At 74.8% G+C, this 55993-nt stretch carries 46 protein-coding genes and 7 pseudogenes (1 of these 53 only partly in view); 25 read left to right on the plus strand and 28 right to left on the minus strand.

Going from position 1 to position 55993, the window contains the following annotated elements:
- Window positions 1-8: 8 nt before the first annotated feature.
- From ACF9IK_RS01075 to ACF9IK_RS01095, 5 genes and pseudogenes are all read right to left on the minus strand, one after another.
- Complete coding sequence (locus ACF9IK_RS01075) at window positions 9-689, minus strand: lysophospholipid acyltransferase family protein (RefSeq protein ID WP_395292347.1); 681 nt, start codon at window positions 687-689, stop codon at window positions 9-11.
- A 128-nt stretch (window positions 690-817) separates the two neighbouring features.
- On the minus strand, window positions 818-1024 hold the full coding sequence (locus ACF9IK_RS01080) for a hypothetical protein (RefSeq protein WP_395292348.1): 207 nt from the start codon (window positions 1022-1024) through the stop codon (window positions 818-820).
- Between the two features lie 71 nt (window positions 1025-1095).
- A pseudogene (locus ACF9IK_RS01085) lies at window positions 1096-1812 on the minus strand (RNA-guided endonuclease TnpB family protein); the annotation flags it as partial.
- A gap of 208 nt (window positions 1813-2020) precedes the next feature.
- On the minus strand, window positions 2021-3121 hold the full coding sequence (locus ACF9IK_RS01090) for an alanine racemase (protein ID WP_395292349.1): 1101 nt from the start codon (window positions 3119-3121) through the stop codon (window positions 2021-2023).
- A 268-nt stretch (window positions 3122-3389) separates the two neighbouring features.
- On the minus strand, window positions 3390-4259 hold the full coding sequence (locus tag ACF9IK_RS01095) for a helix-turn-helix domain-containing protein (RefSeq protein WP_395292350.1): 870 nt from the start codon (window positions 4257-4259) through the stop codon (window positions 3390-3392).
- Window positions 4260-4417: 158 nt separating this feature from the next.
- Here ACF9IK_RS01095 and ACF9IK_RS01100 point away from each other — a divergent pair, with 158 nt between their 5' ends.
- Window positions 4418-5140: an SDR family oxidoreductase gene (locus tag ACF9IK_RS01100; RefSeq protein WP_395292351.1), complete on the plus strand. Its 723-nt coding sequence runs from the start codon at window positions 4418-4420 to the stop codon at window positions 5138-5140.
- A 17-nt stretch (window positions 5141-5157) separates the two neighbouring features.
- On the opposite strand, the gene ACF9IK_RS01105 is transcribed toward ACF9IK_RS01100, so the two are convergent.
- Complete coding sequence (locus tag ACF9IK_RS01105) at window positions 5158-5802, minus strand: GAP family protein (RefSeq protein ID WP_395292352.1); 645 nt, start codon at window positions 5800-5802, stop codon at window positions 5158-5160.
- 318 nt (window positions 5803-6120) lie between these two features.
- Between ACF9IK_RS01105 and ACF9IK_RS01110 the strand changes: the two are divergent.
- Window positions 6121-6420 (plus strand): annotated as a pseudogene (locus ACF9IK_RS01110) (FAD-dependent oxidoreductase); the annotation flags it as partial.
- 115 nt (window positions 6421-6535) lie between these two features.
- Here the strand turns inward: ACF9IK_RS01110 and tnpA are convergent.
- Complete coding sequence (tnpA, locus tag ACF9IK_RS01115) at window positions 6536-6952, minus strand: IS200/IS605 family transposase (RefSeq protein WP_395292353.1); 417 nt, start codon at window positions 6950-6952, stop codon at window positions 6536-6538.
- Window positions 6953-6977: 25 nt separating this feature from the next.
- Between tnpA and ACF9IK_RS01120 the strand changes: the two genes are divergently transcribed.
- From ACF9IK_RS01120 to ACF9IK_RS01135, 4 genes and pseudogenes are all read left to right on the plus strand, one after another.
- Entirely contained in the window at window positions 6978-8192 is a 1215-nt protein-coding gene (locus ACF9IK_RS01120; protein WP_395298428.1) for an RNA-guided endonuclease InsQ/TnpB family protein, read from the plus strand.
- Between the two features lie 4 nt (window positions 8193-8196).
- Window positions 8197-9123, plus strand: a pseudogene (locus ACF9IK_RS01125) (NAD(P)/FAD-dependent oxidoreductase); the annotation flags it as partial.
- 10 nt (window positions 9124-9133) lie between these two features.
- On the plus strand, window positions 9134-10087 hold the full coding sequence (locus tag ACF9IK_RS01130) for a sigma-70 family RNA polymerase sigma factor (protein WP_395292354.1): 954 nt from the start codon (window positions 9134-9136) through the stop codon (window positions 10085-10087).
- Window positions 10088-10869: 782 nt separating this feature from the next.
- On the plus strand, window positions 10870-11523 hold the full coding sequence (locus tag ACF9IK_RS01135; RefSeq protein WP_395292355.1) for a GPP34 family phosphoprotein: 654 nt from the start codon (window positions 10870-10872) through the stop codon (window positions 11521-11523).
- A 417-nt stretch (window positions 11524-11940) separates the two neighbouring features.
- Here ACF9IK_RS01135 and ACF9IK_RS01140 read toward each other — a convergent pair whose 3' ends face one another.
- Complete coding sequence (locus ACF9IK_RS01140; RefSeq protein WP_395292356.1) at window positions 11941-12195, minus strand: LapA family protein; 255 nt, start codon at window positions 12193-12195, stop codon at window positions 11941-11943.
- 193 nt (window positions 12196-12388) lie between these two features.
- On the opposite strand from ACF9IK_RS01140, the gene ACF9IK_RS01145 reads away from it, so the two are divergent.
- From ACF9IK_RS01145 to ACF9IK_RS01160, 4 genes are all read left to right on the plus strand, one after another.
- Window positions 12389-12892: a metallophosphoesterase family protein gene (locus tag ACF9IK_RS01145; protein WP_395292357.1), complete on the plus strand. Its 504-nt coding sequence runs from the start codon at window positions 12389-12391 to the stop codon at window positions 12890-12892.
- 170 nt (window positions 12893-13062) lie between these two features.
- Complete coding sequence (locus ACF9IK_RS01150; RefSeq protein ID WP_395292358.1) at window positions 13063-13713, plus strand: hypothetical protein; 651 nt, start codon at window positions 13063-13065, stop codon at window positions 13711-13713.
- A 192-nt stretch (window positions 13714-13905) separates the two neighbouring features.
- On the plus strand, window positions 13906-14769 hold the full coding sequence (locus tag ACF9IK_RS01155) for a hypothetical protein (RefSeq protein WP_395292359.1): 864 nt from the start codon (window positions 13906-13908) through the stop codon (window positions 14767-14769).
- A 121-nt stretch (window positions 14770-14890) separates the two neighbouring features.
- Window positions 14891-18916: a hypothetical protein gene (locus ACF9IK_RS01160; RefSeq protein ID WP_395292360.1), complete on the plus strand. Its 4026-nt coding sequence runs from the start codon at window positions 14891-14893 to the stop codon at window positions 18914-18916.
- Window positions 18917-19102: 186 nt separating this feature from the next.
- Here the strand turns inward: ACF9IK_RS01160 and ACF9IK_RS01165 are convergent.
- The 7 genes and pseudogenes from ACF9IK_RS01165 to ACF9IK_RS01195 all read right to left on the minus strand — a co-directional run.
- A pseudogene (locus tag ACF9IK_RS01165) lies at window positions 19103-19255 on the minus strand (nucleotidyl transferase AbiEii/AbiGii toxin family protein); the annotation flags it as partial.
- Window positions 19252-19518, minus strand: coding sequence for a transcriptional regulator (locus tag ACF9IK_RS01170; protein WP_395292361.1), 267 nt, complete (start codon window positions 19516-19518; stop codon window positions 19252-19254). The gene ACF9IK_RS01170 and the pseudogene ACF9IK_RS01165, both read right to left, overlap by 4 nt.
- 220 nt (window positions 19519-19738) lie before the next feature.
- The gene (locus tag ACF9IK_RS01175) at window positions 19739-20842 is read right to left on the minus strand and encodes an NADH:flavin oxidoreductase/NADH oxidase (RefSeq protein ID WP_395292362.1); all 1104 of its coding nucleotides are present in this window, start codon (window positions 20840-20842) and stop codon (window positions 19739-19741) included.
- A gap of 166 nt (window positions 20843-21008) precedes the next feature.
- Window positions 21009-21947: a hypothetical protein gene (locus ACF9IK_RS01180; protein WP_395292363.1), complete on the minus strand. Its 939-nt coding sequence runs from the start codon at window positions 21945-21947 to the stop codon at window positions 21009-21011.
- Between the two features lie 388 nt (window positions 21948-22335).
- On the minus strand, window positions 22336-22791 hold the full coding sequence (locus ACF9IK_RS01185; RefSeq protein ID WP_395292364.1) for an SRPBCC family protein: 456 nt from the start codon (window positions 22789-22791) through the stop codon (window positions 22336-22338).
- A gap of 244 nt (window positions 22792-23035) precedes the next feature.
- A complete protein-coding gene (locus ACF9IK_RS01190; protein ID WP_395292365.1) occupies window positions 23036-25864 on the minus strand; it encodes a hypothetical protein in 2829 nt (942 codons plus the stop codon).
- A 243-nt stretch (window positions 25865-26107) separates the two neighbouring features.
- The gene (locus tag ACF9IK_RS01195) at window positions 26108-27031 is read right to left on the minus strand and encodes an NADP-dependent oxidoreductase (protein WP_395292366.1); all 924 of its coding nucleotides are present in this window, start codon (window positions 27029-27031) and stop codon (window positions 26108-26110) included.
- A gap of 195 nt (window positions 27032-27226) precedes the next feature.
- Here ACF9IK_RS01195 and ACF9IK_RS01200 point away from each other — a divergent pair, with 195 nt between their 5' ends.
- From ACF9IK_RS01200 to ACF9IK_RS01230, 7 genes are all read left to right on the plus strand, one after another.
- Window positions 27227-28264 (plus strand): GlxA family transcriptional regulator, encoded by a 1038-nt coding sequence (locus ACF9IK_RS01200; protein ID WP_395298431.1) that lies wholly within the window; start codon window positions 27227-27229, stop codon window positions 28262-28264.
- Window positions 28265-28678: 414 nt separating this feature from the next.
- Complete coding sequence (locus ACF9IK_RS01205) at window positions 28679-29257, plus strand: hypothetical protein (RefSeq protein ID WP_395292367.1); 579 nt, start codon at window positions 28679-28681, stop codon at window positions 29255-29257.
- A gap of 83 nt (window positions 29258-29340) precedes the next feature.
- Window positions 29341-29994, plus strand: a complete 654-nt coding sequence (locus ACF9IK_RS01210; RefSeq protein ID WP_395292368.1) for a hypothetical protein — start codon at window positions 29341-29343, stop codon at window positions 29992-29994.
- A gap of 77 nt (window positions 29995-30071) precedes the next feature.
- On the plus strand, window positions 30072-32192 hold the full coding sequence (locus ACF9IK_RS01215) for a hypothetical protein (RefSeq protein WP_395292369.1): 2121 nt from the start codon (window positions 30072-30074) through the stop codon (window positions 32190-32192).
- A 280-nt stretch (window positions 32193-32472) separates the two neighbouring features.
- Window positions 32473-32736 carry a ferredoxin gene (locus tag ACF9IK_RS01220; protein ID WP_395292370.1) on the plus strand — a complete coding sequence of 88 codons (264 nt, stop codon included), beginning with the start codon at window positions 32473-32475 and terminating at the stop codon, window positions 32734-32736.
- Window positions 32733-34127, plus strand: a complete 1395-nt coding sequence (locus tag ACF9IK_RS01225) for an NAD(P)/FAD-dependent oxidoreductase (RefSeq protein ID WP_395298432.1) — start codon at window positions 32733-32735, stop codon at window positions 34125-34127. Before ACF9IK_RS01220 ends, ACF9IK_RS01225 begins: the two co-directional genes overlap by 4 nt.
- An 83-nt stretch (window positions 34128-34210) precedes the next feature.
- Window positions 34211-35446 carry a cytochrome P450 gene (locus ACF9IK_RS01230; protein WP_395292371.1) on the plus strand — a complete coding sequence of 412 codons (1236 nt, stop codon included), beginning with the start codon at window positions 34211-34213 and terminating at the stop codon, window positions 35444-35446.
- A gap of 221 nt (window positions 35447-35667) precedes the next feature.
- Here the strand turns inward: ACF9IK_RS01230 and ACF9IK_RS01235 are convergent, their stop codons facing one another.
- Window positions 35668-36141, minus strand: a complete 474-nt coding sequence (locus tag ACF9IK_RS01235) for a MarR family winged helix-turn-helix transcriptional regulator (protein ID WP_395292372.1) — start codon at window positions 36139-36141, stop codon at window positions 35668-35670.
- Between the two features lie 152 nt (window positions 36142-36293).
- Between ACF9IK_RS01235 and ACF9IK_RS01240 the strand changes: the two genes are divergently transcribed.
- Together ACF9IK_RS01240 and ACF9IK_RS01245 are read left to right on the plus strand one after the other, a co-directional pair.
- Window positions 36294-37499: an MFS transporter gene (locus ACF9IK_RS01240; RefSeq protein ID WP_395292373.1), complete on the plus strand. Its 1206-nt coding sequence runs from the start codon at window positions 36294-36296 to the stop codon at window positions 37497-37499.
- Between the two features lie 270 nt (window positions 37500-37769).
- The gene (locus ACF9IK_RS01245) at window positions 37770-38738 is read left to right on the plus strand and encodes an aldo/keto reductase (RefSeq protein WP_395292374.1); all 969 of its coding nucleotides are present in this window, start codon (window positions 37770-37772) and stop codon (window positions 38736-38738) included.
- 605 nt (window positions 38739-39343) lie between these two features.
- Here the strand turns inward: ACF9IK_RS01245 and ACF9IK_RS01250 are convergent.
- A complete protein-coding gene (locus tag ACF9IK_RS01250; RefSeq protein ID WP_395292375.1) occupies window positions 39344-40387 on the minus strand; it encodes an AI-2E family transporter in 1044 nt (347 codons plus the stop codon).
- Window positions 40388-40931: 544 nt separating this feature from the next.
- Complete coding sequence (locus ACF9IK_RS01255; RefSeq protein WP_395292376.1) at window positions 40932-41279, minus strand: DoxX family protein; 348 nt, start codon at window positions 41277-41279, stop codon at window positions 40932-40934.
- A 495-nt stretch (window positions 41280-41774) separates the two neighbouring features.
- On the opposite strand from ACF9IK_RS01255, the gene ACF9IK_RS01260 reads away from it, so the two are divergent.
- Window positions 41775-42308, plus strand: a complete 534-nt coding sequence (locus ACF9IK_RS01260) for an NUDIX hydrolase (RefSeq protein WP_395292377.1) — start codon at window positions 41775-41777, stop codon at window positions 42306-42308.
- A gap of 174 nt (window positions 42309-42482) precedes the next feature.
- On the opposite strand, the gene ACF9IK_RS01265 is transcribed toward ACF9IK_RS01260, so the two are convergent.
- The 3 genes from ACF9IK_RS01265 to ACF9IK_RS01275 form a co-directional block, all read right to left on the minus strand.
- Window positions 42483-43952, minus strand: a complete 1470-nt coding sequence (locus tag ACF9IK_RS01265) for a serine/threonine protein kinase (protein WP_395292378.1) — start codon at window positions 43950-43952, stop codon at window positions 42483-42485.
- Between the two features lie 104 nt (window positions 43953-44056).
- The gene (locus ACF9IK_RS01270; protein WP_395292379.1) at window positions 44057-46036 is read right to left on the minus strand and encodes a caspase, EACC1-associated type; all 1980 of its coding nucleotides are present in this window, start codon (window positions 46034-46036) and stop codon (window positions 44057-44059) included.
- A gap of 6 nt (window positions 46037-46042) precedes the next feature.
- Entirely contained in the window at window positions 46043-46429 is a 387-nt protein-coding gene (locus ACF9IK_RS01275; RefSeq protein WP_395292380.1) for an effector-associated constant component EACC1, read from the minus strand.
- Between the two features lie 418 nt (window positions 46430-46847).
- Here ACF9IK_RS01275 and ACF9IK_RS01280 point away from each other — a divergent pair, with 418 nt between their 5' ends.
- Window positions 46848-46985, plus strand: coding sequence for a hypothetical protein (locus ACF9IK_RS01280; RefSeq protein WP_395292381.1), 138 nt, complete (start codon window positions 46848-46850; stop codon window positions 46983-46985).
- 27 nt (window positions 46986-47012) lie between these two features.
- Here the strand turns inward: ACF9IK_RS01280 and ACF9IK_RS01285 are convergent, their stop codons facing one another.
- The 3 genes from ACF9IK_RS01285 to ACF9IK_RS01295 all read right to left on the minus strand — a co-directional run bounded on the left by ACF9IK_RS01285 (window position 47013) and on the right by ACF9IK_RS01295 (window position 49786).
- Window positions 47013-47912 carry an oxygenase MpaB family protein gene (locus ACF9IK_RS01285; protein WP_395292382.1) on the minus strand — a complete coding sequence of 300 codons (900 nt, stop codon included), beginning with the start codon at window positions 47910-47912 and terminating at the stop codon, window positions 47013-47015.
- 127 nt (window positions 47913-48039) lie between these two features.
- The gene (locus tag ACF9IK_RS01290) at window positions 48040-48756 is read right to left on the minus strand and encodes a hypothetical protein (RefSeq protein WP_395292383.1); all 717 of its coding nucleotides are present in this window, start codon (window positions 48754-48756) and stop codon (window positions 48040-48042) included.
- A 169-nt stretch (window positions 48757-48925) separates the two neighbouring features.
- Window positions 48926-49786, minus strand: a complete 861-nt coding sequence (locus ACF9IK_RS01295) for a hypothetical protein (protein WP_395292384.1) — start codon at window positions 49784-49786, stop codon at window positions 48926-48928.
- A gap of 393 nt (window positions 49787-50179) precedes the next feature.
- Between ACF9IK_RS01295 and ACF9IK_RS37015 the strand changes: the two are divergent.
- A pseudogene (locus ACF9IK_RS37015) lies at window positions 50180-50352 on the plus strand (DUF6624 domain-containing protein); the annotation flags it as partial.
- A 90-nt stretch (window positions 50353-50442) separates the two neighbouring features.
- Here ACF9IK_RS37015 and ACF9IK_RS01300 read toward each other — a convergent pair.
- Window positions 50443-50901 carry a carboxymuconolactone decarboxylase family protein gene (locus ACF9IK_RS01300; protein WP_395298433.1) on the minus strand — a complete coding sequence of 153 codons (459 nt, stop codon included), beginning with the start codon at window positions 50899-50901 and terminating at the stop codon, window positions 50443-50445.
- Between the two features lie 432 nt (window positions 50902-51333).
- Between ACF9IK_RS01300 and ACF9IK_RS01305 the strand changes: the two are divergent.
- Window positions 51334-53185 (plus strand): annotated as a pseudogene (locus tag ACF9IK_RS01305) (alkyl/aryl-sulfatase); the annotation flags it as partial.
- 108 nt (window positions 53186-53293) lie between these two features.
- Here the strand turns inward: ACF9IK_RS01305 and ACF9IK_RS01310 are convergent.
- Complete coding sequence (locus tag ACF9IK_RS01310) at window positions 53294-53791, minus strand: MarR family winged helix-turn-helix transcriptional regulator (RefSeq protein WP_395292385.1); 498 nt, start codon at window positions 53789-53791, stop codon at window positions 53294-53296.
- 210 nt (window positions 53792-54001) lie between these two features.
- On the opposite strand from ACF9IK_RS01310, the gene ACF9IK_RS01315 reads away from it, so the two are divergent.
- Both ACF9IK_RS01315 and ACF9IK_RS01320 read left to right on the plus strand, forming a co-directional pair.
- Window positions 54002-54850: an NAD(P)H-binding protein gene (locus ACF9IK_RS01315; protein ID WP_395292386.1), complete on the plus strand. Its 849-nt coding sequence runs from the start codon at window positions 54002-54004 to the stop codon at window positions 54848-54850.
- 161 nt (window positions 54851-55011) lie between these two features.
- Window positions 55012-55425 (plus strand): MarR family winged helix-turn-helix transcriptional regulator, encoded by a 414-nt coding sequence (locus tag ACF9IK_RS01320; RefSeq protein ID WP_395292387.1) that lies wholly within the window; start codon window positions 55012-55014, stop codon window positions 55423-55425.
- A 153-nt stretch (window positions 55426-55578) separates the two neighbouring features.
- On the opposite strand, the pseudogene ACF9IK_RS01325 reads toward ACF9IK_RS01320, so the two are convergent.
- Both ACF9IK_RS01325 and ACF9IK_RS01330 read right to left on the minus strand, forming a co-directional pair.
- Window positions 55579-55908 (minus strand): annotated as a pseudogene (locus tag ACF9IK_RS01325) (hypothetical protein); the annotation flags it as partial.
- A gap of 32 nt (window positions 55909-55940) precedes the next feature.
- Window positions 55941-55993, minus strand: partial view of a hypothetical protein gene (locus tag ACF9IK_RS01330; protein ID WP_395292388.1) — the 3' end only. 148 nt of this gene lie beyond the right edge of the window; the window shows 53 of its 201 coding nt (coding positions 149-201); the start codon falls outside the window, past its right edge; the stop codon is at window positions 55941-55943.

Genomic DNA, 55993 nt, shown 5'->3' on the forward strand with positions numbered 1-55993 from the left:
CCCCTCCGTCAGGCCGGATGCGCGACACCGGCGGAGCGGGTGCCGTCCCCGTGCAGGCGCTGCTCCGCGGTACGCCAGGCTGCGGTGACGGCGCGGTGGGCGGTGGCCGTGGCCTCGGTGACGTCGCCCTCCAGGTGGAGCGGGGTGCCGAGGTGGACGTGCAGGGCGGGGCGGCGCAGCGGGGCGGTGGCGAGTCCGGCCAGCTGCTTGGCGGCGTTGCCCGAGGTCAGGCGGCGGGCGCCGCACTGGCCGAGCGGCACCACGGGGGCGCCGCTCGCTGCCGCGAGGCGGGCCAGGCCGGTGCGGAAGGCGGCCGGTTGTGTGTCACGGGAGTCGCGGCGCTTGGGCAGGCCGCCCTCGCCGTAGATGAGGACGACGCGGCCGGCCGCGAGTGCCGTCGCGGCCGCGTCGAGGGCGGTGGCGGCCCGGGCCGTGCCGCGGTGGACGGGTATGTGGCCGCCGGCCCGCAGCACGTTGCCGAGGACGGGTGCCCGCCAGAGTCCGGCGGTCGCCATCACCACCGGTTCGGTGCCCAGGCGGTGGAGCGCGGCCAGGACGACGGCCGGGTCGGCGAGCGAGCTGTGGTTGGCCGCGACGATGCTGCCCGGGGCGATCGGGCCCGCGGTCTCGGAGGTGACGCAGAGGCGGGCCAGGGCGGGCACCAGTGCGCTGGCGATCCGGCTGAGCATGGGTGTTCGTTCCTTCGTGGGCCTTCGGCGAGGTGGTGGTGCCATCCTCGCGCAGTGCCGGTGCCGGGCGCCTGAGTCGTGGTACTCATTCCGGGCTGGGTACGGGCCAACCGGCCCGTACCGGGTGTTCAGGGGGCGGTGAACAGGCCGGGGAAGGTGGGGGCCAGCCACGGCCGACGGCCCCAGGCGAGGACCTTGCCGCGGGTGAGGGCGTCGACGGCGGTGTAGTGGCCCAGGGCGATGAGCAGGAACGCCACCGGTTCGGTGAGGATCGTGCAGTCCGGGCGCCGCGGCGGTTCGGGGCTCACCACGGCGGTGCCGTCCGTGAAGGTCACCGCGAATCCGCCCAGGCCGCGTATCCGCAACCGTTGACATCCTCGCTGCCCTGAAGGACGGCGGTTCCCGCCTACCGCGCCGTTGAGGGCTGCGGTGTCGGGTGGGTTCCTGCTTCGCTGCGCGGTGCCGGGAGGAGTCCCGGTCCTACCTGCGCTTCACAGGCTGTCACGGCCAGTCCGGCCGCCTTGGCGGCGTTGACCGCCGCGTTGATGTCCCGGTCGAGGGCCGCCCCGCACGCCCCACACGTCCACACACGAACGTGCAGCGGCTTCGGGCCGTCCTTCACGCCGCACTGCGAGCACACCTGACTGGTGGGCTCGAACCGGCCGATCTTCACGACGGTGCGCCCGTACCGTGCGGCCTTGTACTCCAGCATGTTCACGAACGCCGACCATCCGGCGTCGTGGACGGACTTGGCCAGGCGCGTGCGGGCGAGTCCCTTCACCGCCAGGTCCTCCACGGCGACCGCTTGGTTCTCGCGGATCAGCTTGGTGGAGAGCTGGTGGTGGAACTCGCGGCGTGCGTCGGCCACCTTCGCGTGCGCGCGGGCGACCTTGATCCGGGCCCTGTTCCGGTTGCCGGAGCCCTTCTGTTTGCGGGAGAGGGCACGCTGTGCCTTCTTCAGGCGCTTCTCGGCGCGGCGCAGGAAGCGCGGGCTGTCGACCTTCGTCCCGTCGGAGAGGACCGCGAAGTGCCCGAGCCCGAGATCGATGCCCAGCTCGGGCGTGACCTCGGGAAGGACTTCCTCCGGGCCGGTCTCCACGACGAAGCTCGCGAAGTACCTGCCCGGCCGACTCCCGCGGCGCTGTCCAGGACCTCGGGAGGCGGCGGGTGCCGGGGACGGCCTCGCCGGGGCCGGGCCCGGCTCGCCGCCCTGGAGCTCGCCCTGCTTCCGAGGGCGGGCTCCGGGAGCGCGGCGCGGACGGGGAGGCCCGACCGGCGCCGCCACGGGGTGCCGGCCGGGTCGGGTCGGGTGGGGCTGGGGTTGCCCGGGGTCAGGAGTTCCTGCCGCGGGCGGCCACCTGCCAGCGGGTCACCAGCGTGCCGCCGTTCACCACGGCGACGTCGTCGACGAGGTTGACCGCGACGCAGACGTGGTTGGGGATGACGCGCAGCCGCTCGCCGAGGGCGGGCAGGCCGCTGTCGTCGGGCCAGGCCACGGTGGCGTGGTGTTCGGACAGGGCCGTGATGCGGGCCTCGGGGTGGTCCATGAGCCGGCCGAAGCCGGTCGCCCAGGCGGCCCGGTCGCCGCCGAGGATCTTGCTGCCCGCGTCCAGGACGACCCGGCGGGGTGTGGTGTCGTCCCCCTCGTGCCGGCTGACGACGGTCGCCGCGACCGTCAGCGCGATGTCCGCCGTGGTGCAGCGTCCGAGTTCGAGCTGTTGGGCGTCGCCGAACACGTAGACGCCCGGCCGCACTTCGGTGGCCGCCGAGGTGCCGGTCAGTTCCGCGGTGGGGGTGGATCCGCCGCTCACCCGGGTGACCTCGAAGCCTGCGGCGGCGAGCAGTTCGGCCGCCCGCGCGAGGGCCTGCTGCTCCTGCTCGGCCGCCGTGGCGGGCATGCCCGGTGCGTAGCCGTGGCCGGGGAAGGTGAACACTCCCGCGACGCGGAGGCCGGCCCGGGTCGCCGCTCGGGCCACCGCCACGGCCTGCTCCGGGCGGACGCCGCTGCGGTGGTGGCCGCTGTCGATCTCCACCATGACCTCGATGTCGCCGGCCGCGGCCCCGAGGTGGCGGCCGGCCGTCTCGGCGGCTTCGGCGGAGTCCGTTCCGATGGCGACCCTCGCCCGGGTGGCGAGCTTCTGCAGTCGCTGCGCCTGCCGGGGCCCGATCCACAGCGGGTAGGCGATGAAGAGATCGGTGGCGCCGTGGTCGGCGAAGACCTCGGCCTCCCCGATGGTCGCGACCGTCAGCCCGACGGCCCCCGCAGCGAGCTGGCGGGCGGCGATCTCCGGCATCTTGTGGGTCTTGGCGTGGGGGCGCAGCCGCAGGCCCTTGGTCTGGAGTGCTGCGGCCATGCGCTCGATGTTCCGTTCGAGCACGTCCAGTTCGACCATGATGTCCGGGGTGTCGATCTCCACGGGGATTGCGCTCATCTGTTTCCTCTTCGGCTCGCGTCGCACCGGACGTGTTCTCGTTCCACGAGGATAGGTTCGGGCACCTCGTGCGGGTCGACCACGTCGGCTGTGGGGCCGGCCGGTGCTTCCGCGGGGGTGGCGGGGCAGCGGCCGGCCGGGGAGGGACAGCGGGCCGGCGCCGGGGCCCGGAATGCCGAGGCCAGGCAAGTGACATGACACTGGCTCCGTGCGTGGCCGTGGTATTCGAAGGAGTCCGTCCCGCGGCGGGCGGCGACAGCGGTGGCCGTCACCGGCGCGCCGCCGGGGCGGACCAGCTCGCGAGCAGGCGCAGGGCGTGTTCGGAGGGGCTGTCGGACTCCGCGGTGTAGAGGTAGAGGGCCTGGTCGGGGTCGTCCGGAAGGGCGAGCGACTCGTAGGCCAGGGTGAGCTCGCCGGCGATGGGGTGGCGGTAGAGCTTGATGCCGTGGGTGTACTGCAGGACGTCGTGGTCGGCCCACCACTGGCGGAAGTCCTCGTCGCGCACGGACAGTTCACCGACGAGTTCGTTCAGGCGCGGATCGTGCGGGTGGCGGCCGGCGTACAGGCGCAGCGCCGCCACCGCGCCGCGGGCGGCGGTCTCCCAGTCGGCGAGCAGGTCGCGGGCGGCGGGGTCGAGGAAGATGAACCGGGCGAGGTTGCGGTCGCGGTGCGGCAGGGCGTCGAAGTCGACGTACAGGGCCTTGGCGAGCGGGTTGGCGGCCAGCACGTCCAACCGGTGTCCGAGGATCATCGCCGGAGTTCCGGTCAGGGTGTCCAGGACGCGCAGCAGCCCGGGCCGTACCCGCTGGGGCGGTTGGGGGCGTCGGCGGGTGGTGCCCGGTCGGGGTTTGGCCAGGTCGAACAGGTGGGCGCGCTCGGCCGGGTCGAGGTGCAGTGCGCGGGCCACGGCGTCCAGCACGGCGGCCGAGGCGTTCGGGGTGCGACCCCGTTCGAGCCGTACGTAGTAGTCGACGCTGACCCCGGCGAGCTGCGCGACCTCCTCGCGGCGCAGGCCGGGCACCCGGCGGCGGCCGGCGTGCGGGCCCAGGCCCGCGGCGGCGGGGCTGGTCCTGGCCCGGCGGGAGCGCAGGAAGTCCCGCAGCTCCAGGTTGGGTCCGCGCTCCGGGGGCGTGTTCACTCCTCCAGGTTAGGACGGTGCGCGGGGCGGCCGGCCACGCGAGAGGGGGTCTGCCGGACCCCCGGTGGACCCGGACCCGTCTGCCGGCACGGGCGGGGCCCCGCCCGGTGGTCTCCTGGACGGTGACTCGACACACCACTGCGGGAGGCATCCCCACCATGACCAAGCCCTTGATCGTCATCACCGGCGCAAGTTCCGGCATCGGCGCCGCGACCGCACGCCTGCTGTCCGCCCAGGGGCACCCGCTGCTGCTGCTCGCCCGGCGGCTGGAGCGGCTGGAGGAGCTCGCCCTGCCGCACACGCTGTGCCGCCGGGTGGACGTCACCGACCGCGGCGCCGTCGAGGAGGCCGTGGGCGAGGCGGAGGAGCGGTTCGGACCCGCCGACGCGATCGTCAACAACGCCGGGGTCATGCTGCTCGGGCGCATCGCCGACCAGCCGGCGGACGAATGGGACCGGATGATCGACCTCAACGTCAAGGGCGTGCTCCACGGCACCCGCGCGGTGCTGCCCGGCATGCTCGCCCGGGGCACCGGCACGGTCATCAACGTCAGTTCCGTCGCCGGCCGCAAGACCTTCCCCCACCACGCCGCGTACGTCGCCACCAAGTTCGCCGTGCACGCCCTGTCGGAGAACCTGCGCGAGGAGGTCGCCGCGGCCGGCGTACGGGTGGTGACCATCGCCCCCGGTGCAGTGGAGACCGAACTGCTCTCCCACACCGGCGACGAGCAGATCAAGACGGACTACGAGGCGTGGAAGAAGGCCGCCGGCGGCGCCCTGGACCCGCAGGTCGTGGCCGAGGCCATCGCCTACGCCTACCGGCAGCCGCAGAGCGTGACCGTCCGGGAGATCGTCCTCGCCGCCACCGGTCAGGAGGCCTGAGCCGCCACCCGGGACCCTCAGGTGACGAGCTGGTAGATGCTCACCGCGGTCAGCGCCAGGCCGGTCAGCAGGGAGAGGGTGATGACCAGCTGGTCCATGTGCTGGGAGATCCAGGTGCGCAGGGCGTTCAGCCGGGCCTGCGCGGCATCCGGCGCCCAGACGGTGTAGAGCTCCATGACCAGGAGGCTGAGCGTGGCCAGCAGGCAGTAGCCGGTCAGGGCGAGCCAGTCGGAGAGGGTGGAGAGGTCGGCGTCGACGACCGCGGCGGCGCCGGCGCCGACCAGGCCCCACGGCTGGAGCAGCCAGGCGAGGCCGGCGGCGGCGGCGAGCGAGGCGCTGTCGACACGGCCCGCCCAGCTCGGCGGCCGGGGCGGGCGCGGCGGCCGCCGGCGCCGGTACTCGCCGTACAGCACCAGGCCGACGCCGATCGCCAGCTTGGCGGCGACCGCGGCGGTCGAGGGCGCGCTGTGGTGGGCGGGCGGCGTCCCACCGGTCAGCAGCATCACACAGGCGATCACGGCGACCAGGTTCGCCAGCCAGGACAGCAGGAAGGCCAGGCCGTTGCGGACACCGCGTCGCGACGACAGCAGCAGGATGAAGGCACTGTTGTGCAGCGGCCCGAGGGTGATGGCCGTCCCGATGATGACCAGGTCGAGGACCATCGGCTCAGCCGCTCCCGGGGGTCGGGGCCGCCCGGCGCCCCCGGGACAGGCGTTCCGGGCGGGCATGCCCGGCAGGCACACGAGGTGCTGGCGCCCGCGCGCCGCAGTCCGACTCTGCGGCCCCCGCCCCGGCAGGTCAAGCAGGCCACGCCGACGGCCCGTGAGCCCCGTCCGCGCCGCCTCGACGTTGCGTCGATCGGTCGGCGGCACGACTCCCGCCGTTCCGTGACCCACGTCACACGCGGTTCCTGTCAGGAATCGGGGCGCTGTCCCGCTCAAGTCACCGACAGGGAGCCAGCGAACCGACAGGAGCATCACATGAAGCACCGCATCGTCGTCCTCGGCGCCGGCTATGCAGGGGCCTACGTGGCCGGGACCCTGGCCCGCCAGCTGTCCCCGGCGGACACCGAGATCACCGTGGTCAACACCGAGCCGGACTTCGTCCAGCGGCTGCGGCTGCACCAGCTCGCGGCCGGCCAGGAGATCGAGGCCCCGAAGCTCACCGACGTCTTCGCGGGCACGGGGATACGGCTGCGCCTGGCCAGGGTCACCGCCGTCGACCCCGAGCGCCAGGCCGTCGCCGTGGCCGACTCCGACGGCGGCGGCGAGCTCGGCTACCTGGACTAATCGCAGTGCACCGGGCTTCAGCCCGGTGGTGAAGCGATTCTGAACCCTGCTCTGACCTGTGCGGTGGGCACCCTCCCGCACTGTGGACGGTGCCCACCGCAGACCGTCAAGCCGGACGGTTCTGCTGCTCGATGTACTGCCGGACTATCGACAGCGGCGCGCCGTCGACTGATCCGGCGAAGTACGAACCGGACCACAGACGCTGTGCGCGCCAGTAGTGCTTGACCAGCTCGGGGTACTCCTGCCGCAGCCGGCGCGAGCTGACGCCTTTGAGCGAGTTGACCAGCTTGGACAGGGCGACCTTCGGCGGGAAGTTCACCAGCAGGTGGACGTGGTTGTTCTCGCCGTTGAACTCGACCAACTCCACCTCGAAGTCGGCGCACACGTCCCGCATGATCTCTTCGAGCCGGGTCAGATGCCGCTCGGCGAACACCTTGTGACGGTACTTCGTCACGAAAACCAAGTGCGCATGCAGGGCGAAAGCGCAGTGCCGACCAGTGCGGATGTTCTGATACTCGGCCATAAACCAAAATGGTACGGTGCTGACCGTGCAGCTCAGGTACAGCTTCCGCGTGTACCCGAACGGGCCTCAGCGTTCCGCGCTGGCCAGGGCGTTCGGGTGTGCACGGGTGGCCTTCAATGATGCCCTCCGGGCACGTGAGACCGCCCGCGCCGCCGGGCTGCCGTTCATCCCGTCCGGCGAGCTGTCCAAGCAGCTCACGGCCGCGAAGAACACCCCCGAACGGGCATGGCTCGGCGAGGTGTCCGCCGTGGTGCTGCAACAGTCCCTCCGGGACCTGGACACCGCCTACCGGAACTTCTTCGACGGCCTCAAGGGCATGCGCCCGAAGATGGGACCGCCCCGGTTCAAGTCCCGCAAGGACACCCGGCAGGCGATCCGCTTCACCGCGAACGCCCGATGGAAGATCACACCGGGCGGCGACCTATCGCTGCCGAAGATCGGCGACGTGCGGGTGAAGTGGTCCCGCGCCTTGCCGTCCGTGCCATCCTCGGTGACGGTGATCAAGGACAGCGCAGGCCGGTACTTCGCCAGCTTCGTTGTCGAGACGGACCCCGAGATCCTTCCCGAGACCGAACCGGTCACCGGTCTCGATCTCGGCCTCGGACACTTCGCCGTCCTCTCGGACGGGCGGAAGATCGACGCCCCGAAGTTCCTCCGGCGCGCAGAGAAGAAGCTCAAACGCGCACAGCAAGCCCTGTCCCGTAAGGCCAAGGGCAGCAAGAACCGCGAGAAGGCCCGTCACAAGGTCGCTCGCAACCACGCACGGGTGGCCGACGCCCGGCGCGAGTTCCACCACCAGGTCTCCACCGGACTGATTCGCGAGAACCAAGCAATCGCGGTGGAAGACCTGGCGGTCAAGGGACTCGCCCGCACACGGCTCGCCAAGTCCGTGCACGACGCCGGATGGTCGGCGTTCGTCACCATGCTGGAGTACAAGGCCGCGAAGTACGGCCGGAACCTGATCAAGATCGGCCGCTTCGAGCCGACCTCCCAGGTTTGCTCCCACTGCGGCGTCAAGGACGGCCCCAAGCCGCTGAACATCCGCGTCTGGCAGTGCCAGGCGTGCGGCGTCTGGCTGGACCGGGACGTCAACGCCGCCGTCAACATAGCCACGGCCGCCGGACTGGCGGTGTCAGCCTGTCGAGCGCGGGTAAGCCGGGGACCCGTCCCCGCACAGCGCGAAGAAGCAGGAACCCACCGAGACGGTCAGACGACCGTGGTAGGAATCCCCGCCCTTTAGGGCGGGGAGCGGAAGTCAAGACACGCTCCTCTACGCACTCGGCAGCCACGTCGCCGACCACGGCGTCCCCGGCGTGACCGAGCACGCGTTCCACGTCGCCAGTCGTCCGGCGGCGCTGCGCCTGCGTGAGCGCCTGGACAGCCTGGACGGGCGGGACGAGGTCGGCAGCGTGCTGGTCGTCGGCGACGGGCTGACCGGCATCGAGACCGCCACCGAGATCGCCGAATCCCGGCCCGGCCTGTCGGTGACGCTGGTCGCCCGCAGCGAGCTGGGCGCCTCGCTCTGCGCCGGAGCCCGCAGCCACCTGCGTCAAGCCTGCGGCCGGTTGGGCGTCACCGTCCGGGAGCACACAAGCGTCGAAGCCGTCGAAGCGACGCGGGTGCTGTGCGCCGACGGCACCGTCCTGGCGTCCGACGCAACCGTGTGGACGGCCGGGTTCGCGGTCAACCCCATCGCCGCCGCCAGCGGGCTGGAGGTCACCGAGAACGGTCAGATCGTCGTCGATCGCACCATGCGGTCGGTCTCGCACCCGAACGTCTACGCCGCCGGCGACAGTGCCTGTGCCGTCGGCGACAACGGCCGGCCGCTGCCGATGTCCTGCGCTTCGGCCGGCTACACCGGCCGGCAGGCCACGGCCGCGATCACGGGACGCCTGACCGGCCGCGAGATCGCGAACACCAGGTTGGAGTACGTGGGCAACCACATCAGCCTCGGGCGGCGGGACGGGATCCTGCAGATGGTCGACGGCGAAGGGCAGGCGAAGCCGAAGTACCTGAGCGGCCGGAGGGCCGCACGGATCAAGTCCGGCATCGTCAGGATGTCGCTGTGGGCCACCTCCCACCCGACTTTCGGCCTGCCCAAGCGCACGCGCCGCCTGGCCGCCGCGCCGGCCGCGTCCGCCGGGAACGCGGCGGCGCAGCCGTCTAGTTAGGGTGTTCCGCGTGGACAGCACCGCCATCGATCGCTTCGACACCAGCCGGTTCGAGGCCAGCCGGAACCGGCTGGCCTCGCTGGCGTACCGGCTGCTCGGCTCCGCCATCGACGCCGAGGACGCCGTGCAGGATGCGTTCCTGCACTGGCAGGCCGCCGACCGGCAGCGGATCCGGGTGCCGGAAGCATGGCTGACCAAGGTCGTCACCAACCTGTGCCTCGACCGGCTCCGCTCGGCACAGGCCCGCCGCGAACGCACCGGCGGTGCCTGGCTGCCCGAACCGCTCCTCGACGGCGACCCGATGCTCGACCCGGCCGCGACTTTCGAGCAGCGGGAATCGGTCTCCCTGGCCGTGCTGACTCTGATGGAGCGCCTGTCACCCGTCGAGCGGGCCGTCTACGTCCTGCGCGAAGCGTTCTCCCACAACCACGCCGAGATCGCCGAGATCCTCGACATCACCGAGTCCGCGAGCCAGCAGCACCTCCACCGGGCCCGGCGCCGCATCACCGCCGCGCGCGGCGGCAGCGGCGAAGTCGACCCGGCATCCGCCCGCAGGATCGTCGAGGAGTTCCTCGCCGCCGCCACCTCCGGCCGCACCGAACGGCTGGTCGCGCTGCTCACCGACGACGCGACCGCGATCTCCGACGGCGCCGGCCTGACCGAGAAGCTGCTGCGGTACGACACTCCGCAGCGCATCGCCGCCGTCGCACGGGCCGGCTTCACATCCACACCTGCGAAGCAGCGACTCGCAGGCGGCATCTCCGCCGTCCACTACGCGCTCGTCAACGGCGCCCCCGCCATCCTCTTCGTGCCCGACGGCAAGGTCGTCGGCGCCGTGACGTTCGACATCACAGACGGCAAGATCGCAACCGTGCGCGGCATCGCCGCCCCCGCCCGCCTCGTCCGCCTCACCGAGGCCTGGCGGCAGCACGGACCGGACGCGCCGCTCATCACCCAGTGGTGACCCGACGCCGACCGCGGCCGCACACAAGCCGGGGTCGGTGCGGGCCGAACTGCCCCGACCGGTGAGCGCCGGCGCCGAACCCGCTGGGCACGTCCGCCTCGGTACGCCCGAGCATCGACCGCCCGGCGATCCCTCGACGCACGGCTCGACGCACGGCTCGACTCACTCGCCACGGCCCGGGTGACGCGCGTCTTCTCGGAGAAGATCTCCACCCGCGCCACGGCGACCCGAGCCGGAGGCCGCCGTGAAGCTCGCCGGGAAGATCCGCTCCTCCGGCGTCGCCGTGACCCTCCTCGTCCACGAGCACAAGCGGCTCGGCCGCGGCATCGAACTTGCCATGCTCGCCGAGGAGCTCAAGGCCGACGACGCCGGCCCGGAGCTCCTCACCGGGGAGCCGAAGGGCTCACACGACCCCTCCGGGATCGTGTTCACGGTGCTCGCCGCCATGTCCGGCATGGAGCGCGAGTACATCCGCGACCGCCCCTGGAAGGCCACGAGTCCGCCCGCACGCGCGGCAGGGCCACTCCGCGGCCGACCCGTGGAGCGAGACCTGCGCCGAACCGGCACTGACGGCCGGTCGAACACCTTCCGGGACGTCCTGCACGGCGGGCGCCGACTCCTCGGGCGGCGGTGCCTCCGTGCGCCGTCCGGGCCGGCAAGGACGACGCGCGGTCACCGGCCGGATCGGGGGGCGAGTACGCGGCCGGGTGCTCCTCCAGGTGGAGGACCGTCCGTCCTGTGGACCGATGGCGGGCGGGCAGGGGCGCCGTATCGTCGGGGCCATGAGCCGAGGACTGCATCTGGCCACCTACCTGATGGCCTTCGACACCCGGGCCCAGTCCCTGCAGGACCGCACCCGCGCCGGCTTCCTGCTGCGCGCCGCCGCCCTGGCCGAGCTCGCCCACCGGGGCGCCGTCGCCGAGGACGGGGCAGGCCGGGTGCAGATCGTCTCGGCCGCCCGCACCGGGGACGGCGTCCTGGACGCGCTGCTCGGCGAGGTGGGCGGGCGGCCGCGCACCTGGAAGTCGTGGATCAGGCGAAGCCGTGACGACACCCTGGAGGCCGTCGAGGAGGAGCTCGCGGTGCTCGGTGTGGTGACCGTGGCGGACCGCGACCCCTACGGCCCGGTCGTACCGCAGCGGGCCGTGGCGATGGACGACCCGCGCGAGGCCCTGGACCTCCAGGTGCGGGTGGCCGAGCTGGTCCGCGGCAGCGTTCCGGTGGCCGAGGTGCCGTACGCCGATGCGGTGCTCGCGGCGCTGGCCGCCCACGGGCACCTGCGGCTGGTGCTCTCCCGGCAGGACCGCAAGGCCCGTGCCGGGCGGATCACCGCGCTCACCGACCGGCTCGCCGGCGATGCCCCGGGCCTGGCCCGGGCGGTGACCGGGCTGAACCTGACCATGGTCGCCGCCCAGGGCGGGATGGGCGGCGGCTGACCGGTGGCCCGGCCGGGCCCGGAGGGGCCGTCACGGCCGGCCGCCGGTCCGGCAGGCGGGTTCGTGCCAGGTGGTGCGGACGACCTTTCCGCCCGGGGAGATGTGCTCGCTGGACCAGGTCCGGCAGCAGCAGCCGCCAGCGCGGAGCGTGGCCGGTGACCGGTGGCCCGGCACGGTGGCCGCCGTGGTCGCGGTGCCGGCGGGCGGGGCGGGGCGGGGCCGGCGGCGCGGTCGGCGCGCGGCGGAGGGAGACGTCGTCACGCAGCGGTCCCTGCCCGCCCGGCTCCGGCGGCCAACCCTGCGTCACCCGAACGGAGCAGCCCGGACGGGGCGGGCGGCCGGGCGGACGGCCGGGCGGACGGCCGGGCGGACCTGGGCGGCGGGGCCGACGAAGGCGGCCTCATCCGCCGGCCGGTGTCATCTCGCCGCCCGCCGGCGCGCCAGCAGCCAGCCGATGGCCGCACCGACGACGAGCGTGACGGCCAGCACCACCCACAGCGGGAGCGTGACCGTCGCGACCCAGAGCCGGATCTCCACGGAGTCGGTGTTCACGCCGACGAACCAGACGGCCAGGATGCCGAGGACCGCGATCCCGATGGTGCGGATCCGGACGTCCCGGCCGCGGATCGTGAGCTTGGAATGGCGATCCGCGGACGTGGTCTTGTCTGTCATGTCTCCAGTCTCCGGTCGTCGGGCGCGCCCCGCCCTTCGCCGTCGCCCGGGCGACGCCCGGGGACGTCGAGGGGAGGACACGACCGGCCCTCGTCCGGGCGGGTCGAGGGCGGCCCGATGCCCCGGGGGCCTCGCGGGCGCCGCTGCGGGGCCGTCGCGTTACCCCCGGGCCGGCCCGGTCGTTCCCACCGCGATGCGACTTCTGCTGACCTCGGACACCCACGTCCCCACCCGGGCGCGTTCCCTGCCCGCACCACTGCTCGACGCCGTCGACGACGCCGACGTCGTGTTCCACGCCGGGGACTGGGTCGACACCGCCACGCTCGCCCTGCTCCAGGCCCGGTCCCGGCGCCTGGTCGCCGTCCACGGCAACAACGACGGGGCCGCGCTGCGGGAGCGGCTGCCCCGGATCGCCCGCGCGGACCTCCAGGGCGTCCGCTTCGCGGTCGTCCACGAGACCGGTCCCGCCCGGGGCCGCGAGCAGCGGTGCGAGGCCCGCTTCCCCGACGCGGACGTCCTGGTCTTCGGGCACAGCCACATCCCGTGGGACAGCCGCACCCCGGGCGGCCTGCGGCTGCTCAACCCGGGCTCGCCGACCGACCGGCGCCGCCAGCCCTTCGCCACCTACCTGACCGCCCGCCTGGACGAGGGGCACCTCACCGACGTGCGGCTCCACCGCCTGCCGCCCCGCCACTGACCCGCACCCGCCCTCCGCCCGCACTCCGGCGGCGCGCAGGCGGCAGCGCGCGGCTGGGTCTTTCGGGTGGCGCGCGGGCATGTCGGCCACGGCCTCTGCTTGGCGTGTCCACGCCCTCGACATCCTGTGGTTCCGGTCCCGGATGTTCGCAGGCGGAGGGAAGCGGTGCCATGAGGAGACTCGCGTGCAGGCTGGCGGTGTTCGGGGTGGTGGCGGCGGCCGTTGCGGCGCCCGCGCTCCCCGCGCCGCAGGCGCAGGCGCAGACGGGGATCCGGCGGTTCCAGCCGGCGGAGCTGGGCGTCCGGTTCAACCCGGACGGCGATCCCGGCCAGTGCGGCGGGAGGACGGGCGACCAGTGGATCGCGGAGGGGACGTGGAGCGACGTCATCCGCTTCGACACCGACGGGCGTCCGGGCGGCTGCCGGCTGGCGTTCGGAATCCACGACCCCGATCTCGACCTGGACGGCGTCTCCCTCACCTACGCCCTCCGGGCCGCCGGCGGCGGGGACCCGGCGCAGTGCGGCAACGAGGGCACGTACGCGATGCCGATCCGCAGCGACACCCGGGTCTTCGGCCCCGCCGTACGGATCGACACCGACGACCGGCCCGGCGGCTGCGACCTCACCCTCGCCGTGCCGAGGATCGGGCAGACGTACGTCGCGCTCGACGTCCAGTACGACCCGGACGGCGACGCTGCCCAGTGCCGGAACACCGGGTACCACTGGGCGGAGACCGACCGCGGCCCGGTGACGGTCGGCGTCGACACCGACAACCGCCCCGGCGGGTGCCTGCTCCGGCTCCGGCTCCGGCTCGGGTTCTGACCGCGGGCGCAGCGCTTTGCCGGGCGGGCGGCGTTCGGGCCCGGTAGCGCGGCGCCACCGGGCGGGTGGCGCCCGGTCGGCCTCGTCCACCGCGAGGGGGACCTGCCCGGTCTGCGGCGGCCCGGGTGGCCGTGCGACGGTGTGAGAGCGGCGCAGGGCGGGCCCGAGCGGTACCCGGGACGGAGGCAGGCGATGACGAGGAGCGGGCCGGAGCCGCCGGTGCCCGGGCGGCACCGGGGCGGCCGGCGGGCCGCAGGCCTGGTGACGTTCGTCGACCACGTGCGCCCGGACGGCGTCGTGGTGCGGTGGGAGTCGCGGCGCCACCGCAAGCACCAGGAACCCGCCACCGGGTCGACCTGGTGGGCGCCCGCCGCCCGCGGCTGGTGGATCGCGGTGCTGTTCGCCGTCGGGTCGCTGCTGTTCGCCGTCGGATCGGTGCCCGGCTACACCGACGCGGTCGGGGCCCGGTGGGACACCGTCACCTACTTCGTCGGGTCGCTGTTCTTCACCGCCGCGTCGTTCCTGTGCTACCGCGAGGCGGTCGACGCCGGCCCGCCGGCGGACAACCCCGCGCACCGACGGGTCCTGGTCCGCCAGCCGCGGCGGATCGACTGGTGGGCCACCGGGGTCCAGCTGGTCGGCACCCTGTACTTCAACGTCAGCACCGGCGTCGCCATGTCGGACGACCTGTCCGCGGTCACCGCCCACCAGCACGTCTGGCGACCCGACGCGATCGGCTCGGTGTGCTTCCTCGTCGCCAGCCTCCTCGCCTGGTACGAGACCTGCCACGCCTGGGCCGCCTGGCGGCCGAGGTCCTGGGCCTGGTGGATCGCGCTGGCCAACCTCGTCGGGTCCGTCGCCTTCGGCGTCTCCGCCGTCGCCGGGTACATCAGCCCGGTCACCGGCCAGGTCCACAACGCCACCGGGGCGAACACCACGACCCTGGTCGGCGCGGTCTGCTTCCTCGTCGGCGCCGTCCTGCTGCTCCCCGAGCGCACCGAGGAGACCCGCGCCCCGGCGGCCCCGGCGGCGGACGGCGCCGCCCCGGCCTCCTAGCCACGCCCTGCGGCCGGTCCGGGGCCGGAGCCCGAGGTCAGCGGCGGCGGCGCCGGCGGGCCGGACGTCGGAGGCGGTCGTTAGGCTGCCCGGACCGCGTAGACGATCCTCAGGGGGCGACATGGGTTGGGAGATCACTGCCGGCGGTTACACCGCCCGGCTGGAGGAGGGGCGGGTCGTCCACCGCAACGAGCGGGGGCGGGCGTTGAAGAAGGCGCCGGCCGCGCTGGCCGCCCACCCGGGGCTGCCGCGGCTGCTCGCCCTCGCCGACGGCGTGGCGGCCCACCGCCAGGCGTGCCTGCGGGAGGCCGAGCGCCTGGTGCGGGAGGCCGTCGCGGTGCCGGACGACCTGGTGCAGGCCCTGTCGGCGGACGGCGCCTGGCAGGACGCTCTGGCGCAGGCCGACCTCACCCCCACCGCCGCCGTCGCGGGCCCGGAGCCGGACGGTGACGAGACCCTGCTCGCCCGCTCCTACCGCCATCCCGCCCTCCCGGGCGACCTGCGGATCCTGCTCACCGGCGCGGCCGCGGCCCGCCACCGCGACCACCTGATGGCGCGTCTGGGCTGGGAGCTGGTCGGCACCCGGCCGACCGCTCTGCCCGGGCCCGCGACGGTGCCCTTCCCCGAGTCCGCGCTGGCCGAGCACCCCACCCGGGCGGAGGAGGTGCTGCACTACGTCGAGCGGCTGGAGCAGACGACCGCGAGCTGGCGGGTGTTCATCAAGCGCGACGTGGACGGCGTGCTGAAGGAGCTCGCCGGTGCCGAACCGGCGCTGCTGCGCTGCTTCCTGGACGGCGTGGCCGACCAGTGCCTGCGCCACGGCGGCGAACGGGCCGACGCCGCGGCGTGGTTCGGCCGGGCCAGGGCCGCCGAACGCACCGCCGCCGAACGCGTCGACCAGCAGTGGCTGGACGCCCGCTACGCGGCCGTGGACGCCGCCGGCGCGCTCACCGACACCGCCCTGCGCGAACGCGTCCGGCAGGTCACCGCGCGCGCCGGCGACCGGGACGCGGCCCGCCGCACCCTGGCCCTGCTCACCGGCCGCGCGGCCCGCGACGGCGTGCACCCCGGGCTCGCCGCCGACCTCACCCGCACGGCCCGCGCGGCCGGCCTCGATCCCGACCGCGAACTGGCCCGCCTCGCCGTGCGCCTGCTGCCCGCCCGCGATCTGTGGACCGAGGCCGCCGTCGAGTTCTGGACGGCCCTGCTCGCCTCCCCCGCCTGGGAGCAGGTCCGCGCCGAACTCCCCCGACTGGCCCACGAGGTGGTCGCCGCCGGGCCGCCGTCCGGCGTGCTGGAGTCACCCGTGGCCATGACCTACCTGGAACACACCGGCGCGCTGGCCCTGCTCACTGCGGCTCCCGGCCCCGACGGCCCGCCGCCCGGCGCCGCCGCCCACTGGCTGCACCGCCTCGTCGCGCTCGCCGACCGGCTGTACCACCGACCGGCCCCCGGGCTGCACCGCCTCGCCGAACTGCTCGCGCCCGCGATCGCCGCCGACGGCGTGCCCGTGGACCTGCCCTACCCCAGCCGGTGGACCAGGGAGAGCCGGGCAACCACCCTGCGGCTGGGCGTCCTCGACGTCCTGCTGGCCGCGGGCGCACCCGTCGCCGACCCGCCGCCGCGGCTCGCCGACCCCTACCTGCACCGCCTCGACGTCGCCCCGCGCCCCGAACTGCGCGCCCTCACCGCCGATCCGCGCTTCGCCCGGGAGATCCGGGCCCTGCTGCGGGCCGAGTTCGAGCTGACCAACGGCGGCGACGCGCACAACCTCTGGTACCAGCCGCACGCCCCCAAGGGCTGGGCCCGGGTGCCCACTCTGGTCGGCACCGGCCCGGGCCGCCGGGCGCTGGCGGAATGGTGCGACGAGGAACTCGCCGAACTGCCCGTCCTGGACCTGGACGAGGTGGCGCTGATGCTCGCCCGCTTCATGCACGTCGGCGCCGCCGTCGGGCTCCTCGCCGACCGGGGCCGGGCCGGGCGGCTGGCCGCCGTGGACGTCACCGCGCTGCTGGTGGACGCCGTGGCCGCGGGAGCGCCGGAGCGATCGCTGGACCGGGCCGGCGCCGAGTTGCTGCTGCGCGGGGTGGAGGCGCGGTCCGTCTTCCGGGACGGTGTGGCGGGCCAGGTCCGCCAGCGGATCGGCCGGCTCCTGGGGCTGGAGGGCGAGGAGCAGGTCGCCGTGGAGTTCGGGCGCCTGGTGCAGGTCGCCGCGAACTGCCGCAACGGCCTCGCCCACCTCGTCCCGCTGCTGACCCCGGCCGACGAGGCGCCCGGGGAGGCAGCCGGCGGGGCGTCCGGCGACGTGCACGCCGGGCCGGCCGACGCGCCGGCGTCGACCCGGGTCCGGCTCGGGCGCCGGCTGCGTGCGGCCGCCGCCGAAGGCCCGCTGTGGGACGGCGACCTCGACCGCCCGAGCGCGATCGTCCCGGGCGCCTCCGCCTCCTTCCCCTACCTGGTCGTCGACCCGCAGACCGAAGTACTGCACGGCGACACCGTGAGCGCCGCACGGCTGCGCGAGTACGCCGAGCTGCCGTTCGTCGCCGAGCAGGGGCCGGGGCGCTGGCGCACCGTCACGGTCTCCTCCCCCGCGAACCGCCTGACGCCCCCGGTCGGCCACGTGTACCGCACCGCCGACTCGACCGCCGTCGTCCTCCACAGCACCTTCAACCGGTCCGTCCTGCTGGAGTACGCGCCGTCGGGCGCCTTCCCCGAGCACGGCCCGCTGGCCGCCGCGGGCGGCTGCGCCGTGGAGACCGCGCACGAGCTGGCCCCGGCGGCCGACGCCGCCTGGCTGCACACCTACCTCGGGCTGCTCGCCGAACGGGGCCCGCTGCCCGCCCGGCGCCAGGCCGTCGAGGACCTGGCCCGGCAGCTCGCGCTGACGGCCGACGAGGCCACCGCCCTGCTCGCCCTGCGGCCCAACCACCGGGACCACCAGACTGCCGCCGAGAAGGAGATCGGGCGCCGGATCGGCCGTGACGCCCTCCGGGAGTTCCGCACCCGGCTGCTCCCCGAGCAGCCGCAGCGGCTGTGGACGCACGGCCTGGACCTGGAGCGGGCCGTGACGTGGTGGCAGGACCGGTTCGGTGCCCTCCCGGTCGCCGCCGAGCTGATGGCGGAGGCCGGGAAGGAGATCCGCTTCCCCAAGGGTCCCTGGGCCCCGGCCGACCCCGGCCCCGCCGTCGACCCGGGGCCGCCCGGACCGCGCCGGCGCCGGCGCCGGCTCACCTCCCTGCTGGCCGCCGCCGTCACACCCGCGTCGGGCCCGGACGACGCGCCCGCACCGTACGCCTCGCCGTACGCGATGGCGTGGCTGGCCTACCGCACACCGGCCGGCCACCCGCTGCGGCCCGCGCTCGGCGCCGCCGCCCTCCGGGCCGACGGCGGTGCGGCGCGGTGGCGCGTCTTCTCCGCCGACCGGCGGGCGTCCACCGGCCGGCCGCCGTCCCCGCAGCCGCTGGCCGAACTGCCCGGCGTCGAGGTGGTGGACGACGCGGCCACGGGCCAGTGGCACGTCCTGGTCCGCCCGGACCGGCTCGACGGTCCCGAAGACCCGGCCCTCGACGCGCTCGACGACTACTTCGAGCGTCTGCTCCCCTCGCAGGCCCTGCCCGCCGGCTCCGGACTGCCCGCCCTGACCGACCTGCGCATCCTGCTCTCCGGCGACCTCGCCGCCCTCGGCCGCCACCTGAGCGACGACGCCGACCGCGTCCCCGGCTGGGAGCAGGACCCGCGCCGCAGCGCACCCGGCGTCGTCGCCGCGTGCGCAGCCGCCCTGGAGGTGTCGGCGGACGCCGCCGCGCTGTACCTGATGCTGCTCGCCCTGCCCGATCCCACCGACCGCCGCGTGCGGCAGTGGACGGGCTGGTCCGGCGCCGCGCTGAAGGCCGCCCAGCAGCAGGTGCGCGCCACCGGTCTCGTGGTGGAGGCCCGCCGGGCCCGGGCCGGCCGGAGCCTGTTCGCACCGGGCCCGTGGCTGGACCTGAAGGCGCCCCGGCTGCCGGTCGAGGCCGGCAAGCTCGCCCTGCTGCCCGCGACCGCCGCGCGGGCCTGCGCCGCCCATGCGGTCCTGGTCCCCACCCGCCCGCTGCCCGCCCTCTTCGCCCAGGCCTGGCAGGCACAGCAGACACGGGAGGCCCGGTAGGCGTGTTCGCCGGCCCGCGACGCGGAATGCGCGGGAGCGGTGCGGTGTTCGGCCGGCCTCGTCCGTGATCACGGACGAGGCCGGGCGGCGACGGTGGCGTCGCCGCGGCGAAGGCACGGGCGGGGACGCGAGGGGGCTCGCAGGTGAATGAGGTCGTCGCCGAGGAGGCAGCCGCCTTCATCGCGGCGGGTGCTCGGTGGCGATGTCCAGGTCCCGGCTGAGCCGGTCGGCCAGACCGTGGGCCTGGGCGGCGTAGCCGCCGGTCAGCACGGGCCGGTACGGGGCGCCGGCCGCGAGGACATCGGCGAGCAGGCGCCGATGGGGCAAGGTGAGCCTCACCCCGCTGCGGCCGTCCGGGCGGCAGCCTCCGGCTCGGTGAACGCGTTCTCCCATCCTGCGCGAACGGCCGGGCCGACCAGCGTCCGCAGCGCCGGCCGCTGCTCGACCAGCAAGCCGCCGTTCAGGAAACGGACGAGGTCCTCGTGCATGCCCTCGGTCAGCAGGATCCGGTACAGGCCCGTCCGAAGCCGTGGCCGGTCAAGATCGAACGCCCGCAGCCCTGGCCGCGCCAGGTGCAGCGGTAGTCCCACCGTTCCGCTCATCGGCCCCTCCGACCCTTCGGGGGAACCGGTGAGGCGGGAAGCCGGCTGCCCGAGACGGCCGTCGGCGGAATCGAGGGATGTCGTGGAGTCGATCATCCCCTCTCAGCCCAACCGGGGGTCCCGCCCACGCAAAGCCTCAGACGGTGTCCTCGACCGGACGTCCTCCCACGGCCCGGCGGCCATCGGAGGACGGGCCGTCGCCAGGCGTTGCCGCCCGCTTCTAGGCACGGTGGTACTGGACGGGGCCGGGGGTGGGGGCGCCGAGCTCGGCGGCGGCGTGGCGCGCCCAGGAGGGGTTGCGCAGCAGCTCGCGGCCGATCAGGACGGCGTCGGCCCGGTCTGCGGTGAGGATGGCCTGGGCGCGGGCGGGGTCGGTGATCAGGCCGACGGCCGCCACGGGCATGCCGGCCTCGCGGCGCACCGCCTCGGCGAAGGGGACCTGGTAGTCGGGCCCGGCCTCGACCCGGGCGTCGGGGACGATGCCGCCGGTGGAGACGTCCATCAGGTCCACGCCGTGGGCCTGGAGCTCCTTGGCCAGCCGGACGGTGTCCTGCGAGGTCCACCCCTCGCGGCCGTCCTGCGGGTTCTCCGTGAGCCAGTCGGTCGCGGAGATGCGGAAGAAGACCGGCAGGTCCTGCGGCCACACGGCGCGGACGGCGTCCACGACCTCCAGCGCGAAGCGGATGCGGCCCTCGAAGGAGCCACCGTAGGCGTCGGTGCGGTGGTTGGTGGCCGGGGAGAGGAACTCGTGGATCAGGTAGCCGTGGGCGCCGTGGATCTCGGCGACCTGGAAGCCGGCGTCGAGCGCGCGCCGGGCGGCGTCGGCGAACTCCTGGACGATCGCGCCGATCTGCTCCCCGGTCAGCTCGTCGGGCGTGGTGTGGGCGGAGGTGAAGGGGACGGCGCTGGGGCCCACCGGCGTCCAGCCGTGGGCCTCGTCCGGGGCGAGGGCCCGGCCGCGCTCGACCCAGGTCCGCTCGGTGGAGGCCTTGCGGCCGGCGTGGGCGAGCTGGACGGCCGCGACGGTGCCCTGTGCCTTGAGGAAGGAGGTGATCCGCCGGAAGGCCGCGGCCTGCGTGTCGTTCCAGATGCCGAGGTCGTACGGGCTGATGCGCCCCTCGGGGCTGACGGCAGTGGCCTCGGTGATGATCAACCCGGTGCCGCCGGTGGCGCGCGCCGCCAGGTGGGTGAAGTGCCAGTCGGTCGGGACGCCGGCCTCGGCCCCGTCCGGCGCGGCGCTGTACTGGCACATCGCCGGCATCCAGATCCGGTTCGCAACGGTCAGCGCCCGCAGGGTGTAGGGGGTGAAGAGGGTGGTGGTCATGTGGGACTCCCGGTGCTCCGGCGGCGCGGGAGGGTCGCGGGCGGCCCGGCGCCCCTCCCAAGTGCTTGCAGATGCTTTCTTCTTGACTCGACAATAGTTGCACACGCGCGCCATTTGCAAGCGTGGGCCGCCCCTGGTCCGGCTCTCGACGGTGGAGCAGAACGGGTCACGGGTCCCGTTCGCGGGGCGGCGGGCCCTGTTCGCGGGGCGGGCCTCCCGGTCGGCCCGGTCGGCGGCGGTGCGGTGCGGTGGTGCGCCACCGCGACCGCAGTTCGTCGACCAGCTCCTGCCACTGCCGGCGGACCTCGTCCTCGGGAGGGCGCTCCCCGCGGCGCACCCGGCGCAGTTCGTCGCGCACCTCCCGTCCCACCGCGACGGAGCCGACGACGACGACCATCGCGCCGAACAGGGTCGAGAGCGCTGCGAAGACCGCACCGACCGACCCGTACCGGTTGGCGTAGGAGTTGAGCAGGCGCGGGAGGTAGACGGCCGCGGCCACCGAGTAGAGCGCCGTCAGCACGGCGGCGATGACGCCGAACGGGACCAGGTCGGCCGGGGCGATCCGCCGGGCGGACAGGATCCATCCGCCCCAGATCAGGAAGGCCCCGGTCAGCGGCGCCGCCAGCAGGACGGCCGCCAGGTCGTGGCGGCCGCGGTCGAGGACGGCGTGCAGCCAGCCGACGGCCGCCGCGTAGACGATCAGGCCGAGGATCCACCGCAGCCCGTTCGGGGTGTTGCGCACGCTGAGCGGTCTGAGCTCCCACGCCTGCTCGAACATCCGCTGCATCGCCCGGCTGAAGCTCAGCAGCGAGATGACCAGGAAGGCCGATCCGAGGACGTCCACGCCCACGTCCGCCCCCGCGGGCGGGGACAGGACCTCCGCGAGGGCCTCCGCCCCGCCACCGGTCAGCCCGTAGCGCTGCACGATGTGGTCGGCCACATTGCCCCTGCCGAGGAGGACGAAGAACGTGCCGCACAGGATCGCCAGCGGGATCAGGGCCGCCAACGCACTGGACGCGAGCGCCATGGCCCGGTCGAAACCCACGATCCGCTGGAACCGCTTGACCACACGCAGCGTGAACGCCGGACGGAGCCAGAAGGTCATCGCCCCGATGGCAACCTCGCGCTTGAACCGAACCGTCCCGACCTCCGCGTTCCCCGTGACGACCTCGCGAGCCTAGCCCGTCACCGCAGCCCCGCCCGGCTCCGACACCACGGCCCGCGCCGCCCTCCACGGCCGCTGCGGGACGCTGCGGTGCGGCGGCCCCGGTCAGTCCCGGTCAGTCCCGGTCAGTCCCGGAGGGCGCCGGGCTCCAGCAGCTCGCCCCGGGACCGGCTGTAGTACGGCGATCGGGTGCGGCTTCGCGGTGCCGGCCGGCCCCCGTCCGGCCGGCCCCCGGCCGGCAAGGGGACGGGACGGGGCGTAACGGAAGCGGATTCCGGTGCCCGGGGGCAAGGCCTCGGCGGGGCGTCGGGCCCGCCGGGCCGGGGCGTCAGCCGCTCTCGGACGCGGACTGCGGGTCGGTCCCGGCGTCGCGGCCCTCGACGAACCTCTTGAAGCGGCGCAGGTCGCCCCGCACCTGGCGGTCGAGCACGCCCAGCTTGTCGGCGGCCTTCTCGGCGAAGCCGGTGGGCTGGAAGGCCATGGTCATCGTCACCCGCGTCCGGGCCGTGCCGAGCGGTTCGAAGTCGACCGTGCCGGTGTGCTTCACGCTCTCGCCGGTGGTGCGCCAGGCGACCCGCTCCTCGGGCACCCGCTCGACGATCTCGGTGTCGAACTCCCGGGCCAGTCCGGCGATCTTCGTCCGCCAGTGGGCATGACGCTCGTCCAGCTGCCTGACCTCCTCCACGCCCTCCATGAACTGCGGGAAGTCCTCGAACGTGGCCCACTGGTCGTAGACGACGCGGACCGGCACCTCCACGTCGATCGACTCCTCCACCGTGCTCATCGCCGTACCTCCTCCGCGCCGTCCCGCCGACCGACCGGACCCGGCCCGCCACCATCACCGGGCGGGGAGAGTCCGCGGACGGCACCACTTTCAATCTGGGCCCTGCGCGGGGCCGCGGCAACCGGCGCACCCGCGGAGCGGGCGGGCCCCGGGGGCTTCGACACGCACGGGCCGTGCGTGTCGAAGCCCCCGGGCACCGGCCGGCGGGCGGGCGCCGCCGCGCCGCCCGCCCGCCGGTCCCGGCTCAGAGCCGGAAGGGGTTGCGTCCGAGCGCGGCGATGACGAACCAGGCCGTGGCACCGGTGTGCAGCGACGCGTAGTACGTGTCGCCCTCGCCGGTGGTGAGGCCGTCGCTGGAGGCGGCCACGATGCCGCGGCCGTCGCCGTTGGGTGCCTGGGTCTGGGCGAGCTTGAGCGTGTCCAGGAGCGCGGCCGCCTTGGCGTCGTCACCGGCGGCGCCCCGGGCGTAGTACGCGGCCAGGAGGTGCGCGGTGCCCTCGAACCAGACCTTGGAGGTGTCGGTGCGGCCGAAGCTGACCCCGGTGAACGGGCCGTCGGTCGCGGCCAGGTTGCCGGCGGCCCAGTCGACCGAGCGGGCGTAGGCGGGGTTGAGCGTGGCCAGGTAGCTCCAGGTCTGCACGTCCTCCGGGACGGTGTCGCGGTTCTGGGTCACGCCGTCCAGGCCCGTGCCCGTCCAGAGCCGGCCGTCGTCCGCCTGCATGCCGGCGACGAAGGCGAAGGCGTTGTCCGAGCGGGTCTTCCACACCTGGTCGCCGGTGGCGGCGGCGAGCATGGCGAAGAACGCGCCCGTGTCGATGTTGTGCTCGGTGGCCTTCCACTGGATGGGGGTCATCTCGGCGCCGGTGCCGTCGCTGTTGCGCAGGCCTCCGGTGTAGCCGCCCGCGCCGCGGGTGTCGGCCGCGTTGGCCTGGATCCAGTTCGCGACCCTCAGCGCACCGTCGAGGTAGCGCTGCTCGCCGGTGACGTGGTGGAGGCGGGTCAGGGCCATCCCCGCCCAGGCCATGTTCCCGGTGTAGACGGAGAATCCGCCCACGTAGGGCGCGCCGGTGGCGGTGACGAACGGCTGCGGCTCGTAGGAGGCGCGGATCCGCCCGTCGGGGACGATGTCGTGGGCCTGGGCGTAGAGCAGGCTGTCGCCGAGCTCCATCGCGTGGCTGACGCCGCTGCTCGACCCCTGCATCAGCAGGGCGGTGATGACCAGCGCGTTGTCGTAGGTGAACGACGCCTGGTAGCCCTCGGGGCCGAACTCCTCGCCCGGGGCGAAGTGGCCGCCGGTGTAGCTGCGCGGCACGCGCAGGTCGGCGGGCGAGCCGTAGTGGTCCATGGTGCCGGTCAGGAACGAGGTCGCCTTGCCGATGGCCTCGGTCGGGATCTCGCGCACCACGGGCTGGAGCTCGTACGACTCGACGGAGATCTCCGTCCTGACGGTGCGGCCGACGTGGAGCGCGCCGCCGCCGAAGTCGCCCAGCGCTCCGTGCGTCGTCATGTTCTTCAGGAGCGGCCCGTCGAAGTACCACGAGGACTCCGGCCCGGTGGCGTCGGTGACCAGGCCGGCCGTCGTGCCGTCCCCCACCACGGCGACGTACTCGTTGCGCTGGGTGCTCTTGATCTTGAAGCCCACCCACGGCCCGACTTCGAGGGCCCAGCGCTCGTCCGCCCCGGCGGTTCCGCTGCTGACGTTGCTGCCCTCGGCGAGCCGGTGCGAACCGATCCACGGGTGGTAGTCCTGGAGCCGCTGGTGGGTGGTGCTGTCCACCAGCGCCACCCCGACCCGGGTCGTCGTCCCTCCGCTGAAGAAGGTGGCCAGGTCGACGGGGCGCTGCTCCAGAACGGCCGGCTGGTTGGGGAACATCACCGAGCTGAAGGGCTGGAGGGCGATCACCGGGGTGGTGTCGTCCGTTCTCGCCTGGACGATCTGCCCCCTGGAGGTGCTGAGGGTGTGCAGCGCCGGGTCGTAGGACCAGAGCTCACTGGCGGTGGGGTTGAGCGAACAGGTCGCCGTCACCACCGGCGCGGTGGCCAGGAAGGGGGCCCCCGTCGTCAGGCACTTCTTCGACTGCACGTTCTGCAGCTGGACGAACCACTCGTCGCCGAACGCGAACGACCGGGCGCTGCGCCACAGCTGCCGGTGGCTCTGCGCCCAGAACGCGTCGACCAGGGAGCCGTCGGCCGCGGGCACCGCCGGTTCCCCGAGGGCCGCGAGCTCCGCGGTACCGGTGTCCCGGTAGGCCACGACCTGGGTCTCGGCGCCGCCCTGCTGGGCGCCGAAGAACACCTGGTAGTGGTCGCTCGCGTGGTTCTGGCCCACGTGGACGGTGTTCCAGGCCTCGACGTCCATGCTGCTGACCAGGTAGTCGAGTTCGTTGCCGCTGAGCTGTGTGGCCTGCCCGGGGCGGTAGACGTGGGAGCCGGCCGGCAGGTTGCCCTGCAGGGTTCCCGGCGCCCGGTTGTAGTCGCCCAGCACGGCCCAGCGGCCCCCGCTCTCCGCCCCCGCCGCGACGCTCACGTTGGCGACCAGGCTCGGCGCGTCGCCCCCGCCTCCCGAGAAGGCGTGGACGGACGCGAACATCACCGCTTCGGCGCCCTCGCCGTCGACGATGGCCAGGGCCGGCCGGCTGCCCTCGATCGCCGACTCCACGACCTCCACGTGCCGGGCCTCGCGCGCCGTGAAGAAGCCGAGGCGCAGCATCGTGGGGGTCAGACTGTCCCGCAGGATGTAGAGGTTGCGCACCGGCAGGTCCTGCTGGGGGACGTAGTAGTAGTGGTCGATGACGTAGGGGTGCTGCGGGGACGTGTGGACGGCGACGTGGATGAGGTTGCCGTTGTTGGGCAGGGCTTCCGGGACCTCTTGCAGGGCCACGATGTCGCGGGTGCGGGCGAGGTTGTACGCCGCGTTCCAGGCGGCCGGGGTGTGCAGCATGTTCCAGGTGGCGGGCAGTTGCGACCCGGGTGGTACGGCGTAGGCGGTGCCGGCCAGGGCGCCGAGGAGGCCGGCCGTCAGCGCGGCCGCCACCCCGGCGGCCAGCAGGCGGCGTAGGAGGCGTCGCAGCATGTGGGGCGGTGTGCGGGGCGGGTGGTGGCCGGTGCCGGGTGCCGCCGGACGCAGGCCGTTCGGTGTTCGTCGATCCTTCACCCGCGCAGTCTTCGGCTCCCCCGCACCCGCAGCCAGAGGCATTGACGCACAGCTGCTTCCCGATCGGGCAGACCCGGGGGCCCGACCGGCGCCGCCTCCCCAGGGCCGGCTCCCGTCCCGGGGGAGGCGGGCGGGGGCCGGAGGCCGGCTCCCGTCCCGGGTTCAGGCGACCGTGAGGACGATCTTGCCGGTGGTGCGGCCCTGCTCGCCGAGTTCGTGGGCCTTGGCGGCGTCCGCGAGCGGCAGGACCGTCTCGACCACGGGCTTGAGTGCGCCCCGCTCGACCAGGGCGGCGATCTCCCGCAGACCCAGGTGGTCCGGCTCGACCAGGACCCAGGCGGCCCGCACACCGTCCTGGGCGGCGGGGACGTCGTCCGGTCCGGGCAGGGTGATCAGGCGGCCGCCGGGGCGGAGCACCTTCAGGGAGCGCGCGGCCGTCTCGCCGCCGAGCCCGTCCAGGACCACGTCGACGTCGGAGACGGCGTCCTCGAACCGCACGGCGCGGTAGTCGACCACCTCGTCGGCGCCCAGCGCCCGCACCAGGTCGTGCTTGCCGGCGCTGGCCGTGCCGATGACGTACGCGCCGCGGGCCTTGGCGATCTGCACCGCGAAGTGGCCGACCCCACCGGCCGCCGCGTGCACCAGGACCCGCTCCCCCGGACGCACGTCGGCCGCGTCCACCAGGGCCTGCCAGGCGGTCAGTGCGGCCAGCGGCAGTGCCGCCGCCTCCGCGTGGGTCAGGCCCGCGGGCTTGGGGGCGAGGTGCCGGGCCGGCGCCACCACGTACTCGGCGTAGCCGCCGGCCTGGCGCGGGAACAGCGGCATCCCGAAGACCTCGTCGCCGGGGCGGAACACTCCCACGCCCGGCCCGACGGCCTCGACCGTGCCGGAGACGTCCCAGCCGACCACCGGCACGGTGCCCCACTCGATCAGGGCGCCGCTGGCCCGGGTCTTCCAGTCCACCGGGTTCACGCCGGCCGCGTGCACGCGCACCAGGACCTCGTTCAGGCCCGGCTCGGGGCGCTCCACCTCGCGCTCGACCAGGTTCTCCGGCCCGCCCCACTGCTCCACGACCACCGCTCGCATGCTGTCCGCCTCGTCTTTCGTTCCGATGCCGTTGCGGGCCGTACGGCTCGTTCCCGTAAGGCTCGTTCCCGTACGTTCCGTTCCGATCCGTACGGCGCCGGGCTGCCCCGGCGGCGCAGTCCACGATCCGACATCCCCGGCCGCCGCAGTGTTGGCCGTTTGGCCACTCTGTGACAGGATCCGGCCATGGGCAGCATGCAGGTGGCAGCGGTGGCGGACGGGCGGGAGCGCGCGGTGGAGGCGCCGCCGCGCCGGCACCGGATCGCCGTGCTCGCCCTGCCCGGGGTTCCGCCCTTCGAGCTCGGAATCCCCTCCCGGGTCTTCGGCAGCGCACAGGACTCCGGGGGCCGCCCGCTCTACGACGTCGTGGTCTGCACCGCCGACGGCGCCCCCGTCCTGAGCGACGCCGGCTTCACCGTCCAGCCGGCCGCCGGCCCCGAGGCCCTGGCCGCCGCGGACACCGTGATCGTGCCGCCCACGCACGCCATGCCCGAGCTGGGCCGCGGCGGCCCCTTGCCCCCCGAGGTCGGCGCGGCCATCGCCGGCATCCGGCCCGGCACCCGGCTGGTGTCCATCTGCTCCGGCTCCTACGTGCTCGCCGCCGCCGGGCTGCTCGACGGCCGGCCGGCCACCACCCACTGGAACCTCGCCCCGGAGTTCCGCCGCGCCTACCCCCGGGTCAAGGTCGACGAGGAGGTCCTCTTCGTCGACGACGGCGACGTGCTCACCTCCGCCGGCGTGGCCGCCGGCGTCGACCTGTGCCTGCACGTGATCCGCCGCGACCACGGCGCCGCCGTCGCCAACCGGGCCGCCCGCATGTGCGTCGTGCCGCCCTGGCGCGACGGCGGTCAGGCCCAGTACATCGACCGCCCGGTGCCCGAACCCACCGTCGCCAGCACCACCGCCACCCGCGCCTGGGCACTGGAGCACCTCGGCGAGCCGCTGCCCCTCACCCGGCTCGCCGAACACGCCCGGATGAGCCTGCGCTCCTTCACCCGGCGCTTCCGCGACGAGGCCGGGATGACCCCGGTGCAGTGGCTCACCGCCCAACGTCTGGAAATGGCCAAGCAGTTGCTGGAGACCACCGACCTGTCGATCGACCTGGTCGCCCACCGCTGCGGCTTCGGCACCGCGAACTCCCTGCGCGCACACATGAGGACGGCCTTCGGAGTCTCCCCCGCCGCCTACCGCCGCACCTTCAGCCCCCAGGAGCCGGTCGCCGCGTCCGGCTGATCCCGGGGCGGGCCCGCGGGGCGGTGCAGGCGCTCCTCCGGCCGGTCCGGCCGTCCGTCACTCGCGAGGAGCAGCGGCGCGGGGCTCCTGCCGGCGGCGGTGGTGCGGCCCCGGTCCGGGGTGCGGAAGCGCCTGCGGGGGCCGGTTCCTGAGCCCGGCGCAGCGCGGGGCGGGGCCTGTGCGGGCCGGGTCCGGCGAGGGTGGGGCTGCCCGGCCGGGGGCGGTCCCGGTGGCGTCCGGCGCTGCGTTCGGAGACGAACGGGTCCATGCTGGCTGTGGCCACGGCCCAGCGGCCGCTGCAGGCGCGGGCGGCATCGTCCCGGGCGGGCATCGTCCCGGGCGGGCGGGCGGCGCGGGCCCCGATCCCCGGCCCGGGCCGCGGCCACGTCTGAAACCCCACGAGGGAGGACCCTCATGACGTCACCCACCAGCGCGTCGTTCGGCGACCCCGACGGCGCCGCCGCCCCGCCGCAGGCCCTGCGGCTGGAGGCGAACGAGAAGCTCGTGCTCTCGCCGGACTCCCCGCGGTTCGCCTCCGGCTACCGCCAGGTGCGGCCGCAGTCGATCGACGAGGTGCGCAGACTCCTCGGCCCCGTCAACGTGCCCGACAGCCGCGCCGAGAACCTGCTGGCCGCCCGCGTGCCGGAGCTGACCAAGCGTCTGCTGCGTCCGGAGGACCTGAAGGTCAAGGATCCGAACGCCCGTGCCGAGGCGCGTCGCCTGGCCTATCTGGCCGCCCGTGAGTACGTCCACACGGCCAACACGGCGCCGTTGAAGCAGTGGCGCCCGATCATCGACCAGTGGCTGCTGGAGGTGAAGCCGGTCATCTCCGTCTTCACCGCCGGGGACATCGACATCGCCGACGGCGCGACGCTCACGCTGTCGGCCAACACCCACGCGCTCACGGCGCAGCGCATCCGGATGCACGGCAGCGGGCGCATCGTCTGCCGGGGCAGCGTGAAGATCAGCGCCGTCTCGGTCGACGGTTCGTAGCCGCGTAGCCGGACCTGCGACATTCGGCGGGCGGTCGGCCCGCCCCCACCCACACGACTGGACACCCGAGGAAAGGGGCAACCATGCCCGACATCAACGCACCCGGTGACGACGGCGTCGACGGACTGCCCGGCACCGCCGGGGCGGGCGGCGCGACCGGTCAGGTCGGCCGGGCCGGCGTCAACCACTGGAACGGCGACGACGATCCGGGGGACGGTGGCACCGGTGGCACCGGCGAGTCCGGGGCCGACGGCGGCACCGGCGGCGAAGGCCGCAACGGCAGCAACATCGTCCTGGAGGTCGAGGACTTCGTCGTCGGCGTCCACGTCAACACCAGCGGGGGCCGTGGGGGCCGCGGCGGCGACGGAGGGCGGGGCGGGGACGGCGGCCGGGGCGGGGACGGCGGGGAGCCCGCGGACGAGGGCGACGCGCTCGGCGACGGCGGCAACGGCGGCCGGGGAGCTGTGGGCGGGCGGGGCGGGGACGGGGGTGACGGCGGCAGCGGCGGCAACATCACCATCGTCGCCGACACCATCACGACCGGGACGGTGAACGGCACCGCGGCCGGCGGCCCCGGCGGGCTCGGCGGTGCCGCCGGTGCCGGCGGGATCGGCGGCGACCCGGGTACGGGGAACAACGCGGGCGCCCAGGGTGCTCCCGGGGCCACCGGCCAGACCGGTTCCTCCGGTCTGCGGGGCGTGGACGGCTCCATCGAGATCATCGAGCGGGTCCCCTGACGGTCGGGCCCCGAAGAGTGAGCCCCCTGACGGGCGGGTGCCCTGACGGACGAGTCCGCCGACCCGACGGGAGGGCCATGCCGGCCCTGATCTCCACGACAGCCCGGCCGGACCGGCCGGACCGGCTGGACCGGCTGGTCGGCGGGCAGCTGCGGTCGCTCTCGGCGGCTGCCCGCCTCCCCCGTACGACGACCGCGCGGCTCGGCGCCGTGTTCGACGTCCTGACCCGGGAGTCGCTCGACCGCGCGACCGCCGACGTGTACCCGGGCCTGTCCCGGATCAACGCCAACGGTCTGCCGTTCCAGTGGTCGGCCTGCTTCGGCGCCGCGCGGGCGCCGTCCGTGCGGTTCCTGTGCGAGTCCGGCACGCCGGGGACGTCGGCCCGCGAGCGGCTGGACGTGTCGCTGGACCGGCTCGGCCGGGCCTGCCGCGTCCTCGGCCTGCCCGGCGTCCCGCACTGGTTCACGGCGCAGGTCCTGCCCGCCGTCCTGCCGGACGAGCGGAACTGGCCGGCGCACTGGCGCAGCGCGCTGTGGACGGGGGTCGGCGCGGCGGGCGGGGCCGTCGCGCTCAAGCCCTACCTCAACCTCCGCCGGGACCGGCCGCTCGACCGGTGGCGGCGGATCGGATGGGTGCTCAGGTCCCTGGGGCGCGAGCGCTGCCTGGAGCGGCTGTGCGAGCTGTCGTCGCAGGTGTCGGACCGGTCGTGGCCGGTGGCCCTCGCCGTCGACATCACCCCGGAGGGCGAGCCGGGCCGGGTCAAGGCGTACTTCCGGTCGGAGGGCGTGACGGCGGCCTGGCTGCAGCGCTGGTACACGGCGCTGGGGGCGCAGACCCACCTGCCGGCCGTGCGCGAGCTGCTCGACGCCTTTCCGCAGCCGGACCGGGCCGCCTACCCCGACGGGGCGTTCGTCCTGACCCTCGAAGCGCACCCCGCCGACGGTGTGTTCACCCTCAAGACCGATCTCGCCGTCACCCGGTGGACTTCGGGTGATGCGCCGGTCGTGCGGGGGACGGCGCGGCTCCTCGGTCGGCTGGGCCTCGATCCCGCCGGGCTCGACGCCGCCTGGTCCGCCCTGGGCGCTGCGGCGCCGGCGGAGGGGCGCAGCGACGTGGTCCGCTACGTCGGGCTCGGCTACGAGCCCGACGGGTCGCGGCACGTCAACGTCTACCTCGAACCGCCGCCGCCCGCTTCGGCGTTGCCGTCCCGGGCTCCCGCGGCCCCGGGCGTGTCGGGGCCGCGGTGTCCTGTGGGGCCGGCGGCCGCGGACGTGGTCGCCGCCGTCCGGGGCGGCCTGCGGTGGCTGAACGGGGCGCAGTGCGGAGGCCGTTGGAGCGACTACCGGCTGCCCGTGGGGGTGGCGGACACGTGGGTGACGGCCTATGTCCTGAGCCGGCTGGGCGACCTGCCCGCCCGGCTTCGCGGCGGCCCCGTGGCCGTCGCCGAGCGCGCCGCGCTCGGGTGGCTGCGGTCCGCGCGCACACCGGGGGGAGGGTGGGGTTACAACGGGACCTGTGAGGACGACGCGGACTCCACCGCGCTGGCGGTGCGGGCGCTGCGCTCGCGCGGCCTGCCCGTCCCGTCCGGAGCCCTGGCCCTGCTGCGGCGCTGCCGGCACCCGGGCGGCGGTGTCGCGACGTATCCCCCGGGGTCGCTGCCCGGCCTGGCGTGGAACGCGCCGACCGCCGACGTGACCGGCGTGGCGGTCGAGGCGCTCGGCTCGGGCGGGTCCGGCGCCACGGCGTGGCTCCTGGGGCAGCGTGGTGACGACGGCCTGTGGTGTCCGTACTGGTGGCTCACCCCCCTCTACCCGACGGCCCTCTCCCTCGACTTCCTGACCGGCCCGGCCCGTTCGCACCTCGCGGGCGGGACCCTCGCACGCGTACTCGCGCCGACGCGCGGGGCGGTGCGCCGCTACGTGCCGGACGGCGCGTTCGAGTCCGCGCTGCTGCTGCGTTGCCGGCTCGCCCTGGGCGCCGCGGCACCGCACGACGTGCTCGGCGACCTGATGGAGCGTCAGGACGGCGACGGTTCCTGGCCGGCGTCGGCCCATCTGCGGCTGACCGCGCCGGCCGTCCACCGGCCGTGGACCGTCGCCGACGCCGGCCCAGTCCACCTCGACCACCAGCGCGTCTTCACCACGGCAACGGCCCTGGCCGCCCTCGCCGCAGTCGTGAGCGACCGGGGTGGTCGCTGAGCCGCGGTGTGTCGTCCGGTGGGACGAGCGGCGCCACCTCGTCCCGCCGGCCGCAGCCCCGGGCGGGGCGCACCGGCCGGGGGCCGTGGATGCCGGGACGGCGACGCCCTCGCGTGCGCTGCGCGCGGAGCGCAGCTCGGCGCCGTGCCCGTGGGCGAGGGTCGCCGCCCCGTGTGGCGCCCGGCCGGGTCACTCGATGGGGGTGCTTCGGCGGGCGGGGGTGGGCGGGGTGGCGGAGGCTGACGTGGACGGTGACCGCGTTGGTGAGGGTGGTGCCCCGGTGAGGGTGGTCGTTGATCTCAATCGTTGCCAGGGGTACGCGCAGTGCGCGTTCCTGGCGCCCGACGTCTTCCGGATGCACGGGGACGAGGCGCTGCTCTACGTCCCGCAGGCCGGGGCCGAGCAACGGGAGCGTCTCGCGCAGGCGGTCGCGGCCTGTCCGGTGCAGGCGATCCTCGTCGACGACGGGGAGGACGGGCAGCACACGCTGCCCGCCGGCGCGCTCGCCGACGGCACCGGCGGCCACGGGGGTGGTGGGTGGTGAACCGGGACGGCTGGCTGGAGCAGCTGCGGCGTGAGGGCCGCATCGTGATCGTGGGCGCCTCCCTGGCCGGGCTGCGGGCGGCGGAGACGCTGCGGGACGGGGGCTTCACGGGGTCGCTGACGGTGATCGGCGACGAACCGTACGGCCCGTACGACCGGCCTCCGCTGTCCAAGCAGGTGCTGCTGGGCCTGGCGTCCGCCGAGCGGACCGCGCTGCCGCGCCGGCGTGAGGTGGACGCGCACTGGCGGCTGGGCAACGCGGCGACCGGGCTGGACATGGCCGCGCACCGGGTGCGGCTGGCCGACGGCGACGAGGTGGAGTACGACCGGCTGCTGATCGCGACCGGGGTGCGGGCCCGGCCCTGGCCGTTCGAGGCGCAGGCCGCTCTGGACGGCGTGTTCGTGCTGCGCGGGCGCGACGACGCGGCCGCGCTGGGGCGCCGGCTGGAGGCGGGGCCGCGCCGGGTGCTGGTGATCGGGGCCGGGTTCACCGGTTCGGAGATCGCCTCCGCGTGCCGGGAGCGCGGCCTGCCCGTCACCGTGGCCGAGCGCGGGTCGGCTCCGCTGGTGGGCGCGCTGGGCGGGGTGATCGGCGACGTGGCCTCGCGGATGCACCTCGACGCCGGGGTCGACCTGCGGTGCTCGGTCACCGTCACGGCGCTGGAGGGGGACGCGTCGGGGCGGGTCCGCTCCGCGGCCCTGTCGGACGGCACGACCGTCGAGGCGGACGTCGTGGTCGTCTCGCTCGGGGCGATCCGCAACACCGACTGGCTCGCCGGTTCGGGGCTGGGCGCCGGCCCGCGCGGGATCGCCTGCGACGCCGGCTGCCGGGCGTTCGACGTGCGCGGCATCGTCACCGACGACGTGTTCGTGGCCGGGGACGTGGCGCGGTCGCCGCACCCGCTGTTCGGCTACCAGTTCCTCTCCCTGGAGCACTGGGGCAACGCCGTCGCGCAGGCGGAGATCGCCGCACACAACATGATCAACGCTGGTCCGCAGCGGCTGCCGCACCTGTGGGTGCCGGCGTTCTGGTCCTCCCAGTTCGGGGTGAACATCAAGTCCGTCGGGGTGCCGTCGATGGGTGAGGAGATCGTGGTCACCCAGGGGTCGCTCGCCGAGCGGCGCTTCACCGCCGTGTACGGGCACCAGGGGCGGGTGATCGGCGCGGTCACCTTCGACCACGGCCGCTGGCTCCAGTTCTACGAGGACCTGATCGAGCGCACCGCGCCGTTCCCCCCGCCGTTCCCGACCATGGACCGGCCCAAGGAGGGCGGCGAGCCGCGCCCGGCCGCCTTCCCCGACCCGTCCGTGCCCACGCACGGCCCCACGGTCAGCGTCAGCGGCTACTCCCCGGCCGACCGCACCGTCAGCTTCACCCCCGGCCGGGCCTGACCGGCGCCCGGCGCCACGCGACGCGCACGGTGACCGGCGCCCCACGCGGCGCGCGCGGTGCCCCACGAACCCGAGGACCCCCGATGAGCGACCCCACGCTGCTGCAGCAGATCACCGACTACTCCAACCGCCACGACCCGTACCCGCTGTACGCGCGGCTGCGCGAGAAGCCGGTCCACCACGACGAGACCGGCCCGTACGTCGTCGGCGGCTACCACGCGGTGCGCGCACTGCTGCACGATCCGCGGATCAGCTCCGAGCGCCGCAACCGGACGGCTCCCGCGGAGCTGCCCGGGCAGGAGGGCGGCGACGAGAGCGGGACGCTGCCGCCGAACTTCCTGCGTCTGGACCCGCCCGAGCACGACCGGCTGCGGGCCATCACCAACCGCCCCTTCGGCCCGCCGCACAGCCCCCGCCGCATCGACGGCATGCGCGGCGAGCTGCAGACCATCGTCAGCGGCCTCACCGACGCCCTGGACGGCGACGAGATCGACCTGGTCGAGCGCTTCTCCTACCCGTTCCCGGTGACCGTGATCTGCCGTCTGCTGGGCGTCCCCCGCGAGGACGAGAGCCGCTTCCACGGCTGGGCCGACGTCCTCGTCGCCTCCCTGGACCCGCAGCCCGGCCAGGACGTCACCGAGCGCGACCGCGTCGCCCAGCAGGCCCGCATCGAGCTCGGCCTCTACCTGAACGGCCTGGTCGAGGAGCGCCGCAAGTCGCCCGGCACCGACATGCTCTCCCAACTCGCCTCCGGCGACGCCCCCGAGGGCCGGATGAGCAACATGGAGGTGCTCAGCACCGCCGCGCTGCTGCTCATCGCCGGCCACGAGACGACGGTCAACCTGATCACCAACGGCATGCTCACCCTGCTGCGCCACCCGGAGGTGCTGGAGCGGCTGCGCGCCGACGCGCGGCTGGCGGCGCCGCTGGTGGAGGAGCTGTTGCGGTACGAGCCGCCGGTGCAGATGCTGCCCGGCCGCACGCCGATCACCGACATCGAGGTCGCCGGCACGACCATCCCCAAGGGGGCCTCGCTCTGGCTGATGGTGGCCTCCGGCAACCGGGACCCGGAGCGGTTCGCGGACCCGGACCGCTTCGACCCCGACCGGGTGGACAACCAGCACCTGGGCCTGGGCAGCGGCATCCACAGCTGTTTCGGGGCGCCGCTGGCCCGGCTGGAGGCGCAGCTGGCGCTGGCGGAGCTGGCCCGCCGGCTGGAGCGGCCGCGGCTGGTGGAGGATCCGCCGCCGTACCGCACCAACGCGGTGCTGCGGGGGCCTCGTCAGCTGCGGATCGCGATCGACGGCGTGCGGCCGTAGGAGGCCCGGTGTGGCCGTCGCCGGCGGAGCGGCGCACCACGATGCCGATGTCCTGCTGCAGGCCGGTCGTGTCCGGCGAATTCCTGGGCGTGTGCGCACCCGGTGGGCCTGTCCCGGCGTTGCTCGCCGGCGTTGCGGCCGGCGCCGCAGAAACTTCTGACCGTGCGTCAGGCCCGGTGGGGACGTCGGGCGCGCCTCGGTGTCCGGTCGGGTGATCGCACTCAGGCCCGCGGGAGCGCGGGCGGGGGATCCGCCGCTTCGACGGCCTTGACCATGGGGGCCAGCTCGGGGTTGCGGGCGGCGTCGTCGAGCGCCTCCCGCAGGGCGGCGTCGTTGGTCGGCCGGGCCTGTTCCAGCAGTTCCAGGCCCGTCGGGCTCACGTCGGTGTAGATGCCGCGGCGGTCGGTGGGGCACAGGTAGCGGGCGAGCAGGCCGCGATCCTCCAGCCGGGTGACCAGGCGGGTGGTGGCGCTCTTGCTGAGGACGACCGCGTCGGCGACCTGGTTCATCTGCAGGTGCCCGCCCACACCGTCGTGCTGGCGGCTGAGCACGTCGAGCAGCGCGTACTCGCGCACGCTCAGCCCGTGCCGGGACTGCAGGGCCCGCTCGATGTGCGCCTCGATCCGGCCGTGCAGGAGGGAGAGGGCCGCCCAGCCGTTGGCGAGGGCGGTCAGCGCGGGGTCCGTGGCGGTCATGGGCGCGGACCTCCTTCCGGGAACGGCGTCCGGGGACGACAGGAGTCCAGGATACGCCCCGCCCAGAAATAACCGCGATGGACAATATGACGCGTGTGCAACTACTGTCGAAGCACGTAAGACGCAGTAGCAATCGCATGGAAGGTCGCGTCATGCCCCTCGCGCTCCTCGCCCTGGCCATCGGAGCCTTCGGGATCGGCACCACCGAGTTCGTCGTCATGGGCCTGCTGCCCGAGATCGCCGGCGACTACGGCGTGTCCATCCCCAGCGCCGGTCTCCTCGTCACCGGCTACGCCGTCGGCGTCGTCCTCGGCGCACCGCTGATGACGGTGCTCGGCACCAGAACCGGCCGCAAGACGATGCTGATGCTGCTGATGGGCCTGTTCACCGTCGGCAACCTGCTCTCCGCGCTCGCACCGAGCCTCGGTGTGATGCTCGCCGGGCGCATCGTGGCCTCACTCGCCCACGGCGCGTTCTTCGGCATCGGCTCGGTCGTCGCCGCCGACCTGGTCGCCCCGCAGAAGAAGGCCGGCGCCATCGCCACCATGTTCACCGGCCTCACCGTCGCCAACATCGTCGGCGTGCCGCTGGGGACCTTCCTGGGCCAGACCTTCGGCTGGCGCACCACCTTCGCCGGCGTCGCCGCGCTCGGCGTGGTCGGCCTGCTCGGCATCGCCGAGCTGGTACCCGCCGTGCCGCGCCCGCAGGGCGCCCACCTGCGCCGGGAACTGAGCGCGTTCCGCAACCCGCAGGTGCTGCTCGCGATGGCGATGACCGTCCTCGGCTTCGGCGGCGTCTTCGCCGCGATCACCTACATCGCCCCGATGATGACCCACGTCGCCGGCTACTCCGACGGCGCGGTCACCTGGCTGCTGGTGCTGTTCGGCGTCGGCATGTTCCTGGGCAACCTGATCGGCGGCAGGTTCGCCGACCGCAGGCTGATGCCGCTGCTGTACGTCACGCTCGGCGGGCTCGCCCTCGTGCTGGCGCTGTTCACCCTCACCGCCCACCACAAGGTCCTCGCCGCGGTGACCGTGCTGCTGGTGGGCGGGCTCGGCTTCGCCACCGTCCCGCCGCTGCAGAAGCGCGTCCTCGACCAGGCGCACGGCGCCCCCACCCTGGCCTCGGCCGTCAACATCGGCGCGTTCAACCTCGGCAACGCGCTGGCGGCCTGGCTCGGCGGGACCGTCATCTCCGCCGGCCTCGGCTACACCGCCCCGAACTGGGTCGGCGCCCTGCTCGCCGCCTCCGCCCTCGCCCTCGCCCTCTGGTCCGCCGTCCTGGAGCGCCGCACCCCCGCCGGCGCGGCCGCGCAGGACACCGTCGGCCGCCCCGCTCCGGTCCCCGTCCACCACTGAACCTCCCCTTCCCCCCTCTCCCCCGGAAAGCACCGCCACGAGCACCGCCGCCGCCCCGCCCCCGACTCGACCGAGCCCCGGGGACCGGGGGCCGGGGGCCGGGGGCGGGGAGGGTGGCCCCGCGGGGGCCAGTCCGGGCGCGGTCTGGTTGTGCCGCGGCCGCGGCGTGAGAGTGGTGGTCATGACGAAGAGGAACCCGTACGGGAACAGGCCCGTGGCACCGGCACCGGCCCGCGAGGCCGGCCCGCACCCGCTGTCGGGAGGCCGGCGATGAAGTACGTTCCGCTCGGGGGCACCGAGCTGCAGGTCAGCCGGATCGCGCTCGGCTGCATGGGCTTCGGGGACCCGAAGCAGGGGGTCAACCCCTGGGCCCTGGACGAGGAGGCCGCGGCACCGCTGTTCCGGCGCGCCGTCGAACTGGGCATCACCCTGTGGGACACCGCCAACGTGTACGCCGGCGGCACCTCGGAGGAGGCCGTCGGCCGCGCGGTGAAGCGGTACACCCGGCGCGAGGACGTCGTCATCGCCACCAAGGTGGGGCTGCCGATGCACGACGGCCCCGAAGGGTCGGGGCTCTCGCGCAAGGCGATCCTGCGTCAGATCGACGCGTCCCTGGCACGCCTCGGCACGGACTACGTCGATCTCTACCAGGTCCACCGCTTCGACCCGACGACCCCCGTCGAGGAGACGATGGCGGCCCTCCACGAGGTGGTAGCGGCCGGGAAGGCCCGGTACATCGGCGCCTCGTCCATGCGGGCGCAGCAGTTCGCCGCGATGCAGGACGCCGCCGCGCGGCGCGGACACACCGGGTTCGTGTCGATGCAGAACCAGTACAGCCTCGTCCAGCGCGAGGACGAAGGGGAGCTGTTCCCGCTGCTCGCGGAGCAGGGTGTCTCCAGCCTGCCGTGGTGCCCGCTCGCCAAGGGACACCTGGCCCGGCCGTACGGGCAGGTCACCGGCCGCTCGGCGAGCGATCCCATCGGGCAGCGGTTCCTCGACGGCGTCGAGCGTCCCGTCGTCGACGCCGTCCGGCAGGTCGCGCAGGAGCGTGAGGTCCCGATGGCCCGGATCGCGCTCGCGTGGGTCCTCGGCAACCCGGCCGTCGCCGCACCCGTCATCGGGGCGACCCGCCCCGCCCACCTCGACGACGCGGCGGCCGCCGTGGACGTCCGGCTCGACGAGGCCGAAACCGCGGCCCTGGAGCAGCACTACACCCCCGGCCGGACGCCGGCGTTCTGACGTTCGCCGGCCGGGCCCTCGGGCTGTCCGGGCCCGGGTTCTGATGCGGAGCTCCCTCTGTGGGAGGCGGGTGCGCCGCTGGCTCCGCTGTCCGCTCTCGGGCTCGTGTTCGCGGTGCCCGCCGCCCCGCGTCGCCTCCGGCGGCCGACGTCACCCGCGGCCTCCTGCTGACCGTGCTGATCCCGCTCCTGTGCAGGGGGCTGGCCGCGAGCTTGGTCCCGGCAGCTCCCGGCAGCTCCCGGCTGCTCCACCACGTGGTCGGCCTGGGCGACGAGGCCATCACGAAGGTGGGGAACACGGGCGTGGTGATCGTCAAGGCGCGGGCCGACAACCTGATCTTCGACCTCACCCTTGTCCCGGCCCCTCCGAAGACGAGTTCACGGCGGAGGACGGCCCCCGTCGCGATGCCGGCCTCGCCGAAAGGCTCCTGCACGCCGCCCTCACCCGGCTCGGCCCACCCGACGTCCCGCCGGCGCGTTGAGTGCGGGACGGCTCTCCCCCGGCACGGGGCCCCGCCCGCGGCGACGCCGCGGGCACTCCCCCGCCTGTGGTGCACGACCGCCGGCCCGGTACCCGGGGGCGCCGGGCCGGCGGGGGTGGGGTCGTCAGGATGAGCGCCGTGACGGTACGGGTCGGTGCGGTGTGGGCCGTGGGCGGCGCAGTTCGGTGGAGACCGACCAGAGGACCGAGACCACGGGGACGGCGACCACGGCGCCGATCACCCCGGCGGCGATGCTGCCCGCGAGGACGGAGATCGCGACCACGACCGGGTGGAGACTGACCGCCCAGCTCATCACCAGCGGGTGGAGCAGGTGGCCCTCGATCTGGCCGATCACCACGATCAGCAGCAGGACGACGATCGCGATCACCGGGCCGCGGGCGGCCAGGGCGACGAGGGAGGCGACCAGCATCGCGATCGGCGAACCGACCAGGGGGACGAAGGAGGCGAAGAATTCGAGGACGGTCAGCGGCAGGGCGAGCGGCACGCCGAGGAAGAACAGGGAGATGCCGACCATGATCGCGTTGGTGGCCGCGACGATGAAGATGCCGCGGGTGTAGCCGGCGAAGGTCCGCCACCCCGCGCGGCCGCCCCGGTCGAGGTGGTCGCGGGCGGCGGGCGGCAGTTGGAAGGCGACCCACTGCCACATCCGCTCCCCCGAGTGCAGGAAGAAGACCGACATGAAGAGCGCGAGCGCGCCGCCGGTGGCGATCTCGACCACCCGGCCGGCGCCGCTGACGGCCGTGCTGATCAGCGTCGAGCGGTGCTCGGCGACGAAGTCGGAGACCTTGCGCTGGAGGTCGTCGAAGGTCGACGGGTCGAGGCGCAAGGGCGCGCCCTCCAGCAGCTTCTCCAGCCGGTCCAGACCGCCCTGGAACTCCTTGGCCAGGCGGGACACGTCGTCAGCGATGCTCTCGCCGAGCAGGGCCAGCAGCCCGGCCGGGACCAGGATCGCCACGGCCAGCCCGGCCAGGACGGCGAGCGGACGGGGCAGGACGCGGGCGGCCAGGTCGACCAGCGGCCGGACCACCGAGGTGATCACCAGCGCGAGGAACCCGGCCAGGGTGATCAGGTGGAAGCGCCCCAGCACCATCAGCACCAGGTACGCGGCCGCGGCGACGACGAGCAGCCGCCACGCGTAGTCGGACACGCGGCGCAGCACCGGGCCCGCGCCCCGTGCGACCGCCGCGGGGCGGGGCGGCCGCACGGGGCCGGGGCGGACGGGGCCGGGGCGGGGGGAGCCCGGGCGCCTCACCGGCAGGCCACAGGGCCGAGCGCGGCGCGCCGGGTGGTGCGGCGGGCGGCCGGTCGCGCGGGGCGGCCGTGGGGGTGGGGGGTGCTGGGGTGTGAAAGCGGCATGAGCCCTGGATAGCGGGCAGGGCGCCGCGCAGACTGTTCCCGCGCCGACACACCGGCTCTCCGGGTGATCCTTCGCCCGCCCCGCGCAGGCTCTCGCACCGGGTAGGCCGCCGAATCGGCCCCGGAGTCCGCCGGCCGGTAGCCCTGCGCGGGCGGCCCGCCGTGCCGCGGCCGTGCTGGACCGGCTCGGGCTCGGAGGCCACACCATCACACCGGCGCCGGCGGGTGGGCGGTTTCCGGCGCCACCGCGGGCCGCGGAGACGCCGGCGGCGGTGCCGCGTTCGTTGCGGCACCGCCGGTGGGTGCTCACCACCGTCCCGGGGCGACGTCCGGGGTCAGGAGGCGAGGCCGAGGCCGAGGGTGACGGCGACGGGGACGAGGTACAGGAGCGGGAAGGGGACGGTCTTGTACGAGCGGGCCCGCACGTTGGTGATGACGGCGCCGAGGAAGTAGAGGATCAGGCCGACCGCGGCGGCGATGCCGAGGGCGGGGATCGCGAGGCCGACCAGCAGGCCGGCGGCGCCGGCGAGCTTGGCCAGCGCGAGCGGGGTCCACCACGAGCGGGGCACGCCGTACTCGACGAGCGGCTGGGTGACGAACTCGGCGCGGCGGGCCAGCGAGAAGCCGGAGAAGCCGACCCAGAGGGCGCTGACGACGGCAAGGACGACGTAGGCGACGGACACGGTGATACCCCTGTTTCGTGTGGACGGAAGCCGGCGGAGGAGCCCCGTCCCGCTTCGTTGCGCTTGCTCGAACACTTCTCTGACCCGCCGCCCGCACCGGATGTGACAGCCCGCCGGAAGAAGTTTTCGCGGACCGCCGCGGCGGGGCGGCGCCGGTGCGGAGTGGGAGGTGTGGCGGTCGGCCGCGGTAGGTCGGGGGTCGGTGGGCGCAGCCTGTGCAGTTGGGAGGGAAGGCCTGGGGCCCGGGTGGCGCCGAAGGCCGTAGCGGTGGCCCGTGGTTCCGTGGACACGCGGCTCGGCTTCCGCGCGTGCTCCGGGTGTCGGGCTGTCCCTCGCGCCGGGCGCCCGGCGCGGGCGCGCAACCCGTCGCCACCGTACGGTCACAAGGCGCTACGGTAGGGGCGGTGTCGGGCGGGTCGGTAGCCGGGGTGCTGTCCTGGGGTGCCGTGGCCGGCCTGCCCCGCCTCCCCGACCAGTCGAAGGAGCGATCCTGCCGTGGCCGTCCCGACCCTCGCCCCGCTCGTCCCGCTCCTCGCCCCGGCCGACTTCGCCGCCACCCTGCCGCCGCACGCCGTCTCCGCCTCCGTGCTGCTGACCGATGCGGCCGGCCGCATCCTGATGCTGCACCAGGCCCGCGGCTATCCCGGTCACCCTGCCTGGTGGCAGCTGCCGGGCGGCCTCGGGGATCCGGGTGAGGACCCGGTGGCCACCGCGCGGCGTGAGACGGCCGAGGAGACCGGCCTGCGCCTGGCCGCGGTGCTGCTCCCGCTCGTCGTCGACTACCGCTGCGCCGCGGGCGGCTGGCCCCCCGTCATCGACTTCGCGTTCGACGCCGGCGCGGCGCCGGCCGGGGGCGAGGTGCGGCTCAGCGCGGAGCACGACGCCTGGGCCTGGCGGACCTACGACGAGTGGCTGCCGGACCTGCAGCCGGAGCAGACGGCCTGGTTCGCCTCGCTCTGGCGGGCCCGCCGCACGTCCGTCACCGCGGTGCTCACCGACGGCCGGGACGTCACCGCCGGCACGGGCTGAGCGCGGGCGGCGGCGGTCGGTCGGCCCGCGCAGGCAGCGCCGGGCCGGGAGAGCAGCCGGTCCTGTCAACCCGGCCCCGGACCTGCCGCGGGGCAGGGCCGGGCGGGGCGGGGCGGCCAGGTTGCACCCGGTGAGCCGGGGGGGGACCAGCCCTACGGCCCCTGGGGGCCGGTGTCACCGGCGGGCGCGCCGGAGCGACAGACGGGGGATCCAGCGGCGGCGCAGGCCCGTGCGGGGAGGCGGGGGGAGCTCGGCCTCCATGGGAACGGCGAAGGTGCGCAGCAGGGCGTCGGGGGCCGGGTCGGCTCCGCCTGACGGTTCGGTGGGCGGTGGTGGGAGCGGCACCGGCAACAGGCGCGGCAACAGGCCGCGGCCGGGGGCGTCCGGCACGGCGTCGGGTCGGACGTCCGGCGGTGGACCCGGCGGGGCGGGGGTGTGGACTTCCCTCGGGGCGGCCTGCGGCATGTCCGCTGGGGTGGCGTGGAGTTCGGCCGGGGACGGAGACGGGTCGCGGCGGACACGGATGTCCGTCGTCCTCCCGTCCGTCGGTGGCGGGGGCGCGACCGCGCCGGTCGGCGTGGCGGGTGGTCGGAGCCGGACGGTCGGTCCTCCCGGGGCGGGCCGCCTGACCGTCCAGGTCGTGAACCGGTCCGGCGGCAGTGCCAACGCCGGTGTCTGGGCCGGCGGGGGGGTGTAGGGGTGGTCGAGGTCGAGGACGAGCTGGGCGCGGCGCAGGGTGGCCCGGGAGACGGTCTCGGGCAGCCAGTCACCGCCGGCGAGTTGCCGCCGGGCGGTGACGGCCTGGGTGTCCGACAAGGTCCGGAGCAGGCTGTCGACGGTCGGCCGGTGGGCCGGTTCCTTGCTCAGGCAGGCGCGGACCCAGGTGTCGAGGTCGGCGGGCAGTGCCGACAGCCGGGGCGTGCCGTGCAGCACGTCGAAGATCACGCTGATGACGTTGTCCCCGTCGAACGGCGGTGTTCCGGCCGCGGCGAAGCCCATGACCGCCCCGAGGGCGAAGATGTCGGTCTCGGGGCCCACGTCGGGTCGCCCCGCGACCTGCTCCGGGCCCATGTAGCCCGGGGTTCCGAGGATCGCCCCGGTGGAGGTGAGGCTGGTCGAGCCGTTCAGGGCGGAGATCCCGAAGTCGATGAGCCGCGGGCCCTGCGTGGTGAGCAGGACGTTCGACGGTTTGAGGTCCCGGTGCACCACGCCGGCCGTGTGGATGGAGTGCAGGGCCCGTAGGAGTCCGTACCACAGGGCGTACAGGGATCCGGGTGGGAGCGGGCCGAAGGCGCTCACGCTCTGCTGGAGGGACAGGCCCGGGATGAAGGCGGTGGCCATCCACACGCCGTGCTCGTCGATCTCGGCGTCCAGGAACGGCGCCGTGAAGTCGTCGGGGACTCGCGACACCACGGCGATCTCGCGGTGGAAGCGCGCCTGCGCGCCCGACTCGCTCAGCAGCTCCGGTCGCAGGACCTTGACCGCCGCGGCCCGTCCGGTGGCCGAGCGCGCGAGGTAGACGATGCCCATGCCGCCGTGGCCCAGTCGGCCCAGCAGCCGGTAGGAGCCCAGCTCCGAGGGGTCGCCGGGGGCCAGGGGTGACAGTCCGTCGAGTGGGTCGGACTGGTCGTGGCGCTCAGCCATCGCTCCCCCGTTCAGCCATCGCTCCCCCGTTCAGCCGCTGCCGCGCGGCCGGCCGTCACTGCCGCTTCCGCCGTTGCCGCCCCGTCCGGGCGTCGTCCCGCTCCTCAGCCATTGCTCCACTGCCCCAGGCGTCGCCGGTCGGCGGTGCGGCGCCCGCGCCCGAAGAGGATCTCCGATCTGAGCCTGCGGTCGGCCCGGCGGCGCCAGCGGGCCAGCAACGCCTCGTTCGCGCGGACCTCGGGGTGGTCGGCGCCGAGGACGTGGCGCAGCTGTGGCAGCACTTCGTGGAAGGTGCGGACGGCGGCGCGGACGTCGCCGTCCGCACCGGTCCAGTGGGCGAGGCGGGCGCGGTTGACCAGGGTTACCGCGTCCTGCTCTCCCAGGATCCAGTCCAGGTCGTCGAGGAGTTGACGGAAGAGCGCGATCGCCTCGCCCGGATCGCCGGCCTCTCCGGTCCAGTGCGCGTACTGGCTCCGTGCCAGGAGGGTCTCCCGGGCGTCGCGGCCGGCCACCCGGCTCAGGTCGGGCACCACGGCCGCGTACAGCCCGCGGGCTCCTTTGGGCGAGCCCGACAGGCCGGTCCACTGGCCCAGGCGGGCGCGGCCGATGAGTGTGTGCAGGTCGTCGGCGCCGAGCAGCCAGTACAGGTCGGGGACGAGGGTGTCGAGCAGGCGGACGGCGTGGCGGGTCTGGCCGGTCCGTCCCGTCCACTGGGCGTGGTTGATCCGTCCGACCAGGGTGTCGCGGTCCTCCGCTCCGAGGACCCGGTGGAAGTCGGTCACCAGGACGTCGGTGAGGCGGGCGGCGGAGGCGGTGTCGCCGGAGGTGCCGATCCAGTGGGCGAGGCGGCCGCGGCCGAGCAGCGTCTCGCGGTCGTCCGGTCCCAGGACGCGTTCCAGGTCCGTGACGACTTCTCCGGTGAGGCGTGCCGCCTCCGTCGGCTGTCCGGCTTCTCCGGTCCAGTGGGCGAGCTGGGCGCGGCCGACCAGCGTCGCCCGGCTGTCCGGTCCCAGGGTGCGGGTCAGTGCGCTCACCGCCGTGGTGGACAGGTCGAGCGCCTCGCGGACCTGGCCTGCGGCGCCCAGCCACTGGGCGTACTCGATCCGTCCGGCCAGGGTGTCCGGGTCCTCGCAGCCCAGGAGCTGCGTCATCTCGTCCAGGACGTTGCCCAGTTCGGAGGCGGCGGAGCGGGCGTGGCCGCCCTGGCCGAGCCGCCGTCCGGCCTCCAGGAGTGAGTGGAGGCGCTCCCGTTCGGTGACCGGGCCGGTGGGGTTTGTGGTGGGCCGGCCCGGCGGCACCCCCGGGCCGGGACGGTCGCCGGAGCCGACGGGGCGCGGGGTGCGCGGGCGGCTGAGGATGAGGTGGGCGGCGGTGTCGGTGCCGCACTGCTGAGGCTCCGGCCATCCCCGCGAGCGCAGCGCGAGCCTCAGGTGCGGGAACAGCGCGCCCAGGCTCACCCCTTCGGGGCCTGCGCCTTCGACTCCGTTGCGCAGCGCGCGCAGCAGTTCGCCGGTGAAGGCGGTGTGGCGTTTGCCCTCCTCGAAGCGGGAGGGCGAGTTGGGCGGTGAGGAGACGAGGATGTGGACGCCGGCGATATCCAGTTGTTCGGCCACGGGCGGGTCGCTCGCGGACAGCCCGCCGGTCACCGCGCGGCCGGAGAAGCAGCAGTCGAGGATGAGCACCCGCACGCGTGCCGGGCTGGCCTGGATGGCCTCCCGGACGACGTCGAGCGAGCAGGCCGTCATGGAGGGCATCCGCTGCTCGGTCTGGGCGAGCGCGAGGTAGAGCTCGCCCTTCTTGGACCCGATCAGACCGTGGCCGGAGTAGTAGACGAGGAGGACGTCCTCTGCGGCCTCCGCCGCGTTCAGCAGCGGAAGCCCGAGGTCTTTCGGTTGACACGGGTCCAGCACGGTGATGCTGCGCTCGGGGGCGAACGCGCCGGGCTGTCCCTCGATCAGGACGTCGCGGAAGTCGAGGACGTTGTTGGTGATCGCCGGCACGTCCGCGGGCCCGTCCGGGTGGGAGTAGTGGGCGGTGCCGATCAGTACGGCCCACGAGCGCGCGGCGTCGGGAAGCCGGAACACGGTCGGTCAGTCCGCGGTTGCGTCGGCGGGTCGGGCGGCGGACGGCTGATCCGGGTGCAGGGCGGTCCTGAGTACCGCCTCCACGTCGGCGCGCGAGAGGTGTTCGGCGGTCACCTCGGTACGGCTGCCGTCCGGCTTCACGGTCTTGAGCCTGACGGTGCTGGTGCGGGGCTGGCTCAGGTACACCTTGAGCGAGGCCGCGAGCGTGGTGAGCGCGCCGCCCGCCCCCACCGCCACCACGAGGGTGTCGGACCAGGAGCCGAGTTCACCCGGGCCGGGCGCAGCCGCGGTGACGCGAACGCGTCCGCGCAGCGCCGGCTCGTCGGTCAGCCAGTCGCGCAGGTCGAGGACGGCGTCGGGACCGCCCGCCTCCACCGCGAGCCAGGACTCCATCACAGCGGTTCCCCCTTAGATCGGCCGGACGCGGATGCGCTGTACCCGTCAGGACGACGGCGCGGTGCGTCCTGTTCCCGTCGAGGTCGTGATGTTATGACGGATCGTCAGAAGATCGCCAAGTGGTGGCCCCGCTCCTGGGTCCGGGTGCGGCGGCCCGTGGCCGGCCTGCTGCGCGGCCGCATCCCCCAAACCGGCAGGCGGCCGGGCGAGCGCGTAGCCCTCCCGGAGTTGCCGCTGGATCGCCCTGAAAACGCGCTGCGCGAGGGGTCCGGGCGGCCGTCGAGGAGTTCAGGACCCGGTGAGCCCGGGCCGTTTGCCGCCGCGCGTCCCGGTCCGGGGCGCGCGACGCCCCAGGCGGCCCGGGCCCGGGCCGCCTGGGGCGTCGCGGACCCGGCGGAGGCGCCGGCCGAACGCCTTGCCCGCGACGCGCTCCGGGAGGGGGGAGGTCCGCCGGCAGGTCCCGCTCCACGGCGTCGACACCCTCGTCGTCGACGGCGCCACTCCCGTCGACGACCTGGCCCGGCGCCTCGCCGTCCGGTTCGGCCCGGCCTGAGGTGCAGGCCGCTCGCACGGCCCGCCGTCAGAGCGGCTGCTGCTCCGGCGGGGGCGGGCCGGCCATCGCCCAGCGGATGAGGCGCACCACGGCCCGGCCCGCCGGCCGGACGACCGCGGGCTCCAGCAGTGGCACGCTCGGCAGGCCCAGGAGCCGACGGGACTCGCGCGGGAGCAGCGAGACGGCCGCGCCGGCGAGGGCGGTGTAGGCGGGGCGGGCCGCGAGCGGCAGGGGCGGGTGGAGCAGGAGGAACCTGGCCGTGTCGCGTGCCTGCGCCGTGGCGTCGAGCTCCGGCCCGTACGCGCGCAGGCGGGCGGCGAGTTGGTCGCGGTCGCGTGGCGGGTCGGCCACGCCCAGTGCCGAGGCGACGTGGGCGGTGTCGGCGAGGTAGCCGTCGCAGCCGGCCGGGTCGAGGGGCGCGGCCCCGAAGGCCTGGTGGGCCCGGAGGAAGCTGTCGACCTCGGCGGCGTGGACCCATCCGAGCAGGTGCGGGTCGGCCGCCCGGTAGCTCTGCCCGGACGCGGTGGTGCCGCTGATCCGGGCGTGGACGGCGCGGACGCGGTCCACCGCGTCCTGTGCGTCCTCGGCGGTGCCGAAGGTGGTGACGGCCAGGAACGTGCTGGTGCGCTGGAGGCGGCCCCACGGGTCGCTCCGGAAGCCGGAGTGGGCGGCGACGGCCGCCATGGCCAGCGGGTGGAGGGACTGCAGCAGCAGTGCGCGCAGCCCGCCGACGAACATGGCCGCGTCCCCGTGGACGGTGCGGATCGGCCGCTCCGGGCCGAACCAGCGCGGCCCCGGCCGCCCGTGTATCCGCTGTCGCACGGCGGGACCGTCGGGGCCGGCCACCCGCGCGAAGAGCTCGGCTCCGAGTCGATCCCGCAGCCCTGCCGCCGATCCGCCGCTCCGGGCGGTTTCCGCATCGTCCACACGGGTCTCCTGCCCCGTGATGGCCCTCTTCCCCCGTGCAGCCGGTGTGTTTCTCGCGCTCCGGGCCGCCCGGCGCCGTCCCGGCTGGCGGGCGCGTGGCGGGGCCGGGCCGGGTGCGGCGGCGGGGTCAGGGGCGGGCCGACGGGGATGCCGGGGCGCCGGGGGCGGCCAGTGCGGAGGCCACGACGGTCTGGGTGCGGGCGGCGGCCTGGTCCAGCGGGAGGTGCTCGCCGCCGGCGGGGAAGAAGTCGACCGAACCGACCGCGCCGTAGTTCGCCCAGAAGCAGGTGGTCATCGGGAACGTCGCGGCGACGTTCTGCTGGCACTTCACCACCAGGGTGCGGGTGGTGAACAGCCGCGCCTCGCCGATGCGCTCACGGCCGTAGCCGGCGCTCAGCTTCATCGTGTGCTCGAAGGACTCGTCCAGGGCGGCCTCGGGGTCGGCGACCGTGGCGAACAGCTTGGTGCGGGCCGTGAAGTGGGGCACCGTCGCGGTGTGCGCGCCGCTGCTGAGCCGAAGGCGCGGGTTGCCGAAGCACGACGCGTCGGTGTGGTCGTCGCCGTCCGCCCCCGCGGGCGCGGGCAGGTCGTCGACGCCGAAGACGTTCATGTCCAGGTCGCTCCCGAAGTGGAAGCCGCCCTCGCCCTCGGCGCAGGTCATGCCGTCCAGCTTCGGCACGTTGATCCTGGTGTAGCGCGTGCCCGGGTCGGCGCCGAGCTTCTCCGCCTTCGGCGCCGCGGCAGCCGTCGTGCTCGCCGCGCCGCCGCCCGTCCCGCCGGACCCGCACCCCGCGACCAGCGCCCCCAGCGCCAGCACGGTCGCCGCGATCCCCCGATTCCGCATGTCCTGTTCGTCCCTCTCGCAACCCCGGTGGATGATCACCGGTAGATGATCATCGCGATCCTAGGGCTCCCCGCGGACACCCCCGCGCCACGGGGGCCGGTCCGGCCCCCGTGGCGCGGGGCGTCGGGAGAGGGACGGGCGGGTGCGTGCCGGGACGGGCGGGCGGGCGTCAGGCGGCGACGTTCAGGGTGAGCTCGGCAGTGTGCAGGCGGCCGGCGGTCTGGAACTGCAGGAAGACCCGCCAGTTCCCGGTCTTGGGGAGCATGGCGTGGAAGGTCAGCACCGGGCCGCCGCCGTGGTCGGCGTCGACCTTGTCCGCGGGGTGGAGGTGGGCCAGTGCCTGGTCGCCCTCGTGGAAGGCGGTGAGGTGGGCGTAGCTGTCCAGGTAGGGCTGGAGGTCGGTGACCGGTCGGCCGTCCCTGGTGACGGTGGCGGTCAGCCGGTACGCGCCGGCCGTCGGCTCGCTGGTGAGGGCGACGGTGCAGCCGTCGACGGTGGCGGTGCCGGCCGGGGCGGGAAGTGGCACCGCCGTGCTCGTGCCGGGCACCGTGACGGTGCGGCTGAGCACGATCTCGGTGCTGCGGCGGGCGGTGGAGCTCGGCAGGAACGAGGCGTACAGCCGCCAGGTGCCCGGGGTGAGGGCGGCGAGGTCGGCGGTCCAGGTGCCGTCGGCGGCCATCTCGGGGTGCAGGTGCTGGAAGCCGGTCAGGTCGGAGCGGATCGCGTAGAAGTGCAGCTTCTTGGTCTGGTGCACCTCGAAGTCGGTGACCGGCCGGCCGTCGGGGCCGGTGATGGTGAAGGAGTAGCCCGCGGCCCGGCCGGCGGGCAGTTCGGTGGTGGCGGCGTCCAGGCGGTAGCCGTCCTGTTCGGCGGCGAGGCCCCGGTCGCCGGCGGACGGATCGGTCGCGACGGCCGCGGCCGGGGCCACGGGGGCCGCCGCCGCTGCACCGCGCTGTGCGCCGGCCGGCCCGTCCGCGGGGCGGGGGTCCGGGGAGGGGTCGCAGGCGACGATGGCGGCGAGCAGCAGCACGGGTACGCAGGAGAGCATCGCCCAGCGGCGGGCGAGCGCGCGCGGGGTCGGTAGCCATCAGCGGCAGCCCCCGCCGTACGGGCGCGCTCGACGGTGGCAGCGGCAGCACGGTCGGTACGGCGGTGACACGCCATGGTCGCTCTCCCTTCTCCTGGTCGCCGGTGCCGCTCGGAACTCGGCCCCACACGACAGGAGACCGCCGACGGTCGCCGCGATAACCAAAAGTTCGGATCGAATCCGTTCGGATCCGGTCGGCCCGGCAGATACGGGGTCGGTTCGGCCCGGCGGCGGGGGGTCTTACCGCCCGACCGGCCGGCTCTCCGCGGTGCGTGCGGCGCTGGTCGGCGTGGCAGCGGCCCGGGCCGCGCGGCGGATCCGGCCTCCGGTCGGCGCGACCGCACCCTCGTGGCCGAAGGACGCCGGCGGGTTGACCGCACGCAGATCGCCGGGGTGAAGGACGGCTCACCGGTCCCGTGGCCCTGTGGGCATCCCGAGCACGTGGACGAGCGCCGTGCGGAGGTCGGCACCCCCGGTTCGACGAGTACGTCGCCCGGTTCTCGCCCGCCCGACTCACCCCGGCATCCGGCAGACCACCCCCGCCCCCGCCGGCCCGGTGCGGGGCGCACCGGGCCGGCGGGGGCGGGGGTCGGGTGGTGTCAGGTCCACTGGTCGGCGGGGGCGACGCCGGGGACGGGCTTGCCGATGAGGGCGAGGGGGACGAAGAAGTTGACCTGGCCGATGGCGATGGTGAGGGTGGCCAGCGCCTTCGGGTCGTAGTGCCGGGCGGCCTCGGCGTAGAGGGCGTCGGGGACGCGCTCGCCGTGCGGGTTGGGGGTCAGGACCGCCTCGACCAGGGCGAGGGCGGCGCGTTCGGCGTCGGTGAAGTACGGGGCGCTGTGCCAGGTCGCGACCGCGTCGATCCGCCGGTCGCTCTCGCCGGCCTTGCGCAGCAGGCCGCTCTGCAGGGCGGTGAGGTAGGTCGAGCCGACGATCTGGCCGGCGCGCAGCTGGACCAGGCCGATCGTGGTGCGCGGGACGGAGCGGTTGCCGGTGGCCCGGTACAGCCAGCCGGACAGCTCCTTCAGCTCCGGGACCAGCTCGGCGGGGTCCGGCATCCGCGACGTCGCAGCGCCGGTGGCGGTCAGGTCGGCGGTCTCGGCGGCAACGGTCTCGGCGGTGGTGACGGTGGTGTTCACGGCGGGCTTCCCTTCAGCGGTCTCTCGTGCCTACACCCCACCGACGGATGCCGGGCCGCGGATGTGACAGCCGGACGGAAGGGATTTCGGGAAGCCCTCGGCCCGCGCCCGCGTCGGTCGGTGCCGCAGGCCGGTGAGGAGGGCGACGGCGAACTCCCTCAGCGTCTTCGACCGTCTCGGCCTCTTCCTCCAGCTCGGCTGGGACTGGCCCGCCGTCGACCGAGCCGCCGGCCGCCGCACACCCCGCCGGGCGCCCCGCGGCCACGGGGGCGGCGCCGGGGCCTCCCGGCCGGCCCGACGGAGGCGCGCCACCACCATAAATTCAGACATACCGCCCCTAGTCTGGCCGTCATGACGGACGACCTTGACTTCGCCGACACGGCGGACTTCGACAACGCCGACCGGGGCTTCATCGCGTCCCTGGCCGACCCGCGGATCACCGGTGCGGACGGCGCGCCGGTGTGGGACGCCGGCGCGTACGGCTTCCTGGAGCAGGACTGCCCGGCCACCGCACACCCGAGCCTGTGGCGGCAGGGGCAGCTGGTGGCCCGGCACGGCCTGTACGAGGTGACCGCGGGCATCTACCAGGTCCGCGGCCTGGACCTGTCGAACATGACCCTGGTCGAGGGTGACACCGGCGTGATCGTCATCGACCCGCTGATCTCGGTCGAGACCGCCGCCGCGGCCCTGGCCCTGTACCGGGAGCACCGCGGCGACCGTCCGGTCACCGGGATGATCTACACCCACTCGCACGGCGACCACTTCGGCGGCTCCCGCGCGATCGTCCCGCACGGCCGGGACGGGTCGGTCCCGGTCCTGGCGCCGTCCGGCTTCATGGAGCACGCGGTCAGCGAGAACGTCTACGCCGGCACCGCGATGACCCGCCGCGCCGTCTACATGTACGGCAGCGACCTGCCCAAGGGACCGGCCGGGCAGATCGGCTGCGGGCTGGGCGCGACCACCTCCACCGGCACCATCAGCCTGGTGGCACCCACCCTCGACATCACCCGCACCGGGCAGCGGGAGACGGTCGACGGGGTGGAGATCGTCTTCCAGCTCACCCCCGGCACCGAGGCCCCCGCGGAGATGAACTTCCTCTTCCCGCAGCGCCGGGCCCTGTGCCTGGCCGAGAACGCCACCCACACGCTGCACAACATCCTCACCCTGCGCGGCGCGGCGGTCCGCGACCCGCGGATCTGGGCGCACTACCTCAGCGAGGCCGAGGACCTGTTCGCCGACCGGGCGGACGTGGCGTTCGCCTCCCACCACTGGCCGACCTGGGGCCGCGAGGCCATCGGCGGCTTCCTCGCCGCCCAGCGCGACGTCTACACCTACCTGCACGACCAGACCCTGCGGATGCTCAACCAGGGCCTGACCGAGCCGAGATCGCCGAGGAGATCACCCTGCCCCCGGCACTGGAGCGGACGTGGTCCACCCGCGGCTACTACGGATCGGTCAGCCACAACGTCAAGGCGATCTACCAGCGGTACATGGGCTGGTTCGACGGCAACCCCGCCCACCTGTGGGAGCACCCGCCGGTCGAGCTCGCCCGCCGCTTCACCGCCGACTACGGCGGCATCGCCGCGATCACCGCCAGGGGCCGCCGCTACGCCGCCGACGGCGACCTGCGCTTCGCCGCCACCCTGCTCAACCACGCGGTCTTCGCCGAACCCGACCACACCCCGGCCCGCGAGGCGCTCGCCGAGGTGTACGAGCGGCTCGGCCACGGCGCCGAGAACGGCACCTGGCGCAACTTCTACCTCACCGCGGCCATGGAGCTGCGCGGCCGGCTCGCCGAGGTCGCCGTCGACATCGCCAACCCCGAGATGTCGATGGCCTCACCGTCGACCAGCTCATCGACTCCCTCGCCATCCGCATCGACGGCCCCCGCGCCCGGGACACCCGGATCACCCTGGACTGGAAGCTCACCGACCAGCGGCGGGCCTGGCGCCTGACCCTGTCCAACGGCGCCCTCACCTACCGCACCCGCGCCCTCGACCCCGACCCCGACCCCGACCCCGGCGTCGAAGCCGACCCGGGACAACCCGCCGACCTCAGCCTGACGCTGACCAAGCCCCAGCTGCTGGGCGTCCTCGCCGGCCACGGTCTGGACGGCGTCACCGTCGAGGGCGACCCGGCCGCCCTCGACCGGCTCACCGCCCTCCTCGACGACCCCGACCCCCGGTTCGCCATCGTCACCCCCGATCCTCACCCCCTGACCGGCGCCACCCGCCCCGGCGCCGACACGGCACTCGGCCCGGACACCGCGAAGGTGTCCGGGCCGAGGCGCGCAAGGGCGGTACGGGCCGCGTCAGCGGGCGGTGCGGCGGGCCTGGGCGTGGTGGCGCAGGGCGTCCTGGGACTCGACGTACTTGACCAGCAGACGGGCGAGCTCCAGCCGGTCGCGCTCGCTCCAGTCGGCGGTGATCTGCTCGTAGGCCGCGCGCTGGTGGCGGCGGAAGCGGTCCATCAGGCCCTCGCCCTCCGGGCTGAGGAGCAGGACCGTGCGCCGGCCGTCCTGCTGGGAGGCGGCGCGGACCAGGTAGCCCGCGGAGATGCAGTCCGACACCATGCGGCTGCCCACCGAGGGGTCGACGCCCAGGTGCTCGGCCACGGCACCGACCGTCACCTCACGGCCGCCCTCGTACGCGGCGTCCTGGACGATCCGCAGGACCAGGGTGCGGCTCAGGTCCTTCTGGGAGACCGGGTCCTCGACGTCCAGGAGCGAGGAGCGCCGCAGCCTCCCGAAGGCCGGCCCGACGGCGTCCAGCAGTTCCTCGTCCGTCCCCGGTGCGCGCTTCGTCGTCATGCCGCCAGCCTACCCGCATAGGTGACCGAGCACAGACATGTGTTGACATGAAAACGTGTGCAGGACATCATGCATATGTCGCAAGGCACTGAACGGCGCGGATCCGGCTCCGGATACGGCCGTTGCCACCCTCCCCCGGGTTCCACGCATCCCGCGAGTCCCACGAACCACCCGAACCCCCGCGCATCTCACGAGCGAAGGACTTTCCCCATGACCGGCACCACCCTCGTCACCGGCGCCCGCGGCAAGGTCGGCCAGGCCGTGACAGCCCGCCTGCACGCCGCCGGCCGCACCGTCCGCGCCGCCAGCGCCCGCCCCGCCGAACTGGCCGTCCCCGACGGCGTCGAGACCGCCGAACTCGCCCTGGACCGGCCCGAGACCTTCGAGGCCGCCCTGCGCGGCGTCGGCCAGGTCTTCCTCTATCCCCAGCCCGCCGGCATCCACGAGTTCGTCAAGGCCGCCGAGGCCGCCGGCGTCGAGCACGTCGTGCTGCTCTCCTCGTCCTCCGTCCTCGGCCCGAACGCCGAGGACGACCCGCTCGCCCGCCACAGCCTCCACGTCGAGCGCGCCCTCGCCGCCTCCGGGCTGACCTGCACCTTCCTGCGCCCGGACGCCTTCGCCAGCAACTCCCTGGGCTGGGCGTACCTCATCGGCCGGAACCTGCCGGTCCAGCTCGCCTACCCCGACGCGCACATCGCGCCGATCCACCCCGAGGACATCGCCGACATCGCCGCCGAAGCGCTGACCGGCACCTCCCTCACCGGCACCGCGCCCACCCTGACCGGACCCGAGTCGCTCACCTTCCGCGAGCAGCTCGCCATCGTGGCCGACGCCCTCGGCCGCGAGATCCCGGTCGAACGGATCACCCGCGCCGAGGCCGAGGAGCAGATGGGCCGTCACATGCCCGCGCCGATGGTCACCTCGCTGCTCGACCTCTGGGAGGCCGCCGACCACGGGCCGGCCGCCGTCCACGACACCACCCAGACCCTCCTCGGCCGCCCCGCCCGCACCTACCGCCAGTGGGCCGGCGAGAACACCGCCGCCTTCACCCGCCCCTGACCCCGCCCCTGACCCCGCTCCCGCCCTTGAGGGAGCCCATGACCACCGCCTTGGCTGCCTCGGCCGGCGATCGACGCTGCTCGACGGCATCGCCCTCGGCGCCCTCGCGGGAAGCCCCGTTCCTTCCCGGCCCAGAGGCCGGGATCTCCTCGGAGGTTCAGATGAAGCCCATCGGCTACTGGCTCAACCGCACCGACCAGGCCCTCACCGCCACCATGAACGCCCTGCTCGCCGAGTACGGCCTCACCCGCCTGGCCTGGCAGGTCCTCAACGTCGTCGAGGACGACCCGCAGGCCACCGACACCGCCGTGCGCACCGTCCTGGCCGCCAACGCCTCCCCCGCCGAACTGTCCGCCGCCATCACCGCCGTGCTCACCGACGACTGGGCCACCCGCCCCGCCCCCGAGCGCCTCGCCCTCACCGACGCCGGCCGCGAACGCCTCGCCCTGGTCGGCGAACGCGTCGCCGCCTTCCGCGCCGCCTCCGTCGCCGGCATCACCCCCGAGGAGTACCGCGCCGCCGTCAGCGTCCTGGAACGCATGACCCACAACCTGGAGTCCGGCCGCGAACGCTGAGCCACGCTCAGCCGGCCGTCGCGCCCCGGCCCCGCCCGGCCGCACCCTTCGTGCCCACAGACCCTTTGTGCCCGCAGAACCGGACGGCAACGGCCCTCGTGCCCCGATCGGGACACGAGGGCCTCGGCGACGGACCGGGCTCAGGGCGTCAGGGTCGATGACCCGGACCGGCTGTCCCTTCCAGCGCCCGGGGTCGGTGGTGGCGACCACCGCACCGTCCGGGCGCCCAGGGATCGGAGCCGCCGCGTAGCGGGTGTGGGCCTGGGCCCAGGTGTTGTCGGCGGCGAGTGCGAGGGCTCCGGACAGGTCGAGGTCGAGGACCGTGACCGCAGGCAGAGCGGCAAGGTGTTCGGCGGTGCCGGGGCGTTCGCGGTCGGCTTCCACGAGAGCCCAGGCGGGAGCATAGAGGTACCAGCCGGGTTCGGCGTGAGCACGGTGGATGAGCCGCGAGGCGATGAGGTTGCCACGCCCTGCGGCCACCATGACGGTGTCGTCGAGGACGACGTGCAGCCCGGTCACCCGTTCTCCGCCTCGGCCAGGCGGCGGTCCAGCTCGGCGTCCAGCTGCC

The organism is Kitasatospora hibisci (assembly GCF_043950205.1).
Classification (GTDB): Bacteria; Actinomycetota; Actinomycetes; order Streptomycetales; family Streptomycetaceae; genus Kitasatospora; species Kitasatospora hibisci.

What these genes read in the sequence shown, in the direction of transcription:
- ACF9IK_RS01075 (WP_395292347.1), bottom strand. Translation starts at nt 689, where the DNA reads ATGCTCAGCCGGATCGCCAGCGCACTGGTGCCCGCCCTGGCCCGCCTC.
- ACF9IK_RS01090 (WP_395292349.1), bottom strand. Translation starts at nt 3,121, where the DNA reads ATGAGCGCAATCCCCGTGGAGATCGACACCCCGGACATCATGGTCGAA.
- ACF9IK_RS01100 (WP_395292351.1), top strand. Translation starts at nt 4,418, where the DNA reads ATGACCAAGCCCTTGATCGTCATCACCGGCGCAAGTTCCGGCATCGGC.
- ACF9IK_RS01105 (WP_395292352.1), bottom strand. Translation starts at nt 5,802, where the DNA reads ATGGTCCTCGACCTGGTCATCATCGGGACGGCCATCACCCTCGGGCCG.
- tnpA (WP_395292353.1), bottom strand. Translation starts at nt 6,952, where the DNA reads ATGGCCGAGTATCAGAACATCCGCACTGGTCGGCACTGCGCTTTCGCC.
- ACF9IK_RS01135 (WP_395292355.1), top strand. Translation starts at nt 10,870, where the DNA reads ATGAGCCGAGGACTGCATCTGGCCACCTACCTGATGGCCTTCGACACC.
- ACF9IK_RS01140 (WP_395292356.1), bottom strand. Translation starts at nt 12,195, where the DNA reads ATGACAGACAAGACCACGTCCGCGGATCGCCATTCCAAGCTCACGATC.
- ACF9IK_RS01145 (WP_395292357.1), top strand. Translation starts at nt 12,389, where the DNA reads ATGCGACTTCTGCTGACCTCGGACACCCACGTCCCCACCCGGGCGCGT.
- ACF9IK_RS01150 (WP_395292358.1), top strand. Translation starts at nt 13,063, where the DNA reads ATGAGGAGACTCGCGTGCAGGCTGGCGGTGTTCGGGGTGGTGGCGGCG.
- ACF9IK_RS01155 (WP_395292359.1), top strand. Translation starts at nt 13,906, where the DNA reads ATGACGAGGAGCGGGCCGGAGCCGCCGGTGCCCGGGCGGCACCGGGGC.
- ACF9IK_RS01160 (WP_395292360.1), top strand. Translation starts at nt 14,891, where the DNA reads ATGGGTTGGGAGATCACTGCCGGCGGTTACACCGCCCGGCTGGAGGAG.
- ACF9IK_RS01170 (WP_395292361.1), bottom strand. Translation starts at nt 19,518, where the DNA reads ATGAGCGGAACGGTGGGACTACCGCTGCACCTGGCGCGGCCAGGGCTG.
- ACF9IK_RS01175 (WP_395292362.1), bottom strand. Translation starts at nt 20,842, where the DNA reads ATGACCACCACCCTCTTCACCCCCTACACCCTGCGGGCGCTGACCGTT.
- ACF9IK_RS01180 (WP_395292363.1), bottom strand. Translation starts at nt 21,947, where the DNA reads ATGACCTTCTGGCTCCGTCCGGCGTTCACGCTGCGTGTGGTCAAGCGG.
- ACF9IK_RS01185 (WP_395292364.1), bottom strand. Translation starts at nt 22,791, where the DNA reads ATGAGCACGGTGGAGGAGTCGATCGACGTGGAGGTGCCGGTCCGCGTC.
- ACF9IK_RS01190 (WP_395292365.1), bottom strand. Translation starts at nt 25,864, where the DNA reads ATGCTGCGACGCCTCCTACGCCGCCTGCTGGCCGCCGGGGTGGCGGCC.
- ACF9IK_RS01195 (WP_395292366.1), bottom strand. Translation starts at nt 27,031, where the DNA reads ATGCGAGCGGTGGTCGTGGAGCAGTGGGGCGGGCCGGAGAACCTGGTC.
- ACF9IK_RS01200 (WP_395298431.1), top strand. Translation starts at nt 27,227, where the DNA reads ATGCAGGTGGCAGCGGTGGCGGACGGGCGGGAGCGCGCGGTGGAGGCG.
- ACF9IK_RS01205 (WP_395292367.1), top strand. Translation starts at nt 28,679, where the DNA reads ATGACGTCACCCACCAGCGCGTCGTTCGGCGACCCCGACGGCGCCGCC.
- ACF9IK_RS01210 (WP_395292368.1), top strand. Translation starts at nt 29,341, where the DNA reads ATGCCCGACATCAACGCACCCGGTGACGACGGCGTCGACGGACTGCCC.
- ACF9IK_RS01215 (WP_395292369.1), top strand. Translation starts at nt 30,072, where the DNA reads ATGCCGGCCCTGATCTCCACGACAGCCCGGCCGGACCGGCCGGACCGG.
- ACF9IK_RS01230 (WP_395292371.1), top strand. Translation starts at nt 34,211, where the DNA reads ATGAGCGACCCCACGCTGCTGCAGCAGATCACCGACTACTCCAACCGC.
- ACF9IK_RS01235 (WP_395292372.1), bottom strand. Translation starts at nt 36,141, where the DNA reads ATGACCGCCACGGACCCCGCGCTGACCGCCCTCGCCAACGGCTGGGCG.
- ACF9IK_RS01240 (WP_395292373.1), top strand. Translation starts at nt 36,294, where the DNA reads ATGCCCCTCGCGCTCCTCGCCCTGGCCATCGGAGCCTTCGGGATCGGC.
- ACF9IK_RS01245 (WP_395292374.1), top strand. Translation starts at nt 37,770, where the DNA reads ATGAAGTACGTTCCGCTCGGGGGCACCGAGCTGCAGGTCAGCCGGATC.
- ACF9IK_RS01265 (WP_395292378.1), bottom strand. Translation starts at nt 43,952, where the DNA reads ATGGCTGAGCGCCACGACCAGTCCGACCCACTCGACGGACTGTCACCC.
- ACF9IK_RS01275 (WP_395292380.1), bottom strand. Translation starts at nt 46,429, where the DNA reads ATGGAGTCCTGGCTCGCGGTGGAGGCGGGCGGTCCCGACGCCGTCCTC.
- ACF9IK_RS01290 (WP_395292383.1), bottom strand. Translation starts at nt 48,756, where the DNA reads ATGCGGAATCGGGGGATCGCGGCGACCGTGCTGGCGCTGGGGGCGCTG.
- ACF9IK_RS01300 (WP_395298433.1), bottom strand. Translation starts at nt 50,901, where the DNA reads ATGCCGGACCCCGCCGAGCTGGTCCCGGAGCTGAAGGAGCTGTCCGGC.
- ACF9IK_RS01310 (WP_395292385.1), bottom strand. Translation starts at nt 53,791, where the DNA reads ATGACGACGAAGCGCGCACCGGGGACGGACGAGGAACTGCTGGACGCC.
- ACF9IK_RS01315 (WP_395292386.1), top strand. Translation starts at nt 54,002, where the DNA reads ATGACCGGCACCACCCTCGTCACCGGCGCCCGCGGCAAGGTCGGCCAG.
- ACF9IK_RS01320 (WP_395292387.1), top strand. Translation starts at nt 55,012, where the DNA reads ATGAAGCCCATCGGCTACTGGCTCAACCGCACCGACCAGGCCCTCACC.